The organism is Vibrio sp. TRT 21S02, assembly GCF_050113675.1.
Taxonomy (GTDB): Bacteria; Pseudomonadota; Gammaproteobacteria; order Enterobacterales; family Vibrionaceae; genus Vibrio.
In genome coordinates, this window is record NZ_JBNJOI010000001.1 from 400,363 (window position 1) to 458,033 (window position 57,671).

At 43.3% G+C, this 57,671-nt stretch carries 47 protein-coding genes and 1 pseudogene (1 of these 48 running past the window's edge); 15 read left to right on the forward strand and 33 right to left on the reverse strand.

Translation table 11 applies throughout. The features are described 5' to 3' along the window. The first annotated feature begins 226 nt into the window (after window positions 1-226). Genes hppD through maiA form a run of 4 tightly spaced genes read left to right on the forward strand, consistent with a single transcriptional unit; the run spans window position 227 to window position 4,096 of the window. Window positions 227-1,300 carry a 4-hydroxyphenylpyruvate dioxygenase gene (gene hppD, locus ACQEXU_RS01855; RefSeq protein ID WP_427009438.1) on the forward strand — a complete coding sequence of 358 codons (1,074 nt, stop codon included), beginning with the start codon at window positions 227-229 and terminating at the stop codon, window positions 1,298-1,300. After that, the gene (locus ACQEXU_RS01860) at window positions 1,293-2,432 is read left to right on the forward strand and encodes a homogentisate 1,2-dioxygenase (RefSeq protein ID WP_427009439.1); all 1,140 of its coding nucleotides are present in this window, start codon (window positions 1,293-1,295) and stop codon (window positions 2,430-2,432) included. The genes hppD and ACQEXU_RS01860 overlap by 8 nt, the downstream gene beginning before the upstream one ends. 9 nt (window positions 2,433-2,441) lie before the next feature. Next, window positions 2,442-3,452, forward strand: a complete 1,011-nt coding sequence (locus ACQEXU_RS01865; RefSeq protein WP_427009440.1) for a fumarylacetoacetate hydrolase family protein — start codon at window positions 2,442-2,444, stop codon at window positions 3,450-3,452. Then, window positions 3,452-4,096, forward strand: a complete 645-nt coding sequence (maiA, locus tag ACQEXU_RS01870) for a maleylacetoacetate isomerase (RefSeq protein WP_427009441.1) — start codon at window positions 3,452-3,454, stop codon at window positions 4,094-4,096. Before ACQEXU_RS01865 ends, maiA begins: the two co-directional genes overlap by 1 nt. Window positions 4,097-4,120: 24 nt before the next feature. Here maiA and ACQEXU_RS01875 read toward each other — a convergent pair whose 3' ends face one another. Beyond that, the gene (locus tag ACQEXU_RS01875) at window positions 4,121-4,837 is read right to left on the reverse strand and encodes a glycerophosphodiester phosphodiesterase family protein (RefSeq protein WP_427009442.1); all 717 of its coding nucleotides are present in this window, start codon (window positions 4,835-4,837) and stop codon (window positions 4,121-4,123) included. 241 nt (window positions 4,838-5,078) lie between these two features. Between ACQEXU_RS01875 and ACQEXU_RS01880 the strand changes: the two are divergent. After that, window positions 5,079-5,948: pseudogene (locus ACQEXU_RS01880) on the forward strand (DMT family transporter). 224 nt (window positions 5,949-6,172) lie between these two features. Continuing rightward, a complete protein-coding gene (locus tag ACQEXU_RS01885) occupies window positions 6,173-7,126 on the forward strand; it encodes a lactate/malate family dehydrogenase (RefSeq protein WP_427009443.1) in 954 nt (317 codons plus the stop codon). Window positions 7,127-7,396: 270 nt separating this feature from the next. Here ACQEXU_RS01885 and ACQEXU_RS01890 read toward each other — a convergent pair whose 3' ends face one another. Together ACQEXU_RS01890 and ACQEXU_RS01895 are read right to left on the reverse strand one after the other, a co-directional pair. Beyond that, window positions 7,397-8,152 carry an ion transporter gene (locus ACQEXU_RS01890; protein WP_427009444.1) on the reverse strand — a complete coding sequence of 252 codons (756 nt, stop codon included), beginning with the start codon at window positions 8,150-8,152 and terminating at the stop codon, window positions 7,397-7,399. Window positions 8,153-8,268: 116 nt separating this feature from the next. After that, a complete protein-coding gene (locus ACQEXU_RS01895; protein WP_427009445.1) occupies window positions 8,269-10,014 on the reverse strand; it encodes a DUF6119 family protein in 1,746 nt (581 codons plus the stop codon). Window positions 10,015-10,451: 437 nt separating this feature from the next. Here ACQEXU_RS01895 and ACQEXU_RS01900 point away from each other — a divergent pair, with 437 nt between their 5' ends. Then, entirely contained in the window at window positions 10,452-11,906 is a 1,455-nt protein-coding gene (locus ACQEXU_RS01900; protein ID WP_427009446.1) for a DEAD/DEAH box helicase, read from the forward strand. Between the two features lie 49 nt (window positions 11,907-11,955). Here ACQEXU_RS01900 and ACQEXU_RS01905 read toward each other — a convergent pair whose 3' ends face one another. After that, window positions 11,956-13,356 (reverse strand): alpha-amylase family protein, encoded by a 1,401-nt coding sequence (locus ACQEXU_RS01905; RefSeq protein ID WP_427009493.1) that lies wholly within the window; start codon window positions 13,354-13,356, stop codon window positions 11,956-11,958. A 262-nt stretch (window positions 13,357-13,618) separates the two neighbouring features. Here ACQEXU_RS01905 and ACQEXU_RS01910 point away from each other — a divergent pair, with 262 nt between their 5' ends. The 4 genes from ACQEXU_RS01910 to ACQEXU_RS01925 all read left to right on the forward strand — a co-directional run bounded on the left by ACQEXU_RS01910 (window position 13,619) and on the right by ACQEXU_RS01925 (window position 17,345). Further along, window positions 13,619-14,101, forward strand: a complete 483-nt coding sequence (locus tag ACQEXU_RS01910; RefSeq protein WP_427009447.1) for a glutathione peroxidase — start codon at window positions 13,619-13,621, stop codon at window positions 14,099-14,101. Window position 14,102: 1 nt separating this feature from the next. Next, on the forward strand, window positions 14,103-14,546 hold the full coding sequence (locus ACQEXU_RS01915) for a MarR family winged helix-turn-helix transcriptional regulator (protein ID WP_427009448.1): 444 nt from the start codon (window positions 14,103-14,105) through the stop codon (window positions 14,544-14,546). Between the two features lie 105 nt (window positions 14,547-14,651). Further along, on the forward strand, window positions 14,652-15,875 hold the full coding sequence (locus tag ACQEXU_RS01920) for a hypothetical protein (protein ID WP_427009449.1): 1,224 nt from the start codon (window positions 14,652-14,654) through the stop codon (window positions 15,873-15,875). 102 nt (window positions 15,876-15,977) lie between these two features. Beyond that, window positions 15,978-17,345, forward strand: a complete 1,368-nt coding sequence (locus tag ACQEXU_RS01925) for a hypothetical protein (RefSeq protein ID WP_427009450.1) — start codon at window positions 15,978-15,980, stop codon at window positions 17,343-17,345. A 13-nt stretch (window positions 17,346-17,358) separates the two neighbouring features. Here the strand turns inward: ACQEXU_RS01925 and ACQEXU_RS01930 are convergent, their stop codons facing one another. The 29 genes from ACQEXU_RS01930 to ACQEXU_RS02070 all read right to left on the reverse strand — a co-directional run bounded on the left by ACQEXU_RS01930 (window position 17,359) and on the right by ACQEXU_RS02070 (window position 53,422). Continuing rightward, complete coding sequence (locus tag ACQEXU_RS01930) at window positions 17,359-18,504, reverse strand: ABC transporter permease (RefSeq protein WP_427009451.1); 1,146 nt, start codon at window positions 18,502-18,504, stop codon at window positions 17,359-17,361. Then, window positions 18,491-19,654 (reverse strand): ABC transporter permease, encoded by a 1,164-nt coding sequence (locus ACQEXU_RS01935; RefSeq protein ID WP_427009452.1) that lies wholly within the window; start codon window positions 19,652-19,654, stop codon window positions 18,491-18,493. The genes ACQEXU_RS01930 and ACQEXU_RS01935 overlap by 14 nt, the downstream gene beginning before the upstream one ends. Window position 19,655: 1 nt before the next feature. Then, the gene (locus ACQEXU_RS01940) at window positions 19,656-20,630 is read right to left on the reverse strand and encodes an HlyD family secretion protein (protein ID WP_367986531.1); all 975 of its coding nucleotides are present in this window, start codon (window positions 20,628-20,630) and stop codon (window positions 19,656-19,658) included. Window positions 20,631-20,639: 9 nt separating this feature from the next. Continuing rightward, the gene (locus ACQEXU_RS01945; RefSeq protein ID WP_427009453.1) at window positions 20,640-22,049 is read right to left on the reverse strand and encodes a TolC family protein; all 1,410 of its coding nucleotides are present in this window, start codon (window positions 22,047-22,049) and stop codon (window positions 20,640-20,642) included. Between the two features lie 157 nt (window positions 22,050-22,206). After that, entirely contained in the window at window positions 22,207-23,739 is a 1,533-nt protein-coding gene (locus ACQEXU_RS01950; protein ID WP_427009454.1) for a tripartite tricarboxylate transporter permease, read from the reverse strand. A 16-nt stretch (window positions 23,740-23,755) separates the two neighbouring features. Beyond that, window positions 23,756-24,259, reverse strand: coding sequence for a tripartite tricarboxylate transporter TctB family protein (locus ACQEXU_RS01955; RefSeq protein WP_427009455.1), 504 nt, complete (start codon window positions 24,257-24,259; stop codon window positions 23,756-23,758). Window positions 24,260-24,571: 312 nt separating this feature from the next. After that, a complete protein-coding gene (locus tag ACQEXU_RS01960) occupies window positions 24,572-25,543 on the reverse strand; it encodes a tripartite tricarboxylate transporter substrate binding protein (RefSeq protein WP_427009456.1) in 972 nt (323 codons plus the stop codon). 239 nt (window positions 25,544-25,782) lie between these two features. Beyond that, window positions 25,783-26,442 (reverse strand): protein kinase domain-containing protein, encoded by a 660-nt coding sequence (locus tag ACQEXU_RS01965; protein ID WP_427009457.1) that lies wholly within the window; start codon window positions 26,440-26,442, stop codon window positions 25,783-25,785. Window positions 26,443-26,448: 6 nt separating this feature from the next. Then, window positions 26,449-29,838 (reverse strand): type VI secretion system membrane subunit TssM, encoded by a 3,390-nt coding sequence (tssM, locus tag ACQEXU_RS01970; RefSeq protein ID WP_427009458.1) that lies wholly within the window; start codon window positions 29,836-29,838, stop codon window positions 26,449-26,451. Window positions 29,839-29,840: 2 nt separating this feature from the next. Continuing rightward, window positions 29,841-31,034: a type IVB secretion system protein IcmH/DotU gene (gene icmH, locus ACQEXU_RS01975; RefSeq protein ID WP_427009459.1), complete on the reverse strand. Its 1,194-nt coding sequence runs from the start codon at window positions 31,032-31,034 to the stop codon at window positions 29,841-29,843. A 3-nt stretch (window positions 31,035-31,037) separates the two neighbouring features. Continuing rightward, entirely contained in the window at window positions 31,038-32,369 is a 1,332-nt protein-coding gene (gene tssK, locus ACQEXU_RS01980; protein WP_427009460.1) for a type VI secretion system baseplate subunit TssK, read from the reverse strand. Between the two features lie 26 nt (window positions 32,370-32,395). After that, window positions 32,396-32,878 (reverse strand): type VI secretion system lipoprotein TssJ, encoded by a 483-nt coding sequence (tssJ, locus tag ACQEXU_RS01985; RefSeq protein WP_427009461.1) that lies wholly within the window; start codon window positions 32,876-32,878, stop codon window positions 32,396-32,398. Further along, window positions 32,878-33,825 carry an FHA domain-containing protein gene (locus tag ACQEXU_RS01990; protein WP_427009462.1) on the reverse strand — a complete coding sequence of 316 codons (948 nt, stop codon included), beginning with the start codon at window positions 33,823-33,825 and terminating at the stop codon, window positions 32,878-32,880. Before ACQEXU_RS01990 ends, tssJ begins: the two co-directional genes overlap by 1 nt. Before the next feature lie 3 nt (window positions 33,826-33,828). After that, complete coding sequence (locus ACQEXU_RS01995) at window positions 33,829-34,557, reverse strand: ABC transporter substrate-binding protein (RefSeq protein WP_427009463.1); 729 nt, start codon at window positions 34,555-34,557, stop codon at window positions 33,829-33,831. Continuing rightward, window positions 34,554-35,546: an ABC transporter substrate binding protein gene (locus ACQEXU_RS02000; protein WP_427009464.1), complete on the reverse strand. Its 993-nt coding sequence runs from the start codon at window positions 35,544-35,546 to the stop codon at window positions 34,554-34,556. The genes ACQEXU_RS01995 and ACQEXU_RS02000 overlap by 4 nt, the downstream gene beginning before the upstream one ends. After that, the gene (locus ACQEXU_RS02005; protein WP_427009465.1) at window positions 35,543-38,092 is read right to left on the reverse strand and encodes an MFS transporter; all 2,550 of its coding nucleotides are present in this window, start codon (window positions 38,090-38,092) and stop codon (window positions 35,543-35,545) included. Before ACQEXU_RS02005 ends, ACQEXU_RS02000 begins: the two co-directional genes overlap by 4 nt. 18 nt (window positions 38,093-38,110) lie before the next feature. Then, on the reverse strand, window positions 38,111-40,720 hold the full coding sequence (tssH, locus tag ACQEXU_RS02010) for a type VI secretion system ATPase TssH (RefSeq protein ID WP_427009466.1): 2,610 nt from the start codon (window positions 40,718-40,720) through the stop codon (window positions 38,111-38,113). Window positions 40,721-40,756: 36 nt separating this feature from the next. After that, a complete protein-coding gene (locus ACQEXU_RS02015) occupies window positions 40,757-41,686 on the reverse strand; it encodes a type VI secretion system baseplate subunit TssG (protein ID WP_427009467.1) in 930 nt (309 codons plus the stop codon). Further along, a complete protein-coding gene (gene tssF / locus ACQEXU_RS02020) occupies window positions 41,677-43,422 on the reverse strand; it encodes a type VI secretion system baseplate subunit TssF (RefSeq protein WP_427009468.1) in 1,746 nt (581 codons plus the stop codon). The genes ACQEXU_RS02015 and tssF overlap by 10 nt, the downstream gene beginning before the upstream one ends. Next, window positions 43,415-43,837 carry a type VI secretion system baseplate subunit TssE gene (gene tssE / locus ACQEXU_RS02025; protein ID WP_427009469.1) on the reverse strand — a complete coding sequence of 141 codons (423 nt, stop codon included), beginning with the start codon at window positions 43,835-43,837 and terminating at the stop codon, window positions 43,415-43,417. Before tssE ends, tssF begins: the two co-directional genes overlap by 8 nt. Next, window positions 43,837-45,237: a type VI secretion system contractile sheath domain-containing protein gene (locus tag ACQEXU_RS02030; RefSeq protein ID WP_427009494.1), complete on the reverse strand. Its 1,401-nt coding sequence runs from the start codon at window positions 45,235-45,237 to the stop codon at window positions 43,837-43,839. Before ACQEXU_RS02030 ends, tssE begins: the two co-directional genes overlap by 1 nt. A 33-nt stretch (window positions 45,238-45,270) precedes the next feature. Then, a complete protein-coding gene (tssC, locus tag ACQEXU_RS02035) occupies window positions 45,271-46,749 on the reverse strand; it encodes a type VI secretion system contractile sheath large subunit (protein WP_427009470.1) in 1,479 nt (492 codons plus the stop codon). Further along, window positions 46,749-47,252: a type VI secretion system contractile sheath small subunit gene (tssB, locus tag ACQEXU_RS02040; protein ID WP_367986504.1), complete on the reverse strand. Its 504-nt coding sequence runs from the start codon at window positions 47,250-47,252 to the stop codon at window positions 46,749-46,751. The genes tssC and tssB overlap by 1 nt, the downstream gene beginning before the upstream one ends. Window positions 47,253-47,270: 18 nt before the next feature. Beyond that, window positions 47,271-47,792, reverse strand: a complete 522-nt coding sequence (locus tag ACQEXU_RS02045) for a type VI secretion system tube protein Hcp (protein ID WP_367986503.1) — start codon at window positions 47,790-47,792, stop codon at window positions 47,271-47,273. A gap of 32 nt (window positions 47,793-47,824) precedes the next feature. Continuing rightward, window positions 47,825-49,201, reverse strand: coding sequence for an ImpA family type VI secretion system protein (locus ACQEXU_RS02050; protein ID WP_427009471.1), 1,377 nt, complete (start codon window positions 49,199-49,201; stop codon window positions 47,825-47,827). Window positions 49,202-49,422: 221 nt separating this feature from the next. Continuing rightward, window positions 49,423-49,725, reverse strand: coding sequence for a PAAR domain-containing protein (locus tag ACQEXU_RS02055; RefSeq protein ID WP_367986501.1), 303 nt, complete (start codon window positions 49,723-49,725; stop codon window positions 49,423-49,425). Then, window positions 49,726-50,298 carry a DUF6931 family protein gene (locus tag ACQEXU_RS02060; protein ID WP_427009472.1) on the reverse strand — a complete coding sequence of 191 codons (573 nt, stop codon included), beginning with the start codon at window positions 50,296-50,298 and terminating at the stop codon, window positions 49,726-49,728. It lies immediately after the preceding gene. Further along, on the reverse strand, window positions 50,298-52,280 hold the full coding sequence (locus tag ACQEXU_RS02065; RefSeq protein ID WP_427009473.1) for a type VI secretion system Vgr family protein: 1,983 nt from the start codon (window positions 52,278-52,280) through the stop codon (window positions 50,298-50,300). Before ACQEXU_RS02065 ends, ACQEXU_RS02060 begins: the two co-directional genes overlap by 1 nt. 359 nt (window positions 52,281-52,639) lie before the next feature. Further along, window positions 52,640-53,422 carry a hypothetical protein gene (locus tag ACQEXU_RS02070; protein ID WP_427009474.1) on the reverse strand — a complete coding sequence of 261 codons (783 nt, stop codon included), beginning with the start codon at window positions 53,420-53,422 and terminating at the stop codon, window positions 52,640-52,642. 261 nt (window positions 53,423-53,683) lie between these two features. On the opposite strand from ACQEXU_RS02070, the gene ACQEXU_RS02075 reads away from it, so the two are divergent. From ACQEXU_RS02075 to acnD, 4 genes are all read left to right on the forward strand, one after another. Continuing rightward, window positions 53,684-54,436: a GntR family transcriptional regulator gene (locus ACQEXU_RS02075; RefSeq protein ID WP_427009475.1), complete on the forward strand. Its 753-nt coding sequence runs from the start codon at window positions 53,684-53,686 to the stop codon at window positions 54,434-54,436. Between the two features lie 94 nt (window positions 54,437-54,530). Continuing rightward, window positions 54,531-55,427: a methylisocitrate lyase gene (prpB, locus tag ACQEXU_RS02080; RefSeq protein WP_427009476.1), complete on the forward strand. Its 897-nt coding sequence runs from the start codon at window positions 54,531-54,533 to the stop codon at window positions 55,425-55,427. 132 nt (window positions 55,428-55,559) lie between these two features. Continuing rightward, window positions 55,560-56,702, forward strand: coding sequence for a bifunctional 2-methylcitrate synthase/citrate synthase (gene prpC, locus ACQEXU_RS02085; protein WP_427009477.1), 1,143 nt, complete (start codon window positions 55,560-55,562; stop codon window positions 56,700-56,702). Window positions 56,703-56,835: 133 nt separating this feature from the next. After that, window positions 56,836-57,671 carry the 5' portion of a Fe/S-dependent 2-methylisocitrate dehydratase AcnD gene (gene acnD / locus ACQEXU_RS02090; RefSeq protein WP_427009478.1) on the forward strand. 1,762 nt of this gene lie beyond the right edge of the window, so 836 of the gene's 2,598 nt are visible here — the first part of the coding sequence; it begins with the start codon at window positions 56,836-56,838; the stop codon falls past the right edge of the window.

The window sequence follows — 57,671 nt, forward strand, 5'->3', positions numbered from 1 at the left end:
TACACTTTTTTCTCATTGATACTATTGATGTTATTGAATCTAATCTTTTGTATTTAAATGACTTATTTTGGATTTTGCTAAAGATGTAAATGTTAATGTAATGTAAATATTACACTTGATTCTGTTTTCTCTAGTTTAGCGAATTGAGGGCTGAAGGTTTCTTTTTTTCAGTGGGTAATTCAGTTTTAAAAGATGACTAAAAGCAAAGAAACGGAAGGAGTTGCCAATGTCTGAACTGTATAACCCCCTTGGTACCGACGGGTTTGAGTTTGTTGAATATACCGCGGCGGATACAAAAGGAATTGAGGCATTAAAAACGCTTTTTAATTCACTGGGGTTTGCTGAAGTGGCAAAGCACCGATCAAAAGAAGCATGGCTCTATCGCCAAGGTGACATTAATTTCATCGTCAATGCACAACCCCATAGTCAGGCGGAAGAATTTGCGAAAGAGCATGGGCCATCTGTGTGTGGTATGGCTTTTCGGGTGCAGAATTCGACAACTGCGTTGGAGCAGGCACTGAACAACGGTGGCAAAGCATATGTAACGGAAATTGGCCCAATGGAGCTCAGTATTCCGGCAATCTACGGCATTGGTGGCAGCTTACTGTATTTTGTCGATCGTTACGGAAAACAAAGCATTTACGATGTGGATTTCGTTTTTTACGACGATGTGGATTCCCGCCTTCGCAAAATGGACGTCGGTTTGTATGAGATTGACCACCTAACGCACAACGTCAAGCAAGGCAACATGGAAGTATGGGCGAACTTCTATGAACGCATTGGTAATTTCCGTGAGATCCGCTACTTCGATATCGAAGGTAAGTTGACAGGGCTGGTGAGTAAAGCGATGACCGCGCCATGTGGAAAGATCCGGATCCCTATCAATGAGTCGTCAGATGACAAATCGCAAATTGAAGAGTTTATTCGAGAGTACAACGGCGAAGGCATCCAGCATATCGCGCTAACCACCGATGACATCTACGCCACAGTGCGCACCCTTCGTGACCGTGGAATGGACTTTATGCCAACGCCAGATACCTACTATGAAAAGGTTAATGAGCGTGTTGAAGGGCACAGTGAAGACATCGAAGCGCTGCGTGATTTGCGTATCTTAATCGATGGTGCACCAATGAAAGATGGCATTTTGCTGCAAATATTCACCCAGACCGTAATTGGTCCGGTGTTCTTTGAAATCATTCAGCGCAAGGGCAATGAAGGATTTGGTGAAGGTAACTTTAAAGCGCTGTTTGAATCGATAGAAGAAGATCAAATTCGCCGAGGAGTACTCAACGATGCATAAATGGATTTCTTTTCCACATCGGGAGGGGGTGTGCTCCAAGCAAGCCCATGCCGATTTTCCTGATGAAGCAATTTATGAGCGAGAAGCGGGAAGAAGTGGTTTTTTCGGCCCGGCAGCGCACTTTCATCATCAACATGCCCCAACAGGTTGGAGTGAGTGGGAAGGCGAGCTTAGACCACGTGCATTTAACTTCAATTTGGTGGAAAGTGCAGCGAAATACTCTCCTTGGACCGTTCCGCATTTATTGCACAACAATGACTGTAAAATTCGCATCTGGCGGTTAGATGAGAAGATGGAATTTTTAGTCCGCAATGCCGATGGTGATGAGTTGCTATTCATTCACCAAGGGAGCGCCGAGCTGTATTCTGACTATGGGCACCTTGAGGTGAGTGAAGGGGATTATGTGATGATCCCGCGTTCAACCAACTGGCGACTTGAGCCAAGCGCACCCATGTTTATCTTGATGATTGAAAATACCGACGCGGCGTATTCTCTGCCGGAAAAAGGTTTGGTGGGAAATCATGCGGTATTTGACCCAGCAGTGCTTGAAGTTCCTTCGATCAACGATTCATTTCGCGCTCAATATTCAGAGCAACAAACCCAAGTTCAGGTTAAGCGCCATGACCAAGTCAGCGTGATAACATACCCCTTTAACCCGCTTGATGCCATCGGATGGCATGGCGATCTTTCCGTGGTCAAATTGAACTGGCGAGACATACGTCCGCTCATGTCTCATCGCTATCATTTACCCCCATCTGCGCACACTACCTTTGTCGGGAATGGGTTTGTAATTTGTACGTTTGTACCGCGCCCAATCGAGAGCGATCCCGGTGCGTTGAAAGTGCCGTTCTACCACAACAATGATGACTATGATGAAGTGCTGTTTTACCACGCGGGTGACTTTTTTAGCCGCGACAATATTGAAGCGGGTATGGTGACTTTTCATCCTGCTGGATTTGCCCATGGCCCGCATCCAAAGGCTTTCAAAGCAGGGCAAGCGCATGAGAAAAAATTCACCGATGAAGTCGCTGTGATGATTGATACGCGTCATGCACTTAACTTTGGTGAAGAAGCACAAAAAGTGGAAAACAAAGCGTATGTCTACAGTTGGAAAGAGAGCGCTGCTAAATAGGGAAAGAATATGAAATTAGCGACCCTGAAGAATGAAAACCGTGATGGTTTGCTTGTTGTCGTCAATAAAGGTCTAAGCAAGTGTGTTGCCGTACCGGAGATCGCCGAGACCATGCAGCAAGCTTTGGATAATTGGGAAAATGTTGCTCCTCAGCTCAATGAAGTCTCTACTGCGCTGAACAATGGTGAATTGGTGAATGAAATCACCTTTGATGAAACCTTATGTGAATCGCCTCTACCACGTGCCTTTCAGTGGGCAGATGGTTCTGCCTACGTGAACCATGTTGAATTGGTACGTAAAGCAAGAAATGCGGAAATGCCCGCCAGCTTCTGGACCGATCCGCTGATGTACCAAGGCGGCTCTGATGCGTTTATCGGCCCGAGAGATGACATTCCACTTGGCAGCGAAGAATGGGGAATCGATTTCGAGGGAGAAGTAGCCGTGATCACTGACGATGTTCCCATGGGCGCATCGAATCAACAAGCGGCAGAATGCATTCGTCTGCTGATGCTGGTAAATGATGTGTCACTGCGTGGTTTGATCCCGGGAGAGTTATCCAAAGGGTTTGGCTTCTTCCAATCAAAGCCATCATCGGTTTTTTCACCAGTGGCTGTTACGCCGGATGAATTAGGAGAGGCATGGGATGGTGGCAAAGTGAATCTACCTTTGCTGTCTTACTACAATGACGAACCGTTTGGCTGCCCAAATGCGGGGGTAGATATGACGTTTGAATTCCCTCAACTGGTCTCCCATGCTGCGAAAACGCGTCCATTGTCGGCAGGGGCGATTATTGGCTCTGGCACCGTATCCAACAAACAAGGCACAGAATATGGCACCGCGATTAAAGAAGGCGGTGTTGGGTATTCGTGCATTGCGGAAGTTCGGATGATCGAAACCATACGCGATGGTAAACCGTCGACGTCATTTATGAAATTTGGCGACCGCATCAGAATGGAAATGCGTGATGTAGATGGCAATAGCATCTTCGGTAGCATCGACCAACGCGTGGTGAAGTATTAATGGCGATTCAACTCTATGGTTACTGGCGTTCATCCGCAGCCTATCGGGTGCGGATTGCGCTGAACCTTAAGCAGCTCGACTATGAACATCATTCAGTTCACTTGATCAAAGAGGGAGGCGAGCAACACACTGCTCGTTACCAAGCGCTTAATCCAAGTGAATTGGTGCCCGTACTTGTGGATGGTGATGTAGTCTTAAATCAATCGCTTGCCATCATCGATTATCTCGACGACGTTTATCCTCAATATTTAGTGACGCCGTCACATAAAGAAGACCGATATCTTGTAAAAGCATTGGCGCAAGACATTGCTGTCGACATCCATCCCCTTAACAATTTACGTGTGTTGCAATTCTTAACTGATGATTTTGAGGTAACGGAAGCGCAGAAGATGTCTTGGTATCACCACTGGATCGCGCTGGGCTTTCACGCCCTCGAAAAGAAATTGGCTTCAACCAATGGAATGTACAGCGTCGGAGATCAAATCACATTGGTGGATGTTTGCCTTGTCCCTCAAGTGTACAACGCGCTTCGATTTAACGTGGATATGTCGTCATTTCCGATTATCTCACGCATCTACGAAGCGCTGAGCAGCCATCCTGCATTTATCAAAGCTGCGCCGGAGAACCAGCCCGATGCCAACTGAGGCACTTAAGGGCAATAAAGCGAACTATTGTTCCTTAAGAAAACGTTCGGGATAGTCAGAAAAAATGCCATCTAACATTGAGAAATGCTTCAACTTACGTGGGTTGTTTACCGTAAAGCACCATACTTGATACCCATGGTTTTGTAGCATGCGGACTTGCTTTTGAGTAACCCAGCGGAACTTTAAGTTACAGCCAAATGCGTTTACTTCCTCTAACAGTTGCCAGTCTTTCTTTCGCAGCCGGTCACTGAGCACCGCTAATCGATACCCCGGACAATGTTGATGGAGTTGGCGAATAATATCGTGGTTAAAACTCGACAATATAATGGCATCAGGTTCCAGTGGGCCTTTGTCTAACATGGTTTTCAATTGTTGTGTGACAGCCGCAGTGTCTTGCTGATCAATCTTCACTTCGATATTAAGGTTTACGCCGTGAACAGAGGCCAAGTGGAGAAGGACTTCTAAGGTCATGATTGGTTCACCACGAAACTCCGATGAAAACCAAGCCCCAAAGTCTAGCGTTTGTAATTCAGCCAACGTATGAGCATCCACCCGGCCATAGCCGTTGCTGCAACGATTTACCGTGTGATCATGGCAAACCACTAACACATTGTCCTTTGTAGGTTGAACATCCACTTCAATCCATTTCAGGCCAAGCTGAATCGCGGCCTCAATACTCACTCGTGTATTTTCTGGAAAACGGCCAGAGACACCTCGATGGCCGACAATGATTGGCGACATAATTCTCTTCTTTCTATACCGTGAACAAGCGCAGAATAACGCCAAGATTGAGTTTTGTCGTCACCCAATTGATGAAATGCTTGTTACAGTATGGCTGGTTAAAAATTAATCACTGTGTTTTCTCGGACAATGAGAAAATCATCATTACTGCGGTCGAACTCTCTGAATGAATTTGTCATAGTCAAACACACACAACAAAAAATGCGTTGTAAAACACAATAAATACTAAGAGTAATTGATATTGAACGCTGAACGTAAAGCTGCCTCTATTTTAGTCGTCACCACGCTGTTTGCAGCGTTTGGCTGGGTATTTTCCAAAGAAGCCATTCAAGGGCTACCACCGTTTGGCTTTATTGGCCTGCGATTTCTGATCGCATCCCTTTGTATATTGCCTCTATGCTACAAAGCATTGTTTAAAACCCGTTGGCAAGACATCCGCTCAGCTGCCTCAGTTGGATGCTTGCTCACCATGGCGTTAATGAGTTGGATATACGCGATTTCAATCAGTGATACGCTGGGGGAAGGGGCGTTCATAGTGAGCCTCTCCATGTTAATGGTGCCGTTGATTGCATGGATGTTGTTCGGGCAAAAGCCAAAACGAATTTTCTGGTTTTCTATGCCTGTTGCGATATCGGGTTTGGCATTTTAATCGCTCGCGGGAGGGTGGCAACAGTCAGCGAGTCACATCTGGTTTTTAGTCAACGCCACCATGCTTGCGCTGCACTTTAATGTGAACAGCAAATACTCGCAAAAGTTACCAGTACTCTTGCTCACTTGCATCCAACTTTTTGTCACTGGCTGCTTTTCACTGATTACTTCACTGTTATTTGAAGAATTTCCCGAAGCCGTTGAACCGTCGATTTGGGGCTGGTTTGCGGCCAGTGCCTTACTTGCCACAGCGTTGAGATACGTAATGCAAACCCTTGGACAAAAACATACCAATCCGGCGAATGCCGCTTTAATCATGATCCTTGAACCCATATGGACCGTGGTACTGAGTGTAACGTGGTATAACGAAACATTGTCAGGCAATAAACTGATCGGTTGTGGATTGATTCTGTTTGCATTGTTGCTGTATCGAACGGATGGACGTTTCTTCAAACGGCGATAAATAGTGACAGCCCCTAATAACAAAGCCCACTTTTTAGTGGGCTTTGTTTGTTATCTAAGCATTTGGATTTCTAAATAGCATTTTCATGATGCAAAAGTGTTAATAACTAGATATATATAAGGTAAAAGGTTAGTTATTTAAATTTATAGCAATAAAAACTAACGAAAGTTAGCCTTTTATAAGTAAAATTGAATTTAGTTGATTAAATTATCAGGGATTGAAATATGAAGATTGGCGTAATTGGCGCTGGTTCCGTGGGTGTGGGGATCTGTAACTACCTCCTAACCATGGGCAGCGTAAGTGAATTGGTTCTTCTCGACCAGAATTTAGAGCGAGCAGAAGGGGAGGTGTTTGATTTTCGCCATACGGCGGCGTTAACCTTCTCTAAAAACACACACTTGGTTCCAACCGATGACTACTTATCGCTGATCGGGGCAGATATCGTTGTGATCACCGCTGGTGCGCAAATCAAACAAGGTCAAACCCGCGTCGATCTAGCCGAAATCAACAGCAAAATCGGCGTCGAAATTGCGAGAAAAGTTGGGCGTGTTGCACCCAATGCCACTCTCATCGTCGTAACGAACCCATGCGATATCGTGACGCACTTTATCGTTAAAAATACTAACTTTAAGCCTTCTCATGTGATCAGCAGTGGCTGTGTGATTGATACGGCGCGCCTGATGACCATTGTGGCGAACCGCGTTAACCTCGACCCTAAAAATATTTTTGGCTACGTATTAGGTGAGCACGGCAGTAACTGCTTTACGCCGAAAAGTCTGATTTCTATTGCAGGGCAGCCAGCCGATTATTATTGCGATACCCACCATATTGAACGGATCTGCGCAGATGAGTTACTTGAGTCGGTGAAACAGGCAGGCTACGAGATCTTTAAACGCAAGCTCAACACAACCCATGGCATTGCTGCGAGTGTGTTCCGTATTATTCAGGCGATAGCCATTGATGAACGTTCTGTACTTCCCGTTGCAACCATGATGGAAGGTGCATATGACTTGCATGATGTTGTATTAAGTTTACCGACAGTTGTTGGCAAAAATGGTGCGCAAGAGCTGCTTAAACACCCATTCACAGAAGAAGAATTAGCCACACTCAACGAGATAGCAGCGAACCTAAAAGAACTTGTCGGGCAAGTATCCCAGTCCACCGGTTTAAGTGCTTAATACTAAGTAAAATGAGCAGGCAAGCCTGCTCATAATCTAAGGGGGCTCTGAAATAGTCAGAGCGAATAACAGAATTTTGGTTTTGGCATATGCAGACCTGCCCTTGTCTGTTTGTCCTTCTCGTTATGATTAGAGTAACTTAGAATGATTTCTGAACGATAGAAGGCCTCTATGATAATTAAGAAGCCTCAATATCGGATAGGGTGCTTCAAACTTCAAACGAATCTTGTCTCCAACTAATATCGTTTAGCGAACAAATCGCGGACATAATTAACGGATGATATTGTCAGAGTTACTGATTTCACGAGCCTTAGTAAGTGCAGACGCAAAAAGTCCAGTTGGTACAGCAACAATACCTAATCCAATTATGATTACCGAAAAGGTAAACACTTTTCCGCCGACTGTCACGGGGTATACATCACCATATGCAACTGTAGTTAAAGTGCCGACTGCCCACCATAAACTATGAAATATTGACGCGTATTTATCAGGTTGTGCTGTATGTTCGAAGTAATAGATTCCTACGGCTGACATGTAAATTAATATCGCTGAAGTGCATAGAAACAATACTAGCTCTTCTCGTATAATCGTAAAAGCAATACGGTAACGGACCATAGCTTCGTTATATCGTGCTAGCTTTAGAAGCCTCATTACTCTTAACAATCGGAAGCTTCTTACAGATCTAAGATCTAACCCTGAAGAAATATAAAATGGTACTATAGCTATAAGATCTATAATTCCATAAAATGAAAATATAAAATTTATTTTCTTATTTGAAGAAATTAATCTAATAATATATTCAAAAGTAAAGATTATAACGCATGATATTTCAATAACTTTTAATATTTTCCATGTTTCTTTGTCAACATTAGGTAGAGTTTCTATTGAAAATGTTAAAACTGATATAACAATTAAAAACTGAATAAAGATATCAAAAAATTTTCCAGAACGAGTATCAGTCTTAGTGACTGTATATTTTATCCAGTTCCAATAAAATGAAGATTTATATTTAATATTTTCAATCATTCTAATGCCTTATATTAATGTCATTAAGGAGGTTATATAATTATTATCAAATAATTCATTCAATAATCTCGTGTTTTATTTTCGTAATTTCAATTTTTATGTTTTGGATTTAATTTCTATGACCTGACTTTATTTACCGTTTTTATGGTATAACTCAAGTCAATTCCTCGTTCTTTTTTTAAATAAGAATGAGTCTTAACTAGTTCATACCTTGCCATAAATGGAAGTTTATCTAATGACAAACTCTGATCAAATGATAATATGCATAATAAAATGGAGAAGGTTGTTTCTTGAAGTTCCTTTCGTTCTTCTTTAATTATATCTAAATATTCTTTAATGTTTTTATTTAAATTTTCTTTACAGTTATTGTTGTTAATGAAGTCGATCATTGAGCTTCTTGTATCAACATCTTTAACAAAGGCGTCAGTATAAAATCGAGCTTGCAAGAATAAATGACTCAATGAGCTTGAGCTATTTTTGAAAAGTTTAACGTGTATAAGTTCTTTATTTATATGTAATAAATCGCAAATTTCATAACGTTTTTCGTTACCTATCAAAATTTTTGACTTATCAAACAAAAATAGATTCTTGTTATTATTTGCAGCATGTGAGTTGTATGTTTCTTCTTTGTATCTATCTACGTATTTATCTTTTTCTTTGACCGAAGTATGAATAGAAATATTATTTGGCAAATATTTTGATGGATTATTTGATATTTTTAACTTCAAATAATCGTCAATTTCATTTTTAAAATCTGAACCAACACTTCTCCAGATTCCTGAGCTTAATATATAAAAGGTTCCATCAATCTCTAACTCACAATGTAAACAATTATATGCATGCATGGAAAAATATTTATCTTCTCCTCCTATATTATCTACACCATAAATTTTCCAGTTTTTTAATGTTTTGGCGGAAGAGTTGTCTCTGATTTTTTTATAACTTAAAAATGTATCTATATCTAGTTCATCATACTTAATAGCATTTTTATTTTCATTAGGATCGACATAAGAAAAATACGAAAATTCATCGCTTAGAATAAAGTCTGGAGATAAATATATATTATTTAAATTTTTATTCCTAATTTTATCAAACAATTTATCATCAAGTTTACTTACATCATCATTATCACTTACATAATCTAGTCTTCCATAAGTAGGAAACTTGTCCTTATATGATTTAAGATCATAGGCTTTTTCTAAACTAAGTAAAATTTCAACCAAGTTTTCATTATCAATAAATTTTCCTTTTTTTAAATTTACAGTAATTGAACTTCTACCAGAAAATGAATTTATAAAAGGGTAGTCTTCGTAAGTATTTCCTGCTATGGATCTAAAGAATTCTTTCTCATCATCAATATCAAATATATCAAGACTGGTCCCTTTGCTAGCTTGTCGATCTGTTAATGTCGAGATTGAAGAATGTGTTGTAGTATTTACTTTCTTTAAGCAATTTTGGTCACATATATTCATAGCTACTTTAATGCCAAAATCATTAAGAATTCTGTCAGAATTAACAAATCTTGAAGTATGCATCCCAAATGTTATCAAAAAGAAACGGCTTTCTTTTCCGGCAGGAGTAATCTTTACTCCTATAACTGCCCAAGGGGTTCTATTCTTTATCTTAAAGTTTGGTACTAAATCGTCAGACAGTTCCTTCAGCATTGTAACCCAAGGGTAACTGTGATGAGTTTTCTCATCTCCACCAATAAAACCAAATTTTACAACCCCTTCGACTTTACACTTACTAGCCTCGTATTCAAATTTTGGAAGTGGTTCAACTGGAGTGTCAAAAATAGCTTCAAACTTTTTAACAGAATTCTTTGCCTTAAAGACGGTCATTCTTCCTAGACTATTGCTCATACTAACCTTTTGATTTATTAAGAGAGTTCTAATGAAAGGATATAATACCTTTGGCTTGTTTATATTCAACTTTAATCAGATCAAAAGTTTAGCTCTGGGTGGGTGCTATGGTTTAGTGTTATACACATAGTACGTTAGAAAACACTAGGATCAACTCTTGCCGTTTGCTTATCGAATCTTCCCCCAAATTGAGCAAGTCCATCTCGTGATGATTGCGGCAGGTTTTTAGTGGATTTATGTCTCAAAGCTGCTTGCTTGTCGCCCCACATTCCTGAAAATCACACTCTAAAAACCTCATTTCCGAACAAACGGTTGTGTTCTCAGTCATCTTTTAAAAAGTAAGTTGCTAAAAGGCGGCGAAACACTCAGAATGTCGCACTTTTCTCGTCTCTGCATTTAGGCGAATACATTACTTCATCAACAATTGAGAATCATATATGGGTTTTACCTCGTTAGGTCTTTCGGCGCCAATCCTTAAAGCTATTCAGGAAAAAGGATACGACACGCCTTCTCCCATCCAGCAGCAAGCTATTCCGGTGATACTGGAAGGTAAAGATGCAATGGCGGCCGCGCAGACCGGAACCGGTAAAACAGCAGGATTCACACTACCAATTTTGGAACGGCTGGCGAATGGCCCTCGTGTTCGTAATAATCAGGTTCGAGCGCTGATCTTAACGCCAACACGCGAATTGGCCGCTCAAGTTCAAGAGAACGTCTTTATTTATAGTCGTCATTTGTCTCTAAAGAGCGCCGTAGTATTTGGTGGTGTAAAGATTAACCCTCAAATGCAACGCTTGCGTGCAGGAGTGGATGTGTTGGTTGCCACGCCGGGACGATTGCTGGATTTATACAACCAAAATGCGGTCAAGTTTGATCAACTGGAAGTGTTGGTGCTTGATGAAGCAGACCGAATGTTGGATATGGGGTTCATCCGTGATATCCGTAAGATCTTAGCATTGCTGCCTGAAAAACGTCAGAACCTATTGTTCTCCGCAACTTTTTCGCCAGAAATTCGCGAGCTAGCCAAAGGGTTGGTCAATGATCCAGTTGAAATTTCAGTTAACCCAGCAAACTCAACAGCCCGCACTGTAGAGCAGTTTATCTACCCAGCGGATGTGAAGAAAAAAGCGCCAATGCTGGTGAAGTTGATTAAAGATGGCAACTGGCAGCAAGTGTTGGTGTTTACCAAGACTAAGCATGGTGCAAACCGCTTAGCTTCATTCTTGAATGAAAAAGGGCTCGCGGCGGCGGCCATTCATGGAAACAAAAGCCAAGGTGCACGAACTCGTGCATTGGCAGAATTTAAATCTGGTGATATTCGTGTTTTGGTTGCGACCGATATTGCTGCGCGTGGTATCGATATCCCGCAATTGCCGCAAGTGGTGAACTTTGAGTTACCGAAAGTCGCTGAAGATTACGTTCACCGTATCGGTCGTACTGGTCGTGCTGGTGAAGTAGGTAAAGCGATTTCACTTGTTTGCGCACTGGAAGCACCAGAGCTATTCTCAATTGAGCGTTTGATCAAGCAAGTATTGCCACGCAATGAGTTGGATGGCTTTGTGCCAGCCAATCCAGTGCCAGAATCGAAACTGGATACACGTCCGATTAAACCTAAGAAGCCGAAAAAACCAAAGAAACCGAAGACGGCAGCGGATGGTGGCCAAGCCAAACAAGAGCCAAAGCAGCCTACGCGAAAACCCAAGCGTCGTTTCCAGTTTAGTGATGAAGCATTAAAAGATGCGGACAAGAGTAAAAAACGTAGAAAGCCAGCTTCTAATGGCCAACAACGTGGTTCCAACGAAAACAAAGCAGGCTCAAAACCTCATAAAGCAAAAAGAACGGGCGCAAAGCCACAGCAGAATAAACATAAGCCGCAACCTCAAACGGCTTAAGTGAAAAACAAAAGGCGCGAATTTCGCGCCTTTTTCGTTGTTAAAGCCGTTACAGTTTATACATCCTTGCAGTGCGAGCGGGTAGGGTGAAAGCGTGGTAGCGTGAGTTTACTGTTTCAGTTGCGTTGCTGAGTACGTCTTTGTATTCAACATACCAGTTAAACTCGTGCTGGTACGTATCAACCGTGATGCTACGTGGCTCGCCACATTTGTTGATACCAACAACGCCTTCTTTTCCTCGCTTAAACAATAGGGTGCATTTATCGCTGTGCAACATGGTCATGGTTTTACCTTGCATTGCATTGTGGAAGCTGAGCATGCCTTTCATCTTGCTGTCATTCCACACATTCGCCCAGCGGCCATTGTCTCGGTCTTCCGCATCTGACAGCTCATCACTGTAGACAAGTGGTGTGCCACCGTCTTTACCCAGAACGAAGGCGTACGCCAGTTGCTCATCCTGAGGGTCCATAATTTGGTAACGGAATCCGTCATTGGTTGGGATGTCGTGAGTAATCGTGAAGGTGATGGCGCGAGCATCTGGCAATGCTTGACCATAAGCCTGTGGATCATGCAGTTGGTTTAAGCCGCCGTTGAGTGAGAAAGCAGAACGAATCGTCGCAAAAAGTGGGAAGTCATAGGCAGCATGATTGGTTGCATTCAGGTAAGGCGCAAGAAACGCTTCGTAGCCACTGTCACCTTTACCGCCACTGGTGATCACTTCTCCAAACACATGCATTCCTGAGGTGATGTCTGATGTGAAAATCTGGTCTATCTGGTATTGGCTCATGTGTTTTACCGCATCAATTCTAAAGCCTTTGATGCCCATATTTTTCAACGTATTGAGATACAAGCGTTGCTGAGAAACAACCCATTGGTTTGGATCGAGATCAGGGAGGCCAGCGTCACCACTTCCACCACATAAACGCCAGTACTGTACGTTGCCTGGATCGCTCCAATTAGTAATGCATCCAGCAGGATGAAAATCGTTCGCTGAGAACAAATTATTGTTGAGATCACCAAATAATGTCTGGTTCTGATAGTAGCTTGCGCGGCTGCTATAGTCGTTTAGGACTTCAGTGCCGGGGTAGTTGAGATCGCTGCGCTTCCAGCTCTCGTTTGCCATGTGGTTTAGTACTACGTCAGCATACACATCGACGCCAACGTTTTGCAGTGCAGCGATCATGGCTTGCAAATCTTGTTTGTTGCCCAGCGGTGAGTCGATCACACGTAAATCCTGAGGCTGATAACGTGCCCACCATTCATTGCCACTTGACTTCATTGCCGGAGAGATAAGCACTTTCTTGTAGCCAGCTTGAGCGATGGCGCTGGCATTAGAGGTGACGTCGGAGTACTTCCAATTAAATGCATGCAGGATAGCATCCGCATTTGCGGTTGCCGAAAATGCACAGGTGACAGCAGTTGCAATTAACAGTTTATTTAGTTGTTTCATCATACACGTCTCTTGTTATTAATTTGCTTGCATAATAATTAACCAATCATCGGCGCAAACTGGCTTTTGTTTTCACCTGAATAATCATCACGATTTGTAGGGGTGAATTTTATAAATTTGTCGATCTTGAGCGTTTTGTGCACATGCTGAGCGTGTTAAAGGTTGTTTTCTATACACTGAATTTATTTCAAAAATTGAACTATCATTGTGGAGTTATATCGTGCACGATATATTTTGTGCGTACAGAATAAGGAGTCAGACAATGGGCCAATTTCATCAGCTATCAATTAACACGCTACAAGGTAAGTCGCTGAACTTTGAAGATTTAGAAGGCAAGGTGGTGCTTATTGTTAACACAGCTAGTCAATGCGGATTAACTCCTCAATATGAAGGGTTGCAAACGCTACATGAGCGGTATGCTAAGCAAGGTCTGGTTATTATCGGTTGTCCTTGCAACCAGTTTGGCCAGCAAGAGCCGGGTGACGCCAGTGAGATCCAAGGCGGCTGCCTGATTAACTATGGCGTTGATTTCATCATGAGTGAAAAATTGGAGGTCAATGGTGAAGATAGCCATCCGGTTTTTGTCTATTTGAAGCAGCAATTACCGGGAGTTTTAGGAAGTCGGATAAAGTGGAACTTTACTAAATTCTTAATCGGCAAAGATGGGTTGCCGATTAAGCGATTTGCACCAACCACGAAGCCTGAAGCGTTGGAAAAACACATTCAGCAAGCATTGGCAGTTTAATATGGAAAAGCACGTTCCTGAGGAGCATCAGAAGCTGGAAAACCAATTGTGTTTTCCGTTATATGCCGCGTCGCGCTTGGTTACACGGCTGTACCAACCACTGCTTGAGCAACATCGGCTGACTTATCCTCAATACATTATTTTGCTTATTCTCTGGCAGCAAGATGGGATCACTGTGGGGGAGATTGGTAAACAAGCGCTGCTCAATAGCAACACGCTTACACCAATCTTAAAACGTATGGAGCAAGCCGAGCTCGTGATGCGCCAGCGAGATGAGGATGACGAGCGTAAAATGCTCATTTTTCTTACAGACTCTGGGCGTGCGTTACAAAAGACATTGTCGTGTTTGCCCACTCAATTAATCGCTCAGGTGGACTACGATGCAGAAAAGGCTCGCCAGCTTAAACGGTTGCTGCACGAGCTCATTCAACACTTGGCTGAGTAAACTTAAGCATAACTTAATGTAAGAATTATCTGAACGCATCAGTCTAAGCGAACTTTTCTTCACTTCATGAGTCAGAACTTCTGACATCCACTAACCGTTTTGTTCATGAAGCTTTTGCTAAAAACCTTACCGCCTCTGCTTTCTTTACTTCCAACATTGGCGGTAGGCTCACCCACATTGAGCTACCAAGTTAAGGTCGATGAAAGTGACCCACAACAACTGATTATGTCTGTTGATACAAGCTCGTTGGGTGAGTTTTCCGTTACGCCATCTCGCACATTAAAAAGTCATATTCAACCACAGTTAGTATGTGTGAGTGGTGAACATGGACGTGGCGCTTTGCCGTATGAAAAACCAGTGACGTGCCAACGAGTCGAGTGGAAGAGCTATCTTTTTTCGGTTACCGATGCAGGTTTTGATGCATCTAAAAATCGCTCCGCATTCGATGAAAAGCAAGGTTGGTACTTTCTCAGCGAATGGAATAGCTTACCAAGATTTAAACGCGGTGAGGATACTGAAGTAGATAGTCAGGTTTGTGTACCGGGTGGGCAGTGTGAATCCTTGCCTAGCGCGGATCAACCACCATTATTCATGTTATGGGGGCTTGATAAAACACAAATCAAGCTGGGCGATAAGCAGGTTGATATTTACAGCGATACTCCATTAGTCACGGAGAACATGAAACGATGGAAACCGACGCTTGAGCGTCAGCTTCGCTATATTAACCAAGTGTTCCCTAATCACGAGCAAAAGCAATGGCGAATGGGTTTTTTAATGCGTGAGCGTTATGCTGGAAATATTGGTGGCGCGACAGGGAATACACTGATTTTGGTCAATGCGATGATCGACGATGGAAAAGTCACGAATGATTCATTGCAGATGATGTTGAAAATTGCAGCCCATGAATCTGTCCATATGCTGCAAACTCAGAAGACGCCACTTTGGGCCAATGAAAGCCTAGCGGAGTATTATGCGATTAAGTCTCTGAATGGCTCGCCGTTTGAGATGAAAAGCCCGCTTGGTCAGTGGCATGATTTTGCAACCAAATACCCATTTGTAAAAACAGGCCTATTAGCGGCTCACCACAAAGTGACGGAAAACAAGCAATATCAGTATTACCCATTGTTTTATCGCAAAGGTGCCGCATTTTGGTTTGAGCTCGATACGGCGTTACATCAGTCAGGTAAAAGCCTCGACATCTTATTAGCATCAATGAGGTTTGATGCCGATGGGGGATTTGATAAAGCTACAATCAGCCTAATTGAGCAACAAATTGGCACTAAAACATGGAGTGATATCGAAGGGCGATATCTGCGGTATTATCTTTAATATCATCTGATTCAATAGTTTATTGATGTAAACTTATTTACTAGTTATTGTTTGAGTGTATAGAATGGCGTCTTTAATAAAACTTAATGACGTCAACTCGCTATGAAACAACTCACAACCACTTCTGCTGATGTTTACCTTCGACATTACAAAGAAGATACATTTAAAGAAATTAAAGATATCCAAGACAAAAAGGAGTTAACTGTTGTTACTTATACTTCCGTAAACTATTTAATTTCCGGTCTGGATTATATACAGAAAAATTTCATTCAAGATAACACCAGAGCAACTATTATTTTCGGTATTCATGGATTGGAATCCAAAAATGCAGAAGAGCGTTTGAATCACTTCTATGATTATCTTTCAGATAATCAAGAAAAGTATTCTAATACAGATATTTTCTTTCACGCACGATGCCACATAAAGCTTATTTATTGTGATGGGGTTTTATTTGTTGGCAGCCAAAATATATCAGCGACTTCTGATTCGTTTGATTGCAATTTTAATAGATCTCTTAATAAAAATAATGAAAAAGGAGAAGAGCCAACGGTTTATAATAATAATGAATTGTTGATTCGATTTTCTGATAACGATAAGCGTATAACGAATACCATAGTCAATAATTTGATTGACGATGTGGTTCAAGTACATCAAGTTCAATTATCAGGTAAAACAACACCGGTCTCAATTGATAAGATAAAGAATAATTATGCCGCAAGCTTTATCGATGAGTTTGCAAGTGAGCTTACTGACTCTGTCCAGAATCTAAATGATATTGATGTGTTCTATGAACCAAAAGAACAACTTTTCGAAGTTGACTCGGTTGCAGAAACCGTTGCGAGATTGGTCAATTTATATGAAGCTATTGAACCGTACCAATTGCTAGAGCAAGGTTCAAGCTATTCTGATGTTCATAAAGCACTAACGGAATTTTATGAGTGGGCGTTTTGTGGAGAATGTCCAATTTGCAATAGCCCTGATTTTGAAGAACTAGAAGAAAAGGTAGAAGCATTCCACCAGATTAATAGTGACTTTGCTCTAGACCTCGACCTTAGCGCTATTTCATTAGAGAAAATTGAGTTCTTTTTATTACCCAAGCATGATGATATTGCTGATTTTGCTATCAGCATTAAAGAAGTTTTAGAAAGAAATGATTTAACTAGCCTGAAATCTTTTAGAGACGCAAACTTATTTGAAATTGTAAGTTACATAGCTTCTCAGCCTTCAGATTATGCTCTGCATAATTATATTGATGGTGATGGAAACGTTTCCAATAGTGATATTGAACGTGCAATTTATGATGATTGTATCTCTGAAGGGGAACAATTAGAAGCGCTATTAGATAACATTAAAGATATAGTTACTGAGGTCGGTCAACTTATTTATGAAGAATCGTTAGAGGCTACAAGGAATTATTTTAAACGCCGAATAATAAAGTTCACCAAGCAAATGAAGAAGTATCAAAATTAACAACTGTATTCTGTTAAATAAGGGCTACTGCGTAGCCCTTATTTTTTTTCATGGCCATGTAGGCAAGCACACCCCAAAACAAGACTTGAACCCAAAGTAAGTACCAATTTTCGGCGATTTGCTGCCAACTTGCACCCATTTGGTTTAATCCTAAGAAACTTTGGATTGCTGGTGTACTTGGAAACAGTTTGGACAAAAACACGATAGGTGTCGGGATAGCTTCTACTGGCCATATAAAGCCTGCACTGAAGACCAAAGGCATTGAGCTGATCAATACAACTAACGTGACAAGCTCTCTTCTTGGTGTGATGGCGCCGAGCCAAATACCAATAAAGCTAGATGTCAGTAAGAATGGTAGAAGGAGTGTTAGTAACTCGCTGGGTTTACCTAGAGTGCGAATGCCATGAAATGAAAAGCTTGAGCCGAAATAATACATACTCAATAGATAATAAATACCCACCAAGACGAAAACACGTACGCCAAAAAGTGCGGCGGGAGAAACTTGATTCCAATACCCTTTGCCGTGCTTTTGAGTCCCTACGATAAGACCAGCCGCCATGGCTAATGTTTGCTGCAAAATTAATACAAAGACCGCGGGAACAACGTAATCGACATACCCCATTTCTGGGTTAAAGGTCGGCTTCATATTGAGTTTCACTGGTGTGTATTGTTCTGACGCCAAAGATAACGGCTCGCCATTGATCATCAAACGAGAAACCGTCGCTTTTGCCGCCAGAGTGCCTCCTGCGTGCGCAAGTCCTTCAACAATTGTCCCGTACACTAAAAAATAAGAAGCATCACCGGCGTAAGAAAGTGTCGGACTTTTCCCTAGCAGCAAATCTTTGTAAAAGTGCTCCGGAATCACCAAAATCCCACTGATTTCGCCGCTTAAAAATGCCGCTTTCGCTTGTGCGAGGGAATGATCCCGACGAACCACTTTTACTTGTTGGGTAGCGTCGACCATGCGCTCAAGTTGGTAGCTTTGTTGGCTACTATCGAGGTTGACCACGCTAACGTGTTGCTCTGTCGGTGTTTGCTGGCTGTATGGCAGCGGGTAGAGAAAAGAATAAAAGGCCACGCCACCGAATACGGTGAGTACCACAACGGGATTAGTGAATAGGGCTTTGAGTTCTGCTTTAAGCAGTTCAAACAGAGACATGAGAATCCTCCGATTGCGATGCTACCGTGAGGTGTTTTTTCATCAATAAAACAACCAAACATGCTGGGACAAGGTAACCAACCATAGGAAGTAGGTGTGTGAAAGTGTTGAACGTAGTCGCACCATAGCTTACTTGGCTCACTTGTACTTCAATATAATGACTAATAGGCAGTAGGCTGCGCCAAAACTGCGCTAACGCATTCATATCGCTGACAGGGAAGGTGATGCCCATAAAGGCAAAGCTTGGCGCGGTGAATGCACCTGCAAAGCTCATCGCGCGAGCAGGATCAAGTGTTAAAAAGAAGAAGAAACTTCCCATTACGATACACGCGAGCATGGTGATGAATTGTGCAAACACAAGCATCAACATGTTCCCGTGCCATGGCCATTCAAAACCAATATAAAACCAACAGAGAAAGCCAAACCCTTGCAACATAAACACGGGCATGTAAGGCAACAAGGTGTTGAGTAGTGTTCTGATAGGTTGTTCAGAAAGCCAAGGTAACAACCCTTTAACTCTTTGATTAGCTGCGAGAATAAGAATAGTGCTCACGACTATCACGATTTGCCATAACGCAGGCACGATGGCAGAAACCAAAAACTGTGCATAGTTTGAGTTTTTGTTGAAAAGAGGCGTGATTTGACTACGAATGGGAAGTGCTTGGCCCATCGCCGATTGAATGGTGCCACTTCCTTTTGCTAAATGATGAATGGTGGACAGTTTGGCATTAAAAGTCGTTTGTGCACCAACAAATGCAGAGTTGCTCAGCTTACCGACTAAGATCATCTGGCTGTTATAGAAAACAGAGATCTGCGGAGAAAGCCCTTTGATCACGGTTTTATCAAAATCTGTCGGAATGACGGCATAAGCATAAATGTCGCCTTTCACTAAAGCTTGTTTCGCTTCATTAGCACTTTGATATTGATGAGTTACTGCAATCGTGGGGCTTGCATCGAAATGTCGTGTCAGACTCACAGACATGGGACTGTGTGAGAGGTCGACAACTGCTACCGGTAAATCACGGGCAATACCTTGGGAAAATACGGCCCAAATGGATAGTGCAAGTGCAAGTGGTAACCAAGTGAGACACGACAATAACCATCTATCGTGTCTTAATATCTGCCATTGGGAGTAGGGTGCGCGTGTCATATTACAACGCAACCACTAAGCTCATGCCCATGCGTAGATCGTTACGTGGCGTCGTTGGACGTGCTTCGACTTCGAAGGTACGCAAGTCAAACCCTTGAGAGGCGTCGGTGGAACGCCAAGTCGCAAAATCTCCCATTACGGCAATATGTGACACTTCAAACTCAACGCTTTGATCGAGCGCCGGTAAGTAAGCAGTGAATTTGTGGCCTTTCTGAAATTGTTTAAGCTGATCTTCACGCACATTCAATACTGCCCATGAATCTTTGGTGTCGACAACCGTGACGACTGGGAAGCCTTGTGGTGCCAGCTCGCCACTTTGAAGCAATACTTGAGACACTTCACCGTTAAACCAACTTTCAATTTTGGTATCTGCGGCATAGGCTTCAACTTCTGCCACCGCACCAGCGGCCATGCGCGCTTTTTCTGCGGCAGCAACTTTGGTTTCACTGCGAGCGCCTTCTTTCGCCATTTGATACATTTGGAAAGCGGCGCTTTCAGTGTATTTAGCTGCGTCCCATTGGGTTTTAGCCTCATCACGTTTTTGCTCAGCGACAACACCATCTTGATAGAGGTTGTTCACGCGCAGGTAGGTTTTTTCCATCAGCTCAGCCGCTGCTTTAGCTTTTTGCCATTGGTCTTTGGCCGCTTGAATTTGTTGCTCACGAGCGCCTTTTTCTGCTTCTTCTGCGAGTGCTCCTGCTGCTTTTTGACCAGCAATGGCTTGTTCAAGCTTGGCATCAATCTCAGGGCTGTGAAGTGTGAAAATGAGCTGGCCTTTTTCAACTTCATCACCTTTACGCACTAAAACTTGATCAATTCGCCCCGGAACTTTAGATGAAATACTGTATTGCTGAGATTCGATTTGGCCTTGTAAGCGTAGCGGCTCGGGTTGAGAAGCTTGATAGAAGCTGTATCCAATCCATGAGCTCAAAGCGATGGCACCAGCGACAAGCACAACGGGTTTAGCATTTTTCATCATGGATCCTTATTTAGTTGCCGCACTGATGGCGGTTTGCTGGTATTGAGTGAATGTGTTCATTTCATTGGATAGGGCGAGCAACTTGGTTAGTGAGAGCAGGTAGTTAAACTTCGCTGCGGATTGCTGCGTTTGAATGCTTGCTAGGTAAAGCTGCGCATCGATAACGTCTGTTGAAGTGGATAGCCCTTGTGAAAAGGCTTTGTCGCGCAATTTTAAGTTCTCGTTGGCCAGTGCGAGGCTTGAGTCTAAACCTTGCACTTCTTCTTGTGCCTGTTGGGCTTCAAGATAGGTTTTTTGTACTAAAACGCTGAGGTCTTGTTTCGCCTGTGCCTTAAGATATTTCACTTGAGAGACGGCACTATGAGCAGCTTTAATTTGGTCACTGCGACCTGACGATTCAATCAAAGGGACATTGACGCCAATGCCGACGAGCCAGTCAGGCTTCATTTTGGAAGCCAAAGAGTCTTCTTCATAAAGGCTGTAATCACCATATAAATAGACTTCAGGGTAATATTTACCTTGTTCCGCTTTGATAAGGCTAGAGGCCTGTTTTTCTTTGGCGTCCAACAAATCCAACCCAGGATAGGTAGTGAGCGTTTGGTCGACGAAGGCATCCAGTGGTGGGAGAGTGTCATTAATAAACAATGAATCACGCGGCTCAACAACAGCTTGTTGATTGAGTACTTGTGTTAGCGCTGCTTGAGCGATATCGAGGTTTTTCTGGGCTTTTTTACGTTCGACGACCGCTTTATCCAGTGCCGCTTCGGCCTGAAGGCGCTCAACACGGGCAATTTGTCCTTGTTGCTCTAATTTAATGGCATTGTCGCGATGTTTGGTTAAACCTGATTCAACGAGTGTTCGTGTTTCCAGTACGTCTTTCGCGAGCAATACGCTGAAATAGTATTTACTCAAATCTTCGAAACGTGCCTGAGTATCCATCGCAAGCTGGCTCTTGGCTTCATCCACTTTGCCTTCTGCTGCGGATTGCGCTGCGCTGATGCGCCCACCAGTAAAAATTGGCCATATGGCACGAATTGATGAAGTGAAAATATCACGCTCTGTGATGGTGGAGGTGACCGAACCAGCTTGAGCTAACACGGGGCCAAGTATCGGCGCTAGATTTGGCGGCACATGCAGGCTTTGACCTGTGCTCTCAAACAAGTCTTTACCAGATAGTGTGATATCTGAATCTAAGCGAGTGTAGTTGGCACCAATGGAAACCGAGGGTAGGTTAAGGTTAGACGTAGACGATTCAATATGCTGATAGCGCTCAACATTAGCACGTTGAGCAGCTAGTGAGTTGTTGTCTTTTTGTAGTAGCTGCCAAGCTTGATCAAAGCTGATGGTGGCACTTAGAGAAAGTGGTGCGTATAAACTCAGGCAGCTAAGTAATACAGATAATGGTCGTAACGTCATAGCCGGGCTCGATGTAAAAAATGACTTTAGAGTATATGCTCTAATTGTTTTGGGTGCAATTATCGAACAACCTTATAGGCGACGCGGTTTGTATACAAAAAAAGGAGCTCATATGAGCTCCTAAATTTAGGTTGAAGACCTAATCATGCGGTAGTAATTATCGAGGTTGTTCCATTTTTGCAGGCGCCGGGCGCAGTTTCTGGACAATTTTTACCAATACTGGACTACATAGAACTAAGACAGCAAGAACAGTAAAGATCAGTGTAATTGGGCGTTCCCATAGGAAGCTGAGCTCGCCATCACTGATCATTAGTGCTCGGCGTAAGTTCTCTTCCATCAAGCCACCTAAAATAAAGCCAAGTAGCAATGGAGCCAGTGGGAAGTTGGCTAGCCTCAAGGCAATGGCGCCCATCGCAATCAACAACATGATAAATACATCCATGGTATTGAAGGAGACCAGATATACTCCGGTGATGGAGAAGAACAGGATCATCGGAAGCAGCACAGTTCTAGGGACTGCCAGTAACTTGGAGATATATGGGATCAGCGGCAGGTTTAAAATAACCAGCACAATGTTGCCAAAGTACATGGAAATAATCACTGACCAGAAAACATCTGGGTGTTCAACGAACAAGCGTGGCCCAGGCTGAATGCCGTATGCGATCAATGCACCAAGCATAATAGCGGTGGTGCCCGAACCCGGAATACCTAACGTAAGCAGAGGGACAAACGAACCACTTGATGCTGCATTGTTAGCCGACTCCGGTGCCACAAGGCCACGAATACTGCCTTTACCAAACTCTTCTTTTTTCTCTTTCGGAGCAAGGTTACGTTCCATACCGTAGCTAAGGAAAGCCGCAATGGTTGCGCCTGCACCCGGAAGGACGCCAGTAAAGAAACCTAAGATTGAAGAGCGGATAGAGACTGGCGCAACATCTTTTATTTCTTCCTTGGTGACCTTCATGGAACCGATATTGCTCATTCGGTTTTGTTCTTCGTTACGGGTGTCTTTTTCGGGTTTCAAGATCCCCATTAAGGTCTCACCGAGTGCAAAAGTCGCCATGGCCAATAGTAGGAAACTAAAACCATCCATCAAATCGGTTAGGCCGAAGGTGAAACGTTCCACACCGACGCCTTTATCAATTCCTACTGTAGACAGCATTAAGCCCAATACCGTCATCATCCATGCTTTGATGACTTGGCCTTTACCAGCAAAAGCAGCAACGGCAGACAAGCCAAGTAGCATCAGTGCAAAGTAATCAGATGATTGAAAGCTCAGCGATACAGTTGCCAGCGCTGGCGCTGCCACGAGCAGCATAATGGCGGACAAAGTGCCCCCAGTAAACGATGAATACGCTGCCAGTGCTAATGCTTTACCTGCCTGACCTTTTTGCGCCATTGGATAGCCATCAAATGCGGTTACTACGGTGGATGAGCAGCCCGGCGCATTGATTAAAATCGAAGAAGTTGAACCACCAAATACTGCGCCATAATAAACGCCTGCCATCAAAATAAGACCAGAAGAAGGCTCTAGGCCATAGGTGATAGGGATCATTAGCGCTATGGCGGAAATGGGTCCAAGCCCCGGCAACATGCCAATAAAGGTGCCGACGAAACAACCGACGATCACCATCATCAGGTTCATTGGCATCACTGCGGTCGATAGACCCTGTAAGATTCCATCTAACATAATCCAAGTCCTTAAATTACGATGCCCAAAGGGTAAAGATCAGCCCCGGTTCCAGATAAATATCCAGCCCCTGAGTCAGAAGAAGGTAGAAGGCGATCACGAATGGAAATGACGCCCCAAAAAGAATGCTTTTACGGCGCTCTCCGAGTAAGTAGAAACCAGCAAGAAGAAAGAAACCTGTCGCTAATACAAACCCAAGGTAAGTCAGCCCAACACCATAGAGCGCCATCAGAGCAAGAAACCCACCAAGCAGTTTCCAGTTAAAGCTGACCACTGCGCCGCTTTGCTTGTCTGGTTGACCAGTGACCAATAAAAGTAGTGAGAGCCCAATGCCTACATAAGTAAGCAGGGTAGGAAGCGTTCTGGCCGTAAAGGGTTCGTACTCATCTCCGGGGAAAAGAGGTATTTGTGACGTTTGGTAGCCGTAACATAGGCATAGAAGCAAGAATATCATTGCACCGACACGATCGCGGCACAGTAGGTACTCTTTACTCATCAATTTCGTTGGCAGATCCGACATATCCAACTCCATATGAAGTTCTGAACCATGCTGCTTGAGTTGTTGGTATTAGCGACAAACGCATGACCTTATTCGCGGTGCAGATGGTTGGGTAAAGAAAAACCGTACTTAAGAAGTTAATGAAAATATTTTCAGGGTGGCCATTAACCAAAGGGTAAGCGGATTGCTGCTAGTCAATTTACTTACCTGTTTATTTCGCAATAAACAAAGGAGTTTTGAATGTAATCTTAAGTACGGCAAAAACAGGGTTAACCACTAACCGGAGTGACCGGTCAATGTGAGGACTGGTGCAAGTCAGCCCTCACTGGTGGGTTATTTCAAGAAACCAAGTTCACGCATTAGGTCGCCCATCTGCTTCTCTTGATCTTCCAGAAATGCGTAGAAATCTTTGTCTGCTTTGTAGTTGTCAATCCAGCCATTGCGGTCACGTACCACTTGCCATTGGTCTGTCTTGTACATTTTCTTCAGAGCCGTATTCCACTCATCAATTTTTTCTTGGCTTGCCCCAGGAGCGGCGAAGAATCCACGCCAGTTAGCGAATACAGTCTCATTGCCATACTCAGCAAGTGTTGGGATATCTGGAGCGGCGGCTAGACGCTCTGGTGCAGTGACGGCAAGAATTTTAACTTGGCCGGATTTTGACATCTCCAATACTTCACCAAGTCCGGTAGACAGAAGTTGCGTTTCACCAGAGAGCAATGCTGCCATTGCTTTACCGCCTGCATCGTATGCTATGTAGCGTACTTTCTTGGCATCAAAACCTTCGCCTTTAAAGGCGGCTGCAACCACAAGGTGATCCATGCTGCCACGCGCTGAGCCACCTGCAATTTTCACTTTGCGAGGGTTGCTTTCAAAATCCTTCACGACGTCTTTCCACGTGCTGTATTTTGAATCAGGGATGGTCACGATTGCGCCATAATCTGCAATGGTCGCGGCTACAGGGGTCAAATCACGGAAAGACTGAGGGAATACACCTGTGAGTGAACGAACGACGATAGGAGTTGAGTTCACCATCAGTGTGTCTTCTTGTCGTTGTGCTGTTTCAATAAGGTGTGCGATGGCTTTACCGCCGCCGCCGCCGGAGAGGTTTTGGAATGAGACATTTTCAACGATGTCTTCTTTGACCAATACATCACCCGTACCACGAGCGGTCATGTCCCAGCCACCGCCAGCGCCACCAGGAATTAGAAAGTGGATTTTGTCGAGATCAGCTGCAAAAGCGTTGAAAGAAAATGAAGCAGCGATGATCGAAGCGGCCAGTGTTGGTTTGAGTACCTTAAACATGTTTCACGTTCCTTATGTAGGCGTACATCTCTTAGTGAAATGCACTTATCGTTATATGTTTGGTCTGCTTGGAAGGAAAGATTCAACCTTGCAGATGTGTTTAAGGTTAAAAAGGTGTTAAATCTTTGTCTTTAAAGCGTATATAAAAAGAATATTGAGCATAAAGAAGGTTTTGTTCATAAAGTTCACGGTTGGTGAGAAAACAGGATGACGGTTGATTTCTCAAATGGTTATCCAGCTCATTTAGAGCCTGTGTCTTTTAGAAGCAACATTTGATAACAGGAAGGAAGCGATGAAGGAGTGGCTAACGTTGCGAGTGTGCGCGCCAGTGCAATAAAGTCATCTATGGGTTTGGCCAATCCGGTTCTGGTGAGTTGAGCTTGTGACGAGAACTTTGGGCTGGCAGTTAAACTTTGATGAGATTGGTATGCTGCGCCGATAGGAACCAAACTACCAAAATCGATGAGCGTCACTTGTTGCTGGTCATTTACGAGTAAGTTTTCAGGTTTAATGTCACCGTGGATATACCCTTTGTTATGTATGCTTGTCAGTATGGTGGCAACCTGCTTCTCCAATTGGTAAATATTGGAAATATTTTTCTGGGTCGGCCGCTCGCCACAAAAAGGCAATGTTAACCAATCGATGCCTTGTGAAGAGTGGTAATCCAACAATTCCGGCCAAGATTCAGCACGGTGTTGAGTGAGAAATTGCGCTTCTTGCAGGAGCTGTTGCTTTTTGGCTTGCGAGAAAGCGATTTTGATTACCACACAACCGTAGTTTTGGTGGCTGGCTTTAACGCTATGTTTTGTAATGAACTCATGAACCTGATAACCGGATCGCCGAAGTAAATGGACGATCCGGTCTCGTTGAGAAGTGTTGGTCATTATCGTTAATGTCATCTCAAATCAAATACTGCTTGGTAACGTAAAGCCAGCAAAGAATCCCGGCACAAATGGGTTGCTTTGCCCTTGAGTTCGAATCGCAAGTCGAACCTTGCTTCCTTCGTGGCTGAACTCAATATGAGTATCTTGTGATGTCGCATTTTTCACTCTTGGTTCGACCAACCTGAACCAATTCCAATGCCCGCTGTATTGCTGATTATCTAATGATTGCTGTTGGGCTTTCAGTTCAAAGGTTAGGCTGTCTGTAAGCTCATTTTCTCCTGTCCAAGAATGGTTACTCCATAGCATAGGCCCGTGTTGATAGCTGAATATCGGCTTTTCGGCAAAGATAGAAAATTCAGTGATGTCTGCGCTCATCTCCAAGGCTTTGATCTGAAACTGAACGGTTACTTTACTCGGATCACTTAAAAATAGTGCGCTGCGTATGTCGCTTGCTTTCTCGAGCATTTGCCACACACTTGGGTCCAGCGCTAAGCCTGAGTTGGGTAATAAACCCGGTAGGTAAGGGCTATGATCGTCAGCTTTAATAAAACTCTTTAGTTTGCTGTTGTAGTAGCTGTCCAATGTACCGCTGGATTTAAAAAAGGTTTTTACATCAGCAATGCTGGCTTCCGACGTCGCACCGCGACTGAAGGGATAAAATGCTGCAATGGTTTGTTGATAGGGTTGATAGACCTCTTTTTGCCAAGTTGTGTTGAGATATTGATGGGCAAGGCTTAATAGCATCTCATTGCTTTGTACTGTGATGTTTTTCAGAATTTGCGCCAATAAGATATGTTGATTGTCATTGAGCGAGGATAAGGTTGAGATCGGATTACTGGCTTTCAGTGACGCTGAAAGGGTTTGATAAGCCAGTTTTTGTGGGTCATTACTGCTGTAATAGTTACTGAGCCAGCTTTGAGTTTTAGTGAGCAGGCCTAGGATGGTGTCAATGGGCTTTTGACCTTGCTCATCTGTGGCAACAAGTTTGTGGAATTCTTGAAAACTCAGCTTAATTTGTCTTGCTGATTCGACTTTGTCGTTATCAATATCAGCTTGCGACTGTGTGCTTTCATTTTGGTCCTGACTTGGTGTCATGAGCTGGACTGCAGTGTATTTGCTGATGATGTTATACAGATTTGATACCGGGTTATCGCTTGCTGCAGTGAGAATATCTAAGGTGTTATTTAAAGCCGCTGAATTGTTGATCTCTACAACACTGACATTCGCGATGAAATCACGCCAATAGTTAATGTAGTCATTTTGATACATCTGTTTCAGGTCTCGACTGATGCGATACATCTCGAGTGCGCTTGGCGCTGTTCCTGCGACCCCTTCATAGGCAGAAAGGGCTTCTTTTAATACTGGAGAGTCGACAGACAGATCCAACTCATTGAACCCAGAAGGGGTATATAGGTAGGGAACCATATACCCCACGTACTGGGGTGAGAAATGGAAAATTTGTGAAAACTGGTTGCCAAGTTCATGGCGAACATCAATGCGTGAAGCGTACTTGGCTGAGTTCAAAATGTGATCATACAAGAGTGTCTCAACACCCGTTTGATTGATTACTTTCTTTGCGAGCTGCTCTAACTCGACATTTGCCTTTACGGGGACCAGATCTTTTGTAAACACATCATCTAAAAGGACCTGCAATTGGGCAAGGTTGACGCTGTCTGCTTCTCCTTGCTCTTGTAAGCTGTTGATAAAATAGCTCTTGAGCTCTTCAATATTCGTCCTTTCCTTATTGAAGAGTAAGCGATAGCTGTTAAGTAGAGAGAGCGTTTTTGCCTGATCTTCTAAGTTTACGTAGACAAATAAATCTTTCTCCAGCGTATTCTCCATAGATGGGATCAACACTTGCTCTAACTCATTGAAATATGCCTGTTCTACCTCTTGTTTAATGCTAGAGCTGGGGAAGAAAGGCAAGGAGTACCATGGTTCTGGTTGGAGGTACAACGCGTAGATCTTGTGCAGAGAATAGAGATTAGGAATGTTGTCAGCCATATTTTCAATATCATATGGTGCTGCGGCAATGGCTTCTTTATATCTTTCCAGCATGTTATCCGCACGAGCTTCACGCAGGTTTTGGTAGTCAAAATCGAATTTGATGACAGCCAAAACAAAACCAAGGATCGCTAACCACGTGAACGTGTAGGCGGTTTGAGCAAAAAATAGGAAGTTCTGTTTGCGCTTATTCACGCCAACTAATGTGTGTTCATTTAACACCACATGACTCATGAGGTGCTGTGCAAACAGTGTTTGTTGGACTGGTATTTGAGAGTGATGCTTGTAGTGTTCATGCCCCAAGGCAAGATTGACGGCACTTGCGAGTAGATCGTTGGTTTCGCCTTCTTGCCCGGTGTGAGTAAAGTAAAAGCCTCTAAATTGAAGGCCATCACTAAGCTGTTCTCCTCGATACAATCGTTGTAAGAACAACCACAAGCTTTGCTTCAATAGGCCAAATTGGTAGGGGGCGCTGGAAATGGCCGTTCGGTAATCTTGGTTTAATTGCCCTGAGAGTGCAGTGCTCATGTTCGCAATGAGTTGCGATATAAGATGGTCATATTCATCATTAAACCAGTTAGCATCGATACCGCCATGTTTTTGATGTGGCGATGTGGCTCCGAAAACTTCATTTCGTTTTGCTTCATCAAATGCAGAGAAAAACTGACAAAAATCGGCGATATTGCCCATATTTGTGATGATATTATAAATCGGCAAATTTAACCCAAACACATGATTGAAGGTTTTTATTTGCGATTTTTGCTGATCAGCGTGTTGGGTAATCGCTTCGCTGCTTTTTAGTAGGCTATCTACGTTGGTTGAAAGCAACAAGCCATTAATGGCTTGTCGAGGGCGCCATTTCATCAGACAACGGCACAGTGTTTGGATATATTCAGGGTGTTGATCCTCTCCCTGACTGATAGAAATGAGAATCGAGTGCTCACTGAGCCAGAATAGAATCGGGAACTCAATATCATTCCCAAAATCGTCAACCTTATAGGCTTCATAACCCATCTGAGTCATGATGCTTCGATCTTTACTAGGCTCTTCACTCAGCAGTAAGTAAATAGGCTGATCATACCGACTGGTCAGGCGTTTTTTACGCTTTTGTGCATTTAGCATACGTTTAAAATGCAGCGCAAGTAGCTTTTTACGTTTCTGAACCAGCAAATGTTCATGTGTCGCCTTTGGCTTATTTCGCTTCCGCCAAAGTAGCCAGAAACAAAGTCCACAACTGAGCATTCCGACAAATAGCGCCGCAATTAAGCTTTGGATCCAATATGTGGGAGAAAACAAAAACCAAGCGCTGATAAAAACAATTCCTGAAAGAAGGATGAAAACAAGCAGGCTAATCACTGCTAGTTTGCCTTTCGACGGTTTTTGAGTGTTTGGTGCTTCCGTAGCCATAGTTAATTCGATTCTTCCTTGCTGTCTACTGAACCAGAGGTCTGAACAATAATGGGTTTAATGCTCGCTTTCTCGCTGAACCAGTCTTTTATTTCACGAGCTTGTTGTATGGATTCTGTTCTAATGATGACTCTGAAATAAGCACGATACTGATCAACTTGTGTGTGATAACTCGATGGGGGGAGTTGATTGACATACGCGCGTGCATTTTTTTCGGTTGAAAAAGTCGCAAGTTGAACCAACCAGTCTGTTTGGGAAGGCGCAACCGTAACAGTTGGTGATGCGATGGCTTCCAACTTACTCCCACGTTGAGGTGCGCTTTGTAAATCCTTATCGCTACTAATAAAAACGATGTCACTTACTTCACCAGAGAGCACATATCGCTGGCTGTAATCGGTTAAAAAACTAAAATCACGTGCGCGCTGGTCATGCGTTTTGTTATACCAAAATTGGGTAAGTGCAATGGTGGTTGTGATAAGGCAGACAAAAAATAGGGTAGTGATCCAGTAACGCTTTTTGCGTGAGGGTTTACGTACTTTGGGTAAGGTGACTTTTGTGTGGCAGAAAATTCCACCGATTTGCCGATACTGGCTAATGATTTGTTCAAGCTGGTGGATAAATAACTTTCTTTGTTCACTACCAGCTTCTTGATATTGACCACGAAATCCCACATTAAGAAAAATGTAAATGATTTCGAGTAGGTCGATCAGTTTATGGGGTTGACGTAGTGCTTTGTCGGCGACAGTAAAAAACAATTCACCACCGTTACGCATGCCAAAAAGCTCACTTAAGAGCGTTTTGTTTTCCCAACCTCGCTTTTCTCCCCAGTCTGTATAGATGATGAATTCATCTAATACTACGGCATATAGAAAACACAGCTTGTCGATAACCGCGACGGGATAAGTTAATTCGGCACCTTTTGCTTTGATCTCGTTAATGCTTTTAACAAGCTGATGTCTTAGTGTCGAGAGGTCTTCTGGTTCTGGGAGTGTCTGGACTTTTAATGTGATCGATAGTAATTCACTACTAATATTAATGAGCTGATTCTCAGCCTTATCAAAATGGCGAAGAAATTCGATTTGCTGATTACCGACCAGTACGCGCTTGTCTTTAGGTTGGTCTGTTGTGCTATTAGGGGCAACGAAACTCTGTTCGCCGCCATCCCAAACCAATGTGTCTTCGTCTAAATAGTCCATTGGCTACCTCAGCGCGTACAAAACGACATCCAATTCTGCTATGCGGGCGTCGATATGCAGTGCAATTGCATCTCTGTTTTCAAGCATTTCCGTCCACATGCGATCGGAGGTGTCGATTTCAAAATATGCCATTCCCTGCATTGGTTTTAGCTCGCTAGGCGCTAACGGTAATGGTGTCAATTGGATTCCAGACAGGGCATTGCGCACGATATCAACGATGCGGTTGTTGTTACTAAGCTTGGCTGATATCGGAAACAACTCGTTGAGTTCAGAACTGCTGACGTTAGATTTAACACTCAGCACAAAGCGACGATTAGCTACACTACTTGGGTCTTTGATCATAGTGCGCAATAGGCGGCGTTTTTCGAATAATGAACTGTCCCAGTGGAATTCGATAACAGAGTCTTGCTGAACTAATGTCAGTAAATTTCTAAGGCTAGAAAACAGCGGATTAAAATTCTGATACAGCTTGTGGTATTGCAATGTTTGGCACACATCAGGAATAGCGGGTGTTAACGCCATCACTTGTGCTTCAAACTGTTTCAGCTTTTCATAGAGTTGGTGTGTTTGCAGCTTGTCATTGCTGATGGTTAGGTCAAACCAAGGCAACCAAGTATTTAGAGTTTGAAGCCAGAGATAATCTTGCATCATGGACTGGGCGCTTTTTTGCCCTTGTCCTGCCTGAATTCGTTTGAGTAGATTGGATGCACGATTGCTGGTTAGGGCATGGATCTCTTTCACTCGCTCAGTGAGGAACTGTGATGCGCCATAATGTAAGCAAGCCGGAATGAAAGCGCGGTCAAGAATGACGTCTCCCGATTCGGTACTTTCAAGAATCTTTGCGACAGGAATGAGCGTAAAGCCTGACATATCTTCGCCTTCCAACTTAATACTGATATTTAAGTGAGCAACATCAATTTCAACGCTAGCATTGTCTGTGGTGGCAGTATCGAACACATCGATAGACTGAGTGATATAGCGAGACTGAGCAGATTCAGTATTGCTGTAATCGTTGTTCCCCTGAAGTGAAATTGGCAGGGCTAGATACGCGTTTGACTCGATGGTTCCCTGCGGGATATCAATGGCAATTTCTCGTTTTAAATCAAAGTACGTACCATCTGGGAATACTCCTGAACATGTTGTTACTGACAACTTGCCGATTTTCAGTAAATCGTGATTAATGGTGAGTTCGGTGATGCCGTAGAATGGAGCAAAGCCCGCCAGTGTTTCTACGTTCTGACGAATGTAATTTTGAACGTATCGGTCTTGTTGTTGAAAATGTTGTGGGGCAATGAACATACCTTCTTGCCATACTACTTTCTTAAATGCGTCCACGTGATTTCCCTATCTACTAACGGTGATTAAAAGATCTGCCACCAACTGGAATCAGGTGTGATGATTTCTAATGTTGCGTTCAAACCTGAAACGGACAGTTGTAAATACTGGTCATCGTTGCCTGGAAGTGTTGAGACCGACTTCGGCTCACTTTTCTGATAGTTGGCAAACTCGACCAATACGGCGAGATATTGAGTGTTCTTGTTGATGTCTAATGTCACATCAGTGGTTGTTTTCGGCAATGCAACGGGCAGTACTTGTTTAGAGACAAGGTTAGCCGCAAGTAGCTGAACATCGTTATTGTACAAATCGATAAAAGGCAGCTGGTTGAACATTTGTTGGTCAGTGAGCTGATAAACTCGAATGACAACTGGGTTCGCATCGTTATAACCCGTTGGATTTATCGCATCATCCGTGCTGATTTTTAAACGGTATTGCGATACGACGGGAGTCGAGTCAGACGAGCACCCCGAGATCATGATGGTGAGAAACAGTAATAATCGAACCATTACTTTTCCTCTCGTGTTTTTTGCATGTTTTCCATAAACAGTGCTTTAAACTGCCTTCTGAAATCTCCACTGTCTTGACGGCGCTTAAAGTGTTTTCGGTAGATCCGCCAGTAACGTTTCTCCTTACTAGAGAACAAGCTGCCAGACATATACTCATTAAATTGGTGTTCTAGTTGCGAGGGTTCAAGTTCAGCAAGAAATTGATCAATGGTTTGTTCAAGTGCTTGAAAAAGAACTTCATGTTGCAACATGGGGTTACGAAGGTATTGTTGGTTTTTTTCTGTGATGGTGATGAGTTTATCGATGGATGCTTCGATTTGAGTGTCTTTACCTTCAGAAACTGGCAGGTATTCGTGTTGCTTTGGATCGCGAGAATCTTCCCTTGGTATTGCATCGCCACTCAATTCGATGTTTGGGTCAATTTTTTCTGCGTCTATGTCTTCAAATGGATCACTAGAAAATGGGTCATCACTCAGTACATTTTTATGTGAAAAGGGACTTTCTTCCACGATATCGGGAGACAGGGAGACCGTTTCAAGAAAGTCTGCATCTTCATCTTCTAAATTTAGAGAGAATGGTTGGCTCATAGATGGTTCTTCATGTTGAGGTTCTTCTTCTGTGCTTGTTGAATGAGCAAAAGTAGATACCAACATTGAATAGTTTTCGACCTTGATGATATCCCCATCACTAAGGGGATAATCCTTGTTTGAAGTTAATGGCTTATCGTTAAGCTGAAGAGGGTTTTTTCCCATGTTTTTAATGGTATACCCTTTACCATTACGCGTAATCTGACCATGAACACGGGAGATCCGCTTGTGTTGATCGGGTAAAGCGATATCACATGAAGGTGCCCGACCAAGCTCACCTCCTTGCTCTGGTAAATAGATCACGCGTGAGGTTACGACCTCTTCAGCGGGTACAGAAATCAAATGAATACTGATTGCCACTGGCTATCCCTCGCACTTAGTTACAGCTGAATTGAAGGCTTCTAGAAAGCCAGAGTAGTTTTTTAGGAAACGATTAGAGAAATAAACACCCATTTGCTTTACTTCAACCAGTTCACTTCGAAAGTAATCTTTGGGCATAGCAGCGGTCTCAAGCTCAGTCTTGAACACCAGCTCATCCTCCAAGGCAACATCAATTTCCCTTTGTTTTAAAAGCCTTAGTAACACTCTAGCATCTCTTGGTTGTTTCACTACGTTGTAACCATTACGTTTAAGCCAAAACCATTTACTCGACCCAAACTTGGCAGAAAACTTAAGATTTACCTTTGACAATTCGTCGATTTGAGCTTGTACGCCGGGGCCAAAATACCAGTTTAATTTTTGCTCAGCGATTGGCGCTGAAAGGGTGGCGTATTCATCACGTTCTTGTGTTTGGCTTGCAACGAAAAAACCATGTTGTGTGCCGCTGTGAACACGAAGTTGAGCATCTGACCAACCTGTCATGGTGATTTGATAAGGCTGGCCCATGTTACTTAAGGCACATTTGACAAGATTTAGAGCGAGTCCTTGCATCTCACCATCTTGATAAGTTTGGTAAGGGGCCCAGTTTTGTGTAGTTAAAAGTAGGCGTGAAGGCCCAGTCGCTTGTTGAGCGCTTACCGATTGGCTCGCACCAAGCAGGGCAATGAGAAGATATTGATGATGTTTAGACAACCAATTACAAGACAACATCATGGTGTATTACCTATTAGTTCGGATATTTTAAGAATCGATACGGGAGGATAGTAATCCAGCTGTTTTGCCGCATCGATATTGACGATATATGAGTACTGACTTAGAGATTCGACAGGAACTTCAGAAGGTTGTGACTCTCCACTCAAGATCTGTTCGGCTTTATGCGCAGAGAACTGTCCCGCGTTGTAATAACGGCTAACGACACCAAAAAGCGCTTGATGCTTTCGTAGCGGTGTCTCGGTAGCAGAGAACGTAAGCAACTGGTTTTGATGCAGTTGACGAACGATAGTTTCTCCATTCGAGATGATGTAGGAGTCTGGTGGCAAGTAAGCCATTTGTATTTGATCCGCTTTCATCGCAGTGATGACTTGAGGTAGTGCAGCTAAATCGGGTTGATCTTCAACGATAGGAAGCGGGTATAGCGAAACGGTATAATTATGTTGTTGAGCTAACTGTTGCAGCTTGTTGGCGGTTAGTACGGCGTTGTTCTCTAATGGATTGTAAAGTACACCAATACGATGGATACCTTTCAGTTGTTCGATAACATTAAGTTGAACAGATATCGGCACAATATGGCTTACGCCAGTAAATGAACGAGGTTTACCTTCTTCTAACAGTTGTGAGCCAACAGGGTCGGTGACGATATTGAACACGACAGGTGTTTGTTTTTTTAAACGGAACTTGCTGGGTTTATCTACGGTGCCAAGCAATGCGAGTGTGGTTGTTGTACCAAATGTATACACCAAGTTCGGTTTGAGCTCATCAATGTGGCTGAGATGCTTAAGTAAGGCTTGCTTATCTTTCTGGGCATCTAATTGTGTGTATGTGACTGCTCGCTGTTTCGACAAATAATCCATGAATCCGCGTTCTGCATCGGTGACACCACGCCAAAGCAACATCACAACGTGCTTACTGTCTTCATTGGCTGATATTGGCAAAGAAAATAGTGTGCTGAATGAAATGAGCGCGAACAGAAAATGTCTTATCATTTTATCGCCTCCAGTTGTTCTCGATCCCTACGAGTGAAGAGTAAATAGAAGGCGGTTAGGGTTAATGAACTGACAAGTAGTGCAATCCCAAACATCATGATGGTTTTTTCGTACTGGAACAGACTTAAAGCCAGTCCGGCCAACATTGGGCCAGCGATATTTCCCAGTCTTTCAGTTAGGCGGAAAATACCGATGATCTTTCCTTTATCGATGTCTTGATTTGCAAGTAAATCGACCAATAAAGGTACCTGCGGCGATATACAAATCCCATGTGCAATACCAATCATGATAACGATAGCGAGTAAGCCAACCGTTCCGGGGAGGAGAATAATATTGAGCAGTGCAATTGCAGAGATCATCCCGCCAAGAACAATAAAACTGATTTTTCGATCCCACTTGTCGATCAAAATGGCACTGAGTGGGGAGACAACGATGATAGCAAGTCCGTATCCCATCATAACGCGCCCAGACACGGCGCTGCTTTCACCGAGGTACTGAAGGTAAACAGGGCAGATGTAATAGAGAAAGCCCGTCAACACTACCTTGGCAGGTATTGCACTAAAAAGGGTGATGAGTGCAAAGTACTTATTGCTGAACAGCAATTTAAAGTCTCTCAGTTGTACTGGCCTACTTTGTTGGTTGGTTTGGCCTTTTTCAAAGAAACTTGCGACAAGAAGGACGCTGATAAACCCGAGAATTGAGGCTAAAGCAAATGTCGTTGCGTAACCTAACTTGTCCGCCAGTATCCCTCCTATTGCCGCGCCACACAGAGAACCTGAGAAAAAAGCAGACAAGAATGTTGCCATTCCCTTTGTTCGATTGTGGTCGCTGGTGGTATCGGAAACATACCCTTGAGCAGAAATAAAGACGATACCGTAACCAATGGCAGTGACTGCCCGTGTCACTAACAAAAACTCAAGATTGGATGACAGAGAAGTTGCGAGCAAACCTAAGCTGGTAATGATGCCGCCTGTGATCAGTGAACGGCGGCGTCCTACTTTGTCTGACCAATAGCCAGCGAAGGGCAGTGAAATAGCCCAACATAACATGAAGAGCGAAATAGGGAGGCTCGTGATCAAGCTTTCTGGTAACCAAGTTTGATTGGTAGGTAGGCTTGCTACGTAGTTGGGGAAAAAGGCGAGGGATGCGGCTTCTGCAAAAACCAAGATAAACATTGGCAGACGAATAAAATGGTAGTCCTGACTGTCTAATACATGTTTTTTCTGAGTTGGGTGAAAGCTTACGATCAATAGGCGCAAACTGGCAATGAGCCTTCCTATTTCATCAGTACTTCTGATATTACTGACGTGGCTAACCATGTCTCTGTTCGCATTAACCAGCATCTGTTTGATGTGATGCCATGGCATGCGGATCATATAGTTACACAAGAATAGAATAATTTCGGCAACAACGAGGCAAGAGGCAACTAGCACAGTTAGCATATCCATTGCACTGTCTTTCATTAACTGGATGATTAGGTTGTCATCGGTGGCGACATTGAGCTCTATTTGGGTATCAGACGTGCTTTTGAGCGTATTGTTTACTCCCTGATTTACAGGTGAGATATGCTCTGGAAAGTGATAAAGCGTTTGGTGGTTCTGTTGCAAGGTTATGGCAATCAGTTCCGGGTGATGTTCAATATATTGAGCAAATTCTTGCTCAAGACCATTGAGTTTATCTAATGGAATACCGTGTCCTAGCAGTCTCTCAACCATGGTGGTGAGCGTATGGCCTATCAAACTTGATTTTTGTTCTAGTTGCTGTTGATAAACAGATGAGAACAACTGCATTGATTGGTATGAACTACCAACGTTGGCAAATATCGTTAATGTAATGGCTAAGCAAATAACCAACAGAGGAAAGGATTTGGTTTTTGCCGATTGCCAGCGTTTGCCTTTGCTCGCGTGTAGAATGAGCTTTTGTGTTGCAAGCAACTTATCTTCTTTCGCTATGTTGTGGTTATCTAAAATATGTTGACCATGAACAATCACCGATGAAAATGAGTTCAATAAATACCGAAGAGTGACATAACCAATAAGCCCTGTGGCAAAGATCCAAAAAACAGCATAACTCAGCTGGTGTTGAAACAAGGTATCGGTAAGTATCGAGAGCTGTGAAGTGGCGTAATGAAGCTTTAATTCTCCAACCACGATGTTAAAGGTGTTGACGATAGGCTTTGATAAAACACGCTCTGCTTCATGTGTTTGCTCTCCAATCGCAAAGAGAGCATTGCCATTAATATCAATGACTTCAATCGCTTTAATGCCTGAGACAAGAGTCGAGCGGCGTTCAATCAAGGATTGAATATTGGTGATGGAAGCGAGGGGGAGGCCAAAACTTAACGCTTGTGATATATCGCTATAAGTTTCCTGTAGAACAACTTGGTAAATCGAGTCACTTGTTGTTGTGAGCCGTTTTTCAAAGTTCAGAAAACTTAAGACCGTATTTAACGTAACAGAAAATAGCAATACGGACACAATAGCAAGCGTCAACTTGCCTCTGAGAGACAAATTAATTCCACGTTTTGATTGCAGCTTAGCTTCCATTGTGCCGTATCTTCCTGATTAGTTGATTTTTAACTCAAAGCCTTGATGAGAGCTTGGAGAGGTAACCGAAACCTGTGAAATTGGTTCTTTTCGGCTAAGTCTTCCGATGCACTCTTCTGCCAGTTTCGGCATTAACGAGCGATTAATGATCTGCTCTACTGCACGTCCACCTGTTGTAGGATCTGTGTTTTTAGCAACAACGTATTGGACAAAGTTTTCATCCCAGCTAAAAGTCGCTTGGTATTGCTCTGCCAGTTTTTTCTTAATGCGATTAAGGGCAATTTCCGTGATCTTTGCTAGTTCGTCATCATTGAGCGGGTAGTATGGAATGATGGTGGTACGGCCAAGGAATGCAGGTTTAAAGTAGTGCTGTAGCTCTGGTCGAATGGTTTCGAGCAATTCATCATTATCGATGCGCTCTTGTGTGGCATCACAAGCATCGCAAATCGCCTGATCGGCAGCGTTAGAAGTCATGATGATGATGGTATTTTTAAAATCAACGGTACGGCCTTCACTGTCCTTGATATGGCCCTTATCGAAAATTTGATAGAACAGATCATGGACACCCGGATGGGCTTTTTCCATTTCGTCCAGCAATAAGACAGAATATGGATTGCGGCGAATTGCTTCGGTTAGTACGCCACCTTCACCAAACCCAACATAGCCTGCTGGGGAACCGAGTAGCATTGAGATTTTATGTTCTTCCTTAAACTCAGTCATGTTAATGACAGTAAGATCGTTACTGCCACCGTAGAGTTGTTCAGCCAGCGCCATTGCGGTTTCCGTTTTACCAACACCACTTGGGCCACACATAAGGAATACGCCAATGGGTTTTCGGTTGTCAGTTAGGCCTGCTCTGGAAATACGAATTGCTTTTGCGAGCTCTTGCTTGGCAACATTCTGACCGATAACGCGATTATCTAACACTTGTTCAAGGGTAAGCAGTTTGGCAATCTCATCGCTCATCATGTTGCCGACGGGGATACCAGTCCAGTTGGCAATAATTTGTGCAATGGTGTTGTCATCAACCATTGCATTCACAAGTGGCTCTTCACCTTGAACGTCACTTAACTCCTGCATAGCAATGTTCAATGCCTGTTGTTTGCCTTCATCCACCTCATTGGCTTCTTGTTGTTCCGTTATTTCTTGTTGCAACAGTTTGATCGCTTCAACAAGATCTACCTCTTTTTTCCAACGTACTTGGTAGTCGCACAGCTTTGCTTCGTTCGCTTCAATTTCCTGCTGTAGTATTTGGATTTCCTGTTCTGAGATGCCGAATAGGGCATTTTCTTTCTCAAGTGCCGCTTTTTCATTTTTCTGGTAACGAATCGTCTGCTCGAGAGTTTCAATGACTTCGGGTTTCGAACCTTGAGTTAGTGCGATGCGAGCACTTGCGGTATCTAACAAGCTGATGGCTTTATCTGGTAACTGACGGCTAGGAAGGTAACGGATAGAGAGATTAACTGCGGCATCAATTGCCGATTCTGCAATAAATGCACCATGGTGTTTTTGTAGAGAAGCAGCGATGCCTCTCAGCATTTGCATTGCATCTTCAGCATTTGGTTCTTCAATCGTAACGACTTGAAAGCGGCGTGTTAGGGCAGGATCTTTCTCGAAATATTTTTTGTATTCAGCCCAAGTTGTAGCAGCAAGAGTTTTAAACTCCCCCCTAGCCAAAGCGGGCTTTAACAGATTCGCGGCGTCATTTTGTCCCGCTGCACCACCAGCACCGATAAGCGTATGGGCTTCATCAATGAACACAACAATTGGCTGCTCTGAGTTTTTCACCTCATTAATGACATCTTTTAAGCGATTTTCAAACTCACCTTTGACGCTAGCGCCTGCTTGCAATAGGCCGAGATCTAATGAATGGATCTGAACGCCTTGTAATGCAGCGGGAACTTCATCAACTGCGATCCGCAAAGCAAGTCCTTCAACGACGGCTGTTTTCCCGACCCCTGGCTCTCCAACTAAAATAGGGTTGTTCTGGCGTTTTCTACATAAGATATCAATGGCTTTGCGTACTTCGGCGTTGCGCCCAGAAATAGGATCAATTTTTCCATCAAGGGCTTGTTGAGTAAGGTTTATGGTGTATTTACTCAATGCATCGTTGCCAGCGGGTGTTGCATCGACACTTCCTGATACTGAGCTTTGTTGGGAACGAGCAACTGGCGTTTTGTTGATTAATCCTTGCAGGGATTCTAGCGAGAGTGACTCCAGTGTTTTGAGTTGAAGAGAACTTATTCCCATGACATTTTGTTGTAAGAGTGCCTGTATTAAATGAAGGCTGATGACTTGTGCATGTCCATAATTGACCGATGCTAGCATCCAAGCATCTTTGATTAACTCAGTTAACTCATGACTCAGTGTGGGTTGACCTTCGCTGCCTTTGGGCAAGCGGGTGATCTTGTCGGTCAGTTCAGCAATCAACTGCTCTTGAGGCAAGTTTTGAGAATTCATAAGCTGCTGAAGTTGCGCGTCGTTTTGAGTGATGAGTTGCAACAACCAATGTTCCACTTCGATGGCAGGAACGCCTTGATTCATTGCTGCACCTGCAGAAACTTCAAGCGCCTGTTTCAGCTCTGTTGAGAGTTTGCCTACTAAATTTGTTAGTGTTACTTGAGTCATACTGAGTTCCTTGTATCTCGAAAGCTGTTTTTGTTGTTATCTAAGTAGAATTCGTACGGATTGTTCGGGTTTTCTTTCCGGAGCCATGCAGTCAACCTCACCAAGTTTGGCCGCTATTTGTGCCGATGAAGACAAAGTAGGGCGTTGAAGGTAGGCACGTTTCACATTCAGATAAATGGATATCGACGTGTTATCTCGAAGGTAATGTTGGATGATGTCCATCATTGTTTGACCAAGATAAACATCTTGTTCTATCTGCTTGAATTCCGAACGACTGGCAGGGGTAATTGATATATTTAAATGATTAAATTGAGCCAGACATGTTTTGCCGAGCAGAAAGCCTTTTCCGGCCCGGCTGTTAAACTCTTCTCTAGTTCCAATTCGAGTTAAAGAGTTATGGGGTAACTTCTTACGTTGATGCAGTTGACATGTCACATCGATGCTGTAGGGAAAATAGTCATTTAGGATTTGCTTGATGCTGCTTAAAGAGCGACTCTGCTGCCCAAGCAGAAATGAATATTGAAAATATGCTCTATGCTGTGTATGTAATGCAGAAAGATGATTGAGTAGCTCAAATTTCTGATGATTCTGTTCTTTTTCCAGTAACAACCACTTCTGTGATTCCACACGATAATCTATTTCAAAGTAACGCTGATTAAACACATCGAGAAAGTCCTTAAGTGCATGATCCTCGTTGTGTAGGGCGGCTAACAACTCTTCATAAATATAATTGGGGATAACGCCTTGAGAGCCAAATAGCGCTTGCTTCGCTAGCCGGAGTTTTGCTTTATTCCCTTTCAGTGAGAAATGTTGAATTTCGTCACCATCACCAATAGGCATCGCTTCCGCTTTGAGTTGAATGGATATCTTTTGTTCGCTATGACTTTGCAGCTGTAGCAAATAACGCATCGCCTGAACAAAATCATATCGCCCTGTATTGGCCGCGATATCTTGCATCACATGCATAATTGGCTCCCGTGTAGTTTCGGGTATTGCTTGGCAATGCCGTCGCGACCATAGATTCGGATGGTGAGCTGGATATATCGGTCAAAGCTACAAAATTGTTGAAAAAACCGATTCAGAACATCACTAAACGCATGAAAAGGCCCTGTCGTATCCAATGTGATGTCGATTTCTGTTCCGGGAGAAAAGATATTATTTCCCATGACCCTTATTGCCGCGACTTGAGACTTAAACTCTACTGCACGAATCATCTGTATCTCCGAGGATGAAACGGGCTCACGTGTACAGAGTTTAAGCATTTGTTTTAGTGCTTGTTCTGGGTGCGGCACTTGGAGCATAGAAGCAAAATTGCAGTTCAATAACGCGATAAACTGCCAATGAAGGTTATGATCGCGCTCTCGCTCAATTGGTGCGGAAGGGGGATACAACAGTGCAAATTCACCCGGTAAGTCGATGTTCGCAAGGCACTCGATAGCGCCCTCTATACCACATGCTTGTTTTCCATTCGAACAAAGCAGTTCGGTGTTGTAGATCTTACCAAAGCTTGGCTGTCTATTGCCTTGCAACGATACCGTAACTTTAAAATCACCGTAGGTATCACGCGTACTTTGCCAATAGTCTGCTCGTTCATCTGAATGATATTTTTGCTTGAGCAGTGGTGTTAATGGTTCTGTACCCGTCGATGTTAATTCGTATACGTGTTTTATCTCTATAATTTCAATATTACTGTCACTGTGAGAGTCCGCTTTGACAGGAAGAGTTAAGCTCCTTTGATCATAAGTGACAGGTTCACCAGCTTGTTCGAATAAGTTGATGGCAGGAATGACGTTGAGTTTGAATACATCTGTGTTAAATAGGCGAATAAATTCTGTGGGAAGCGCTGACATGAACAGATTGACGATAATTTCAGATTGTTCAAATTGACACGCGACATCTGCAAAGCCTTTCAGTCTGAAAAACTGCCTTTTCTCTTTAAAAAAGAAGAACTCGTTGATCAATTGGTAACCAATAAACTGGTTTCCATGTTGAGGTAAAAAAGCGAATTCTTGGTCACTAATTCTGCTTTTTAGCCGGTTTGGCTCCAGTGAGACATGCTGTTTTGCTTCAATATCGGAGATTGAAATGGCCTTTGTTTGGCTAAGCAGCAATTCAACGAGAGAATCCGCATTATTCTCAAAGCCTTGAACAAAAAAATCGAAATCACTTAATGATAAATGGCTAAAGTGAAGAGCTGGATCACCTGTGGTTAAGGTCAGTTGTATTACCGCTGTTGTCGACTCAGCTGATTTTGGTCGATTAAAGCTAAATGGCGCACTTTGAGCATTTACATCACTTAATAAATACGGTGATATTTGTAATGTGTCTATGGTAGAGAATAAGCATTCCATACCATTAGACATAGCACTGAGTTGGGAACCATTGGGAAGTGTGGTTGACTCAGGCTTTTCTGGTGTTAATTCAAAGTAGGCAACACTCGGGATTGTTTGGGTATATGAGGGGTACAGAACATTGAGTAACCCTTCGATGGTTTCTGGTTGCTGCTCTGCAAGCTTTTGCTCCAACTTTGCATTTAAAAGTGCAACGCCATCAAGCAATCGGGCAATGCTTGGGTCTTCAATTTTGCCCTGATGAATGTTGAGACTCTCAGCGTGTTGCGGGTAATCAGCTCCAAATTGACCAAGTGAGCGACGCACCAAAGTCAGTTCTTGTTCAAAATATCGTAATAGAGGATCAGTCATAGCTGTCTTCCTCCATCGAGGTTGTTAGATCACTGAGTGAAATTTTAGAATCGAAGATAAGTTCCTTTTTTCCATTTTGAGTATTGGCTTGAGCAATGATATGAAATGCCAATGCGTTCTCATTTTCCTTTCGTTCAATCAGTTCGACCATGACACTGCTTAGCCTTGGCTCAAAGTGCTTAATCCAGTCGGCAATGCGCATAGAAAGTTGTGTTTGGTCAAGGTTAGCACTGAGCAGCTGAATGTCTTCAATGCCAAATCTTAAGTTGGATTTTAGTGTTTGAGATAACCGATCATCGATATCCATTAATGGAGCTTCAGATTCAAACAATTTGGTTAGGTTATATTTAATATCGTCGATTTCCGCATCTCTCGTTATGGAAGACTGGGCAACAAACGTTCTCCAAAAACTCATTAGGCTACCTCGTCCAATTCTGTTGTTAATACCACCTCTCCACTAAAGTGGTCATATTGATATTGAGGAACCATTCGTAATGTGCATGCAAAACTGCCCGGAGCGGAGTGGGATTCCTCCACAGAGATCTTGGCAAAACTCAATGGATACTTTGCTAATGTTTCTTCATTCGCGTTGGTTACATTGCTAGAGAATTTCTCAATCCATTGAGTTAGAAATAGTTCACATTCTGCTGCTGTATTAAAGCTACCGATCATTTCTCGGACTTGAACTTTCAAATAATGTGCAATTCGACAAGACATGAGCGTGGTTTGAACTTGGTTCAGTACTTTATCGTTGTCGTTGTTACCATTTCGCCACACCGAGTTGTTACCATTAAAATAATACGTATTAGTTTGCTGGCTTTTGGTGAGTGGAATGAAGCCATACTGGGCGTAAAAGGTTGATACTTGGCCAAATAACGTGATGTCAGTGACTGGCTTTGACAGGTATTCACTTTGTTGTTTTGAATTGGGAAGGTTTATCAATGCACCTTGGAACTTGTCGTTCCAGCGAGATTTGAGAAAGCCAAACCAGTTAACTCGGTGATGTTCACGCATGATGCTTGCAATAAATGCAAAACATGCATTCCCCCATAATCCGTTACCACTTTCGTTATACAAAAAGCCGACTTGAGCGTTGTGGTGAATAGAGCGCATCCGTATCCTAGGCATGACCAATGCGGTAAATCGAGAGCTGGCTTTCGCCCTTAATGCTTCCCAAGCTTGGTAATCCGGACCTGAAAGGATTTTTTCAATCCGTGTGATATCAGAAATCCAGTCAGCTCCACTGTTCACGAAAAAGTGCTCGTCAGGTGAAAGCACCATTGGACATAGTGTTGACTCTCCTAATTTTCCGAGAAGCTCAAGAGTAAAGAGATCATCGAAGTCGGCGTCGACGTCAATATCCATTGATACAGCGTGGGTGAACATGATGCAGCCAAAGGGATGCCCCCCAAGGGTGTTGAGCTCTTGATTTCCGATTTTATTGTAAAGCTCGCAAGCACGTATGTTGTACGCTTGATTCATGTCTGATGAGACTTCGTTCCACGACATATCAAGTATCTTAAGCTGCGTTCTTTGAGCGTTGATTGGGAGTAATGCAAGCCCCTGAATACCACGCCAGTTGCTTTCCATATGTACAAAATCACGATCATGCATGATGTTATCGAGCTGCTTAGAAAGGGCGCTGTCGAGTTCCGTAATTAACCTAGAAACGGCTGCAATAAGTTGTTGTTTGTTAGTTAGGTCTAGATTGGGAATACAGGCGAGTAAAGACAATGCTTCTGCTAAAAAAGCATTGTCTTTACTGTCTAATTGATTGAATTTTTCTTGCCAATTCGTGTTTAACATCATACGAATTTAGTAGCCGGATTGCTCCGGCTACTCTCATGCTTAACCTGGGATTTTTGCAACCATTCGAACTGAGGTTGTCAGCTCTTCCAATTGCAACCAAGGGCGTAAATGAGCAACAGCGGAGTATGAGCCAGGGCGGCCTGGCTGCTCCACAACCTCGATTCTGGATTCTGCTAAAGGCGTCTTTGCTCGTTGATCATTACCAATTGCACCAGCATTGGTGTATTGATCGATCCATAGCTGTAATTCTCTTTGAATATCTGGTGCTTCTAAGTTCGAACCCAGCTTGTCACGTCCCATCACTTTCAAATAATGGGCGATGCGACTGCTTGCCATGATATACGGTAGGCGTGCTGAGATTGCAGCATTAGCCGTGGCATCAGGATCGGTATATGTCTTTGGTTTTTGAGTTGTTTGTCCACCAATGAACACGCCGTAATTTGAGTTTTTGTAGTGAACTAGTGGTAGGAAACCAAGATCACTCAACTCTTTTTCACGTTCATCAGTTAGATTGACTTCCGTTGGGCATTGTTGAACAAGATCACCGGCTTCGGTTTTGTAGATGAGGTTTGGTAAGTTTTCGACTTTACCGCCATTGTCTAACCCACGAATCGCTGTACACCAACCGTAGGCAGTATAGGCTTGGGTCATTTTCAGTCCTAACTCATATGCCGCATTAGACCAAACAAGCTCATCGTTATTGCTTGGATTAGGGTTGCCATCCATATCAGTGTCTAACTCTTCATAGTTAAACAAGTTGGTACCCAAACCTTTATCTCCGTATGGTAGACGGGCAAGTGTGCGTGGCAAGGTTAAGGTCACGTAACGCGCATCGTCACTTTCACGGAAAGAGTTCCATGCAGCATAAGCAGGGGAGTCAAATCCAGCCGCGACTGGTTTACCTTCATCGAAAGTAGTGAAGTCATTAAACTCAAACATTTCAGCATTGGCTGCTGCGATAAATGGAGCATGGCATGCTGCGGCAACTTCGCCCATGTAGCGTAGTAGTGCGACATCTTCATCTTTGGCACTAAATTCATAGTCGCCAATAAACGTCCCATACGGTTCGCCACCTGCCGTGCCGTACTCACCTTGGTATACCGCATTGAACAAGGGGCTGCGATCGATTGCAGGTGCATCTTCAAACTGCTCAAGTAACTCTTCTTGGCTGAAGTCGACCATTTTGATTTTTAGATCACGGCCTAATTCACTTTCTTTTACCAGTTTTTGTAAGCCTCGCCATGAGCCCTCGAGTTTCTGAAACTCATTTTGTTGCATCACTTCAGAAAGCTGCTTCGATAGTTTTTTATCGATTTCAGCGATGGCACTTTCTATTGTCTTAGTGACGTTTTTATCCCATGCGACAGTGCCAGAAAGTGCCTGTTCTGCAAGCACTGAAAAAAGTTCTTTTGTTGTGTCTGCGGGTGTTTGTGTTGTTGCTTCTATTGCTCGGTCAAGAAAACTCAGTGTTCCTTCCGCGGCTTCAGTCTGGGTTTGAGTATCGGTTTCAGTGCTCATTACTCAGCTCCTTCTTGATTAATTCCAAGCTCTTCAGAAAGGGCGTTAATGGTGTCTGCGCTTTGTAGAACTTCTTTGAGCAGTTTTTCCAGATCACGAGAACGATCCGCTTTTGAAAGAAGAACTTTGAGCTGGTTACGAGTTTCGACCAATTTCTTCAAAGGTTCTACTTGCTCAACGATGGCCTCTGGTTCAAAGTCTTTCATCGAAGAGAAGGTTAGATTTGCCTCAAATTGGCTGTCATCATCGGCAAGAACGTTATCAACTTTCATTGAAAGTTCAGGACCAACGCGTTTCATTACGTTGTCAAAGTTGTCTTTGTCGATGTTGTAGAATGTACGATCTTCCACATCTTCTTTGTCTTGTTTATGCCCTGAGTAATCGCCAATTACGCCAACAACAAACGGTAACTCTTTGGTTTCGACTGCGCCGTTTGTTTCAACGTCATAAGTAATACTTACTCGGTTTTTACTTACGCGCTTATGCTGTGAATTTAGTGCCACAATCTATCTCCTTAAACGTTATGACGCAGTAGACGTAACCTTCGCAGTTGTTGCGTCAAATCCTACTTCAGGGCCTTTTTCAATCTTGCCGCCTTCGCCTTCGATGTAGTAAGCCTTAGATATTTCTGTGTAAGTGAGGCTAAATGATTCATTTGGCAATGTGCCATCGCTTACGCCCATGTTGTAACTCGACATACGCGCTGCTTTCAGAGTAAGAATGAGATATGGATCAGCGCCAGAGCCCTCGCGGTTTGGTTTTGTCATAACGATTTCGACTGTCTTACCTTCGCCGCCAGGTGCATATAGGAAAGTGGTTAGGTAGGGTGTTGCACCATCACATCCGCGTGAGATGTTAACTTCGCCTAGAGCGACCATACCTTGGTCTGCGTTATTCGCATTACCGACATCAATGCCAACGCCACGTACAGCACTCCAGTTAACGCTGTCTACTGCAAAAAAGCCGTCCTTACCGCCAATTTTTTCAACAGTAGCGGCACCCTTTGGTTTTGTGCCGTCAATTCTCATAAATATAGAAGCCATTTAACTCTCCTTGGTTTGATCGCTCTGTATGGTTACCACTCGAAATCTTGAATACTGCCAGATGATTGAGTGGTTTCTGTTATGGGTGAAGTTATCGGTGATTCTGTTTGTTTAGGCTGATTTTCAACCGGGGGAGCAGAAACTGCCGTTGGAACAGGAATTGGGACTTGTTTGTCACTTAAATCGGTTTGGTCTAAGTTATCCATTCCTGTTAATTGGTTGATATAACTTAGAACATGCTTTTCATTGCCGATCATTTCTTCTAACAGCTCAGGAAGACTCATGTATCCCCAACGAATGGCTCTTTCCAGAAGAAAAGAGATAGGGCTATGTGGTTCCGTTTGTTTAAAAAACTCTGCGAGTTTACGTAACTCTCCAAATGCCTGATCTCGATTGGAAATGGCAGAACTTGTGACTGTTTGTTGAGCTGAATTCGATAAATCCATACCATTTGTTGCCGTATGTATTGCGTCCTGCGTTGTAGTGCTTACTTGTGCTTGAAGTGGGGTAGTGGACTCAGTTTGGGCTACAGGATCGGGTACGATATTATTTGTTGATGTTTGATTAGCTGATTCTGTTTCTGTGATCAATTGATAATTGCTATCGAGGGGCCAGTGAGCGCATATATCGCGAACTAGGTATTCAATGGCTTTTAACAAGTTAACTAAATTGGATTTAATGAACTTGAAACTTACGGTGGAAGCGCCAACTTCTTTGCATTTTGCTGCAATTAGAGTTTCGGTTGTTGTTAGTGATTCAAGAGATTGGGCGAGATTCTGTAACGTATCTTGAAGCTCTTGCTCGTTAAAAGCTTTCTGGGTGCTCTCTTTCAATACCGCTAGTGAGCCATCACGCTCAGCTAGGAGAAAATCTCCGTATGTAATAGTGCTGATTAGCGGGGTGAGTTGCAATGGGACGTAAATGGCAGTGCTATCATCGCTTTCACCGACCAATTGTAGCAGCGGTTTTATCCTAAACTCCGCCCATTCTCTTGCCGCAGATTCATCATCAGTTGCTTTGAGTTTTTCTCTTGGGGGCATAGGGTTGAGTGTTGGCCAGTATAATTCAACGTACTGCTTGAGCACATCTAAAGACTGGCTTAAATGCAAAAAGGGTGCATCGGTAAAAAGCTGGCTTGCTATATACCATCCAAGGATTTCTAAGTCTTTGGTTGACTGGCGAAGCGTTTCATATGTCGTGCTATTGAGTGCCTGCCAGTTATTGTAATTGGCTTCTAGTAGATCCTCATTCTTTGAAGCATCTGGTGTTTCTACCAGCTGCCTAAAGGATGACTGGGCAGTGTTATAGGCATTCCTTAAACTACGATATGTCGTTCGGTCTAGCTTTAAATATGCACCACAAGGTGCTTGCTCAGAGATAGGAGAGAGCAAACCTTCAACATCAATCATAAGCAATCCGTTGCTAATATAAATCCATCTTATAGAACTTACGAATTATTCGTATCTTGTTTGTTAAGTATTATTAATTACTCTTGTTAGTTGTTAATGGTAGGGTGTTTTTGTAAAAAGTCTCAAACAAATTAATTATTTGACCTAAAGTTTGAAGCGCCTCCAGAAAACTGGACGGATGACGGTATAAAACTATAAATAACCTATTTAAAAATAGGGGCTTATCCCCCGATAAGTACTGTGGGCATTCCTAATACAATGCTTCCGCCATGTGCAGTTGTATCTCCCATTCTCGCAGCAGGTTTGTTTCCTATCAGTACTGTTGCACTACCTTTAACAATACTGTCGGGCGGGCCGACACAAACGCACATGTCGCCCATTGTTGCTGCGGGCATATTTCCGATTAAAACAGTGGGGGTCCCCGGGCCAGTTATAGGGCCACCTACGTGAGGAACTGGGGGAACCGCTGGGGTCTGCATAGGGCACACATGCATATCAGTGAGTCTAGCTGCAGGTAATGTCATTTAAGTCTCCTTACCATTACCACCATTAGCGATGTTTAATGCCGTGGTGATCGCATGTTCGTAATACGTATCTGTTTCGCTCCACGCAGGTAAAACGGCTGCATGGTTAATTGCACCAGCAACGGCTTTAGCATAGATAAATGGGTCTGGGAGTACTACAGGTAAGTCTGGTGCCACAATACTGCCTGAGCCATTCCAAAACACCGCTTGTGACAACCATGATGGCCCACAGTTTAAGTTAAGTCGTTGAGCAAATAATTCGCTTTTACGGCGTGACTCTTCGGATGGTTGCAAAACCCATTGATGTGCGTTTTCGATGCATTGTTTTTGCTGAGAAGACCATACGTCAGCTCTGCTGCTCAGGCACCCTATAGCCCACCAAATTGATTCTCTTACTGGTAGCGCGTGTGCAAAAAACTGAATTAAGTCATTGTAATAGTGGCCATCCTGCATTGTGGAGATGGCTTCATCAATACGCATTTCTTGGCTGATTAATGATTTAGCTTCATCAGACGCCGGAAATCGATCCAACACCTGAGCGGCATATTGATAGGGGATTTTCTTGTATGTCATTAGTTTACCTTTACAATTGCACCCTTAACTTCACCCATCACTCCGCCATCAAATGTGGCTTTGAGTCCAGATTTAAACTCAGCACTCAAGGAGCCTTCAGCAGATAATGTTGTGTCTGCTTTGACTGAGACACTCATCCCTTTGATGCTATTTGAACTTGTCGCCTCGATAGCCGTTGTTGTTCCTGAGACCTTATTGGCAGACGTAGCCTTACTGGTTACGTTGGTCCCTTCGAGGTTAAGTGAGCTGCTGGCCTTAATATCAATATTGCTGGCCTCGATAGAAATGGATGAACTTGAAAGGGTGATTTTGCTCGAACCTACCTTAAGTTCAATACTGCTATCTGCTTCTAATGTTATTGATTTTGCTTTTTCAGAGAGCTCTTTTGTAACAGTTAGGGTGTAGTTATCTTCTGTTGATACGTTTATGGCTTTAGTCACAGACTGAGACAGTTCACCTTTAACCGTTTCAGTGTGGTTATTTTCAACTTCTTGTGTAAGGTCTTTTGCGGCATGTAAGTAGAGCAGTTCATTATCTTTCTTATCATCAAAATAAAGCTCGTTACTTTGCCCAGAAAGCTTGGTTTTAATACCCGTCTTAGTACTATTGGACTCCTTATAGGGAGGCGGGTTCTTACTGTTGTAGACGCTCCCTGTAATAATGGGTTGATCTGGATCGCCATCGATAAAGGCGACTAGAACTTCTTGCCCAACGCGCGGTATAAACTGGGTGCCATAACTATTGCCTGCCATCATTTGGGCGACTCGCACATAACAACTGGTTTTGTCGCCTGTTGTTTCTGTGTCCCAATGAAACTGTATCCTGACTCTTCCTTGTTCATCTTGATTTACTTCGCCATTTGACGAGCCCGCGACAAGTGCACTTTGCAAACCGTGAACTCGTTGTTTTTCAATTAATTGAGGGTAATGAGTGACAGATTTTGGGATGAGTTCTATTTCGACATCGCATTCGACAGATTCGGTGTATTGAGTTCGAATGGAGACTACCGAATAGTCTCCTTGCTGGGATTTGTCTAAATGATTAGCTAATGAAAACCAAGTACCCAACTCAAATGCATCCTGCTTCGCGGTTGCAATAATTTGTTGGTATTGTTGTTCGATTAATTCGATGCGCCGCTTCGCTAAATTACTAGCGAGATCGGTTCGATCACCATTAATACCAAGTGGTGGGTAGTGAGTCTGCGTCAGTTTAGAAGCATTTGCTATCGAGTGGGTGGTTTTCTTGGGTTTGCTGGAAATCAATTTTGTTTGGTTGTAATCGAAACTTGTAAGTTCAATACTTGAACCATGAAAACAGCTCTTGGGCATCCACCTGTCAATTAGAGGATTTTTCCCTTCTGGAACTTCGATCATATCAAATTGATTGATTTCTGCTTTATCAAAAGGAGATTGAGCATCTTGGCAAAGCATGGTGTGTTTTCCGTCGGAATGTTGGAAAAAAAAGTGGATCCCTTCTTCCGCCATCAATCGGCAGACAAAGTCGAAATCGGATTCGTTATACTGTAAGCAATACTCTCGTTTTGTTGCTGGCAAATTATTCAATTGGTACTGGCCACTAAAACCCGCATTGTTGAACACATCAGTAATAATTTCTTTGGTTGATTGATTCTGATAGACCCGAAATCCATGTGTGTATTTGAGCAAATATAACCATGGGCGTAGGGTGATTTGATAACTCGAATATTGAAGATTTGAATCAATGGAGAGATGCAGGACTTCCGTAATAATCCCATTAAATGTTTTTGATTTAGTTAAGTTACCCGATTGGTTGGCAAAACGCCGTAACGTCAAGGATTGCCCTAACTGGTCTTGTAGATCAAACGAATTGGAAATGAGAGTCACTACAATCTCAAATGGTACCGAGAGTGAATCGATGACTTGAAAAGAAGTTACTGTATGTCCTTCATTTTTATAATCTTTTGCCGACATTGTGCTTGCAGAAGCAGAAAACTGTCCAGCCATATCTATTCCTTAATCATGTGTGAAATAGCAATTGGTCCCTAATTGTTATTTATGTCAGTAATTACTAGGTCTTATGTGTTATTTAATTGTAAATAATTAATCATTATTTCTTAGTGTATGAATATTTTGTGTTGGGATGGAGTAAGGAGAGTGTGATGTCGAACGCAAATACAAAGAAAACTAAGGAAACAACTACATACGAAGACAAACCTCAAAGTTGATCATCAAGTGTTTATCACGATGAACCAGAAAAGATCTTGATTGACGCTAGCTTGATGGATCAGAGTCAATCTGTACTTATGTTTTCAAAATGGTTTTCTCTTCGCGTGTTAAAAACGCCTGCTTTATTTAGGTGCTTTTTAACGACTATCGACCAATAAGAGTCTTGCGTTGTTGTAGGCAAAATCCATTGCCTTGACTTCATTTTGGTGTTCAAGAATATGGTCCACTGGTGGTAAAAATACAAAGAAAACCAGTGGTTCACGGTATAAGCGTTGCCAAGGTTGCTGAGATTCTGGTTTGTTATAACTATCTAAGAAAATGGTTAAAACCAAATCCCTCGGGTTAACTTTACTCGCAGGGAAGTACCCAGCTTCATGTACAGCTCCCCATACGCTAGTTAATGGTTTCTCAATTCCGGACTTTAAATATAGCTCGAACATATGTGGCTGCTGAGAGGATTCATAGTAGCTAGATAAGCGCTGTGTTAACCAAACTCCCTCAGTAAATGGTAGATAATCAAGATTATTTAAAACCACTTGATTGGACGCAGGACAAAGTTGAATGGTGTGTGTTGGTTGTCGTGATGCATAGAGTTGACACGAAAACTCTTTCACAAGTTCTTCTAAAGATCGATGAAACTCTTGGCTTTCCAATGCAATTTTTGATGAATCATCATAAGCTTCAGCAAAGACGACGGGCATCGACTGGTTAATCATATCAGTGGCAGTAAGTGAGACGAGACGATTGTTGACAATCGCACTTCGCAGCACGTTATTCGTCTCTTTTACAGTTAATTCTTCCTTTGAATAGGTCGCATCGGATAGAGAAGGGTAACGGTGTTCTTTTGCACTATCAGTAAATGCAATACAACCAGAAAGCAATGTCGTTATGGCTAAAAAGCCTAGTAGCTTGCTCTTCAATCTTGACCCTTAAATTAACTTTTGAATGATTGGTCGTTAATGGTAGTGCCGTACGGTTTACATTGCTTAGGGATTTGTCACAAATATGAGTCGTGATGGGTATTGGTTTTCGGTGGTTTCTTATGAAATAGGAAAGAATGAACTATACCTTAGTCTAAATTGTCGACAATATTCTTGATTGTCGACACTTTCATAGCCTATTTTATATTCATTAGAGCAAATTGTAGACACGTTGGTGTCTTCTAAGCGAGTGTATTGAATATGAATACGGAACTAAAAACTCATCATAAAGTAGTTGTTTCTGAAAAAGAGAATACAAAGTCAGAAACGCTAACAGAATCGTTAATTGAAGCGATCGTGGGTGGTGATATCAAGCCGGGAAGTAAAATCTCAGAACCTGAATTAGCCAAGAAATATCAAGTAAGTAGAGGTCCTTTACGTGAAGCCATGATGCGTCTTGAAGGGCTTGGCTTGATTGAGCGTATTCCGCATGTTGGTGCTCGTGTTATTACTTTCTCTCCAGAAAAGCTCATCGAACTGTATTCCGTCCGCGAAGCATTAGAAGGCATGGCAGCAAGGCTCGCGGCTCGCTATATCACTCAAGAAGAATTGTTGAGTTTGGAAATGCTATTGTCGACACATTCCAAACATATTGACGAAGTAGAAGGATCGTCTTACTTCCACCAGCATGGTGACTTCGACTTTCATTATCGAATCATTCAAGCGAGTCGAAACAGCAAGCTTATCTCTTTGCTTTGCGACGAGCTGTACCACTTGTTGCGCATGTATCGTTACCAATCACCACGTGCGCAATCTCGTCCTAACGAAGCACTTAACGAGCACAAATTCATTCTGCAAGCGATTCGCAATCGTGATGAAGAGTTGGCAGAAATGCTAATGAGAAGGCACATCTCAGGCAGCCGAAAACTTATCGAATTACAGATTCTACATTCTGAAACTTTACCCGAAATAATTGGAGCTGCAGCGCGGCAACAAGACAATTCAGCCCTATGAGCATAGCTGTTCTATGTGATTAGGGTGGGTTGTCGCAGTTAACAAAACTGCGGCTTCAAGTATGAAGGGTAAACAAGACTAGAAGGACATTGTCATGCGCTTATCTCCGGGGGCGAAGTTCAGACTCGCCATTGAGCAAAACAACCCGCTGCAGATCGTCGGCACCATTAACCCATACTGCGCCATGATGGCGAAAAATTTGGGTCACCAAGCTATCTATTTGTCGGGTGGCGGCATCGCCAATGCATCTTACGGTTTGCCAGATCTTGGCATTACGACATTGAACGATGTTTTGGTGGATGTAGACCGCATCACCAACGCGTGTGATTTGCCGTTACTGGTTGATATCGATACCGGTTTTGGTGGTGCGTTTAACATCGCACGCACTATCAAGGCGATGGAAAAAGCGGGTGCGGCGGCAGTGCATATGGAAGACCAAGTAGCACAGAAGCGCTGTGGTCATCGTCCAAACAAAGCGATTGTTAGCCAACAAGAAATGGTCGACCGAGTGAAAGCGGCAGTGGATGCGCGTAATGACGAGAGCTTTGTCATTATGGCTCGTACTGATGCGTTAGCGGTGGAAGGCATGGATAGCGCGATTGAACGAGCGATTGCATGTGTGGAAGCGGGCGCAGATATGATCTTCCCAGAGGCGATGAATCAGCTAGACCAATATCAACAGTTCTCGGCAGCGCTCGAAGACGCGACAGGGAAGCATGTGCCGACTCTTGCCAACATTACAGAGTTTGGACAAACGCCACTATACGGCTGTGAAGAGTTAGCCCAATCCAACGTGGACATGGTTTTGTACCCATTGAGCGCATTCCGTGCGATGAACAAAGCTGCCGAGATGGTTTACAAACACTTGCTTGAAGTTGGCAATCAAGAAGTGCTACTTGATTCGATGCAGACACGAAAAGAGCTGTATGAGCACCTTAATTACCACGACTACGAGAATAAGTTAGACAAGCTGTTTTCGGAGGGTAAATAAGGTCAACAAAGAAACAAACGGAAGCCCAAGAAAAAGATAGATAAACGGAATCTCTAATCCAATAACGTGAAACTTGTCTGATTCAAAAGAGCCCATTAAGAGAGCCAAATCAGACAGAAAAGGAGTTCAACAATGCCTCATTCTGTAGAAAAGAAAGCTGAGATAGGTGGCGCAGGTCTACGCGGTCAAAGCGCTGGAAGCACAGCTTTATGCACTGTCGGTAAAACGGGGACAGGTCTAACGTATCGTGGTTACGATATTACGGACTTGGCAAATCATGCTCAATTTGAAGAAGTAGCACATTTACTATTACGCGGTCACTTACCTAATCAACAAGAGCTAGACGCCTACAAGACACATCTTTTGAGCCTACGTGGCTTACCAGCGGAGCTTAAGCAAGCGTTAGAGCTTATCCCTGCTGATGCTCATCCGATGGATGTCATGCGTACAGGTTGCTCTGTGCTGGGTAACTTAGAGCAAGAGATGGATTTTGAGCAACAGCTGCATGCTACTGAGCGAATGCTGGCGCTTTTCCCTGCGATCATCTGTTACTGGTATCGATTCAGCCACGATGGCGTGCGAATCAAAACTCACGATAACAGCGAAGACTGCATTGGCGGCTACTTCCTAAAACTGCTTACCGATAAAGCACCAAGCGAAACGCACAAAAAGGTGATGCACTGTTCTTTGATTCTTTATGCAGAGCATGAGTTTAATGCCTCAACATTTGCGGCGCGCGTGTGTGCTTCTACGCTTTCTGATCTTCATTCTTGTATTACTGCTGCTATCGGAACGTTGCGTGGTCCACTTCATGGCGGTGCAAACGAAGCGGCGATGGAGATGATTCAAGATTGGCAAACGCCGGATGAAGCAGAAGCCAATATTCTGAAGATGCTTGAGAACAAAGACAAAATTATGGGCTTTGGTCATGCGATTTATCGTGAAAGTGACCCTCGCAATGCGCTGATAAAGCGTTGGTCAGAAGCGTTATCGAAAGAGGTGGGTGACACACATCTTTACGCGGTCTCTGAGCGTGTGGAATCCGTCATGAAGCGCGAGAAAGGTCTGTTCTGTAATGCCGACTTCTTCCATGCTTCGGCTTACCACTTCATGGATATTCCAACCAAATTGTTTACGCCAATCTTTGTGATGAGCCGACTGACAGGTTGGGCGGCGCACGTGTATGAACAACGCGCGAACAACCGAATCATTCGCCCAAGTGCGGATTATACCGGACCGGATCATCAAGACTGGGTGCCAATCGAACAACGCTAGCGCGTGACGCCTCTTTGTGAGTTTCATCTTGCATGGCATTCACAAGGGGCGTCTCTTTCACCGCGAATCCATTTCAAAAACAGTATCGCGGTGCGTTCAGGCACACGATGTACACTAAAGCGGAAGCAAGCCCATGAGCATCACCACAAATATAAATACTCAATATCGTAAGCCGCTCCCGGGAACCCAACTCGATTATTTTGATACCCGAGAAGCAGTTAACGATATTTCTCCTGGAGCCTATGAAAAGCTCCCATACACCTCACGCGTTTTAGCAGAGCAGTTGGTTCGTCGCTGCGATCCAAGCACGCTCACTGATAGCTTAAAACAGTTGATTGAACGCAAGCGTGACCTTGATTTTCCTTGGTATCCGGCGCGCGTAGTTTGTCATGACATCCTTGGACAAACGGCATTAGTCGACCTCGCTGGTCTACGCGATGCGATTGCCGAACAAGGCGGTGACCCAGCGAAAGTAAATCCTGTGGTTGAAACGCAATTGATCGTTGACCATTCACTGGCAGTTGAACATGCAGGCTTTGACCCAAAGGCGTTTGAGAAAAACCGCGCGATAGAAGAGCGTAGGAACGAAGACCGATTCCATTTTATTGAATGGTGTAAAACGGCTTTTGAGAACGTCAGTGTTATTCCTGCAGGTAACGGCATCATGCACCAAATCAACTTGGAGAAGATGTCTCCGGTGGTGCAAGCCAAGCAAGGCATTGCTTACCCAGATACCTGTGTCGGCACAGACAGTCACACTCCTCACGTTGATTCACTTGGTGTGATTGCGATTGGTGTCGGCGGTTTAGAGGCGGAGACGGTTATGCTTGGTCGTCCGTCGATGATGCGTCTTCCGGACATTGTTGGCGTGAAGCTGACTGGTAAGCGTCAACCGGGTATTACCGCCACCGATATCGTGTTGGCGATTACCGAGTTTCTGCGAAATGAACGTGTTGTTTCTTCTTATCT

Bases quoted from the DNA above. Each gene is read 5' to 3' on its own strand.
- ACQEXU_RS01910 (WP_427009447.1), top strand. From the start codon at position 13,619: ATGGGCCAATTTCATCAGCTATCAATTAACACGCTACAAGGTAAGTCG.
- ACQEXU_RS01945 (WP_427009453.1), bottom strand. From the start codon at position 22,049: ATGACGTTACGACCATTATCTGTATTACTTAGCTGCCTGAGTTTATAC.
- tssF (WP_427009468.1), bottom strand. From the start codon at position 43,422: ATGACTGATCCTCTATTACGATATTTTGAACAAGAACTGACTTTGGTG.
- ACQEXU_RS02000 (WP_427009464.1), bottom strand. From the start codon at position 35,546: ATGATAAGACATTTTCTGTTCGCGCTCATTTCATTCAGCACACTATTT.
- ACQEXU_RS01920 (WP_427009449.1), top strand. From the start codon at position 14,652: ATGAAGCTTTTGCTAAAAACCTTACCGCCTCTGCTTTCTTTACTTCCA.
- ACQEXU_RS02065 (WP_427009473.1), bottom strand. From the start codon at position 52,280: ATGGCTGGACAGTTTTCTGCTTCTGCAAGCACAATGTCGGCAAAAGAT.
- ACQEXU_RS02045 (WP_367986503.1), bottom strand. From the start codon at position 47,792: ATGGCTTCTATATTTATGAGAATTGACGGCACAAAACCAAAGGGTGCC.
- ACQEXU_RS01930 (WP_427009451.1), bottom strand. From the start codon at position 18,504: ATGTCTCTGTTTGAACTGCTTAAAGCAGAACTCAAAGCCCTATTCACT.
- tssJ (WP_427009461.1), bottom strand. From the start codon at position 32,878: ATGGTTCGATTATTACTGTTTCTCACCATCATGATCTCGGGGTGCTCG.
- ACQEXU_RS01955 (WP_427009455.1), bottom strand. From the start codon at position 24,259: ATGTCGGATCTGCCAACGAAATTGATGAGTAAAGAGTACCTACTGTGC.
- ACQEXU_RS01875 (WP_427009442.1), bottom strand. From the start codon at position 4,837: ATGTCGCCAATCATTGTCGGCCATCGAGGTGTCTCTGGCCGTTTTCCA.
- ACQEXU_RS01960 (WP_427009456.1), bottom strand. From the start codon at position 25,543: ATGTTTAAGGTACTCAAACCAACACTGGCCGCTTCGATCATCGCTGCT.
- ACQEXU_RS01860 (WP_427009439.1), top strand. From the start codon at position 1,293: ATGCATAAATGGATTTCTTTTCCACATCGGGAGGGGGTGTGCTCCAAG.
- ACQEXU_RS01915 (WP_427009448.1), top strand. From the start codon at position 14,103: ATGGAAAAGCACGTTCCTGAGGAGCATCAGAAGCTGGAAAACCAATTG.
- ACQEXU_RS01890 (WP_427009444.1), bottom strand. From the start codon at position 8,152: ATGATTGAAAATATTAAATATAAATCTTCATTTTATTGGAACTGGATA.
- ACQEXU_RS01935 (WP_427009452.1), bottom strand. From the start codon at position 19,654: ATGACACGCGCACCCTACTCCCAATGGCAGATATTAAGACACGATAGA.
- ACQEXU_RS01905 (WP_427009493.1), bottom strand. From the start codon at position 13,356: ATGAAACAACTAAATAAACTGTTAATTGCAACTGCTGTCACCTGTGCA.
- icmH (WP_427009459.1), bottom strand. From the start codon at position 31,034: ATGGACTATTTAGACGAAGACACATTGGTTTGGGATGGCGGCGAACAG.
- ACQEXU_RS01885 (WP_427009443.1), top strand. From the start codon at position 6,173: ATGAAGATTGGCGTAATTGGCGCTGGTTCCGTGGGTGTGGGGATCTGT.
- hppD (WP_427009438.1), top strand. From the start codon at position 227: ATGTCTGAACTGTATAACCCCCTTGGTACCGACGGGTTTGAGTTTGTT.
- ACQEXU_RS01950 (WP_427009454.1), bottom strand. From the start codon at position 23,739: ATGTTAGATGGAATCTTACAGGGTCTATCGACCGCAGTGATGCCAATG.
- ACQEXU_RS01925 (WP_427009450.1), top strand. From the start codon at position 15,978: ATGAAACAACTCACAACCACTTCTGCTGATGTTTACCTTCGACATTAC.
- tssM (WP_427009458.1), bottom strand. From the start codon at position 29,838: ATGGCTACGGAAGCACCAAACACTCAAAAACCGTCGAAAGGCAAACTA.
- ACQEXU_RS02060 (WP_427009472.1), bottom strand. From the start codon at position 50,298: ATGACATACAAGAAAATCCCCTATCAATATGCCGCTCAGGTGTTGGAT.
- prpB (WP_427009476.1), top strand. From the start codon at position 54,531: ATGCGCTTATCTCCGGGGGCGAAGTTCAGACTCGCCATTGAGCAAAAC.
- ACQEXU_RS02075 (WP_427009475.1), top strand. From the start codon at position 53,684: ATGAATACGGAACTAAAAACTCATCATAAAGTAGTTGTTTCTGAAAAA.
- ACQEXU_RS01865 (WP_427009440.1), top strand. From the start codon at position 2,442: ATGAAATTAGCGACCCTGAAGAATGAAAACCGTGATGGTTTGCTTGTT.
- ACQEXU_RS01900 (WP_427009446.1), top strand. From the start codon at position 10,452: ATGGGTTTTACCTCGTTAGGTCTTTCGGCGCCAATCCTTAAAGCTATT.
- ACQEXU_RS01965 (WP_427009457.1), bottom strand. From the start codon at position 26,442: ATGACATTAACGATAATGACCAACACTTCTCAACGAGACCGGATCGTC.
- prpC (WP_427009477.1), top strand. From the start codon at position 55,560: ATGCCTCATTCTGTAGAAAAGAAAGCTGAGATAGGTGGCGCAGGTCTA.
- tssE (WP_427009469.1), bottom strand. From the start codon at position 43,837: ATGAGTTTTTGGAGAACGTTTGTTGCCCAGTCTTCCATAACGAGAGAT.
- ACQEXU_RS02015 (WP_427009467.1), bottom strand. From the start codon at position 41,686: ATGCATGTGATGCAAGATATCGCGGCCAATACAGGGCGATATGATTTT.
- tssH (WP_427009466.1), bottom strand. From the start codon at position 40,720: ATGACTCAAGTAACACTAACAAATTTAGTAGGCAAACTCTCAACAGAG.
- tssC (WP_427009470.1), bottom strand. From the start codon at position 46,749: ATGAGCACTGAAACCGATACTCAAACCCAGACTGAAGCCGCGGAAGGA.
- ACQEXU_RS02050 (WP_427009471.1), bottom strand. From the start codon at position 49,201: ATGATTGATGTTGAAGGTTTGCTCTCTCCTATCTCTGAGCAAGCACCT.
- maiA (WP_427009441.1), top strand. From the start codon at position 3,452: ATGGCGATTCAACTCTATGGTTACTGGCGTTCATCCGCAGCCTATCGG.
- ACQEXU_RS01940 (WP_367986531.1), bottom strand. From the start codon at position 20,630: ATGAAAAATGCTAAACCCGTTGTGCTTGTCGCTGGTGCCATCGCTTTG.
- ACQEXU_RS01995 (WP_427009463.1), bottom strand. From the start codon at position 34,557: ATGATGTTGTCTTGTAATTGGTTGTCTAAACATCATCAATATCTTCTC.
- ACQEXU_RS02055 (WP_367986501.1), bottom strand. From the start codon at position 49,725: ATGACATTACCTGCAGCTAGACTCACTGATATGCATGTGTGCCCTATG.
- ACQEXU_RS01895 (WP_427009445.1), bottom strand. From the start codon at position 10,014: ATGAGCAATAGTCTAGGAAGAATGACCGTCTTTAAGGCAAAGAATTCT.
- ACQEXU_RS02005 (WP_427009465.1), bottom strand. From the start codon at position 38,092: ATGGAAGCTAAGCTGCAATCAAAACGTGGAATTAATTTGTCTCTCAGA.